52 protein-coding genes (2 of these 52 running past the window's edge) are annotated in these 56,448 nt (G+C 70.7%); 22 read left to right on the top strand and 30 right to left on the bottom strand.

The features are described from left to right. Together DP107_RS08220 and DP107_RS08225 are read right to left on the bottom strand one after the other, a co-directional pair. Nucleotides 1-275: the 5' portion of a hypothetical protein gene (locus DP107_RS08220; RefSeq protein WP_144261678.1), read on the bottom strand. Its footprint begins 127 nt before the window's first position; the window shows 275 of its 402 coding nt (coding positions 1-275); the start codon lies at nt 273-275; its stop codon lies beyond the left edge, outside the window. Between the two features lie 213 nt (nt 276-488). Continuing rightward, nucleotides 489-2,189 (bottom strand): acyl-CoA mutase large subunit family protein, encoded by a 1,701-nt coding sequence (locus tag DP107_RS08225; RefSeq protein WP_144261679.1) that lies wholly within the window; start codon nt 2,187-2,189, stop codon nt 489-491. An 82-nt stretch (nt 2,190-2,271) separates the two neighbouring features. Here DP107_RS08225 and DP107_RS08230 point away from each other — a divergent pair, with 82 nt between their 5' ends. Further along, on the top strand, nt 2,272-2,721 hold the full coding sequence (locus DP107_RS08230) for an SRPBCC family protein (RefSeq protein WP_238330830.1): 450 nt from the start codon (nt 2,272-2,274) through the stop codon (nt 2,719-2,721). Here the strand turns inward: DP107_RS08230 and DP107_RS08235 are convergent. From DP107_RS08235 to DP107_RS08250, 4 genes are read right to left on the bottom strand one after another with little or no spacing between them, the layout of a single operon-like run. Continuing rightward, nucleotides 2,718-3,617, bottom strand: coding sequence for an ABC transporter permease (locus DP107_RS08235; protein ID WP_238330831.1), 900 nt, complete (start codon nt 3,615-3,617; stop codon nt 2,718-2,720). The genes DP107_RS08230 and DP107_RS08235 overlap by 4 nt on opposite strands. After that, nucleotides 3,614-4,621, bottom strand: coding sequence for an ABC transporter ATP-binding protein (locus tag DP107_RS08240; protein WP_144261681.1), 1,008 nt, complete (start codon nt 4,619-4,621; stop codon nt 3,614-3,616). The genes DP107_RS08235 and DP107_RS08240 overlap by 4 nt, the downstream gene beginning before the upstream one ends. A gap of 40 nt (nt 4,622-4,661) precedes the next feature. Beyond that, nucleotides 4,662-5,468 (bottom strand): CBS pair associated ParBc domain-containing protein, encoded by an 807-nt coding sequence (locus tag DP107_RS08245; protein ID WP_144261682.1) that lies wholly within the window; start codon nt 5,466-5,468, stop codon nt 4,662-4,664. A gap of 60 nt (nt 5,469-5,528) precedes the next feature. After that, nucleotides 5,529-7,058 carry a DHH family phosphoesterase gene (locus DP107_RS08250; protein ID WP_144261683.1) on the bottom strand — a complete coding sequence of 510 codons (1,530 nt, stop codon included), beginning with the start codon at nt 7,056-7,058 and terminating at the stop codon, nt 5,529-5,531. 128 nt (nt 7,059-7,186) lie between these two features. Between DP107_RS08250 and DP107_RS08255 the strand changes: the two genes are divergently transcribed. The 3 genes from DP107_RS08255 to DP107_RS08265 all read left to right on the top strand — a co-directional run bounded on the left by DP107_RS08255 (nt 7,187) and on the right by DP107_RS08265 (nt 11,050). Continuing rightward, nucleotides 7,187-7,900 carry a protein sorting system archaetidylserine synthase gene (locus tag DP107_RS08255; protein ID WP_144261684.1) on the top strand — a complete coding sequence of 238 codons (714 nt, stop codon included), beginning with the start codon at nt 7,187-7,189 and terminating at the stop codon, nt 7,898-7,900. A gap of 54 nt (nt 7,901-7,954) precedes the next feature. Continuing rightward, entirely contained in the window at nt 7,955-9,256 is a 1,302-nt protein-coding gene (locus DP107_RS08260) for a HEAT repeat domain-containing protein (RefSeq protein ID WP_144261685.1), read from the top strand. A gap of 135 nt (nt 9,257-9,391) precedes the next feature. Next, nucleotides 9,392-11,050, top strand: a complete 1,659-nt coding sequence (locus tag DP107_RS08265; RefSeq protein WP_185977228.1) for a phospholipase D-like domain-containing protein — start codon at nt 9,392-9,394, stop codon at nt 11,048-11,050. A 4-nt stretch (nt 11,051-11,054) separates the two neighbouring features. Here the strand turns inward: DP107_RS08265 and DP107_RS21120 are convergent, their stop codons facing one another. Beyond that, nucleotides 11,055-11,186: a hypothetical protein gene (locus tag DP107_RS21120; protein ID WP_272949835.1), complete on the bottom strand. Its 132-nt coding sequence runs from the start codon at nt 11,184-11,186 to the stop codon at nt 11,055-11,057. 944 nt (nt 11,187-12,130) lie between these two features. On the opposite strand from DP107_RS21120, the gene DP107_RS19930 reads away from it, so the two are divergent. Then, on the top strand, nt 12,131-12,448 hold the full coding sequence (locus DP107_RS19930; protein WP_185977229.1) for a hypothetical protein: 318 nt from the start codon (nt 12,131-12,133) through the stop codon (nt 12,446-12,448). A gap of 27 nt (nt 12,449-12,475) precedes the next feature. On the opposite strand, the gene DP107_RS08275 is transcribed toward DP107_RS19930, so the two are convergent. From DP107_RS08275 to DP107_RS08300, 6 genes are all read right to left on the bottom strand, one after another. Then, entirely contained in the window at nt 12,476-12,961 is a 486-nt protein-coding gene (locus DP107_RS08275; protein WP_144261688.1) for a hypothetical protein, read from the bottom strand. A gap of 43 nt (nt 12,962-13,004) precedes the next feature. Beyond that, on the bottom strand, nt 13,005-14,705 hold the full coding sequence (locus DP107_RS08280; RefSeq protein WP_144261689.1) for a thiamine pyrophosphate-binding protein: 1,701 nt from the start codon (nt 14,703-14,705) through the stop codon (nt 13,005-13,007). A gap of 96 nt (nt 14,706-14,801) precedes the next feature. Beyond that, nucleotides 14,802-16,124, bottom strand: coding sequence for an outer membrane protein assembly factor BamB family protein (locus DP107_RS08285; RefSeq protein WP_144261690.1), 1,323 nt, complete (start codon nt 16,122-16,124; stop codon nt 14,802-14,804). Between the two features lie 175 nt (nt 16,125-16,299). Further along, on the bottom strand, nt 16,300-17,304 hold the full coding sequence (locus tag DP107_RS08290) for a TIGR04024 family LLM class F420-dependent oxidoreductase (RefSeq protein ID WP_144261691.1): 1,005 nt from the start codon (nt 17,302-17,304) through the stop codon (nt 16,300-16,302). A 474-nt stretch (nt 17,305-17,778) separates the two neighbouring features. Continuing rightward, nucleotides 17,779-17,973 carry a hypothetical protein gene (locus DP107_RS08295; RefSeq protein WP_144261692.1) on the bottom strand — a complete coding sequence of 65 codons (195 nt, stop codon included), beginning with the start codon at nt 17,971-17,973 and terminating at the stop codon, nt 17,779-17,781. Between the two features lie 59 nt (nt 17,974-18,032). Then, nucleotides 18,033-18,818, bottom strand: a complete 786-nt coding sequence (locus tag DP107_RS08300; protein WP_144261693.1) for an SDR family NAD(P)-dependent oxidoreductase — start codon at nt 18,816-18,818, stop codon at nt 18,033-18,035. Nucleotides 18,819-18,983: 165 nt separating this feature from the next. Here DP107_RS08300 and DP107_RS08305 point away from each other — a divergent pair, with 165 nt between their 5' ends. Beyond that, nucleotides 18,984-19,985, top strand: a complete 1,002-nt coding sequence (locus tag DP107_RS08305) for an MBL fold metallo-hydrolase (RefSeq protein ID WP_144261694.1) — start codon at nt 18,984-18,986, stop codon at nt 19,983-19,985. A gap of 104 nt (nt 19,986-20,089) precedes the next feature. Further along, the gene (locus DP107_RS08310; protein ID WP_144261695.1) at nt 20,090-21,745 is read left to right on the top strand and encodes a rhomboid family intramembrane serine protease; all 1,656 of its coding nucleotides are present in this window, start codon (nt 20,090-20,092) and stop codon (nt 21,743-21,745) included. Between the two features lie 12 nt (nt 21,746-21,757). On the opposite strand, the gene DP107_RS08315 is transcribed toward DP107_RS08310, so the two are convergent. Continuing rightward, nucleotides 21,758-22,390, bottom strand: a complete 633-nt coding sequence (locus tag DP107_RS08315) for an METTL5 family protein (RefSeq protein WP_238330832.1) — start codon at nt 22,388-22,390, stop codon at nt 21,758-21,760. A 188-nt stretch (nt 22,391-22,578) separates the two neighbouring features. On the opposite strand from DP107_RS08315, the gene DP107_RS08320 reads away from it, so the two are divergent. Continuing rightward, nucleotides 22,579-22,971, top strand: coding sequence for a universal stress protein (locus tag DP107_RS08320; RefSeq protein WP_144261697.1), 393 nt, complete (start codon nt 22,579-22,581; stop codon nt 22,969-22,971). A 43-nt stretch (nt 22,972-23,014) separates the two neighbouring features. Further along, nucleotides 23,015-23,293 carry a DUF7553 family protein gene (locus DP107_RS08325; RefSeq protein ID WP_144261698.1) on the top strand — a complete coding sequence of 93 codons (279 nt, stop codon included), beginning with the start codon at nt 23,015-23,017 and terminating at the stop codon, nt 23,291-23,293. A gap of 71 nt (nt 23,294-23,364) precedes the next feature. On the opposite strand, the gene DP107_RS08330 is transcribed toward DP107_RS08325, so the two are convergent. The 6 genes from DP107_RS08330 to dnaJ all read right to left on the bottom strand — a co-directional run bounded on the left by DP107_RS08330 (nt 23,365) and on the right by dnaJ (nt 27,714). Further along, entirely contained in the window at nt 23,365-23,838 is a 474-nt protein-coding gene (locus DP107_RS08330; protein WP_144261699.1) for a redoxin domain-containing protein, read from the bottom strand. Between the two features lie 82 nt (nt 23,839-23,920). Continuing rightward, a complete protein-coding gene (locus DP107_RS08335; RefSeq protein WP_144261700.1) occupies nt 23,921-25,168 on the bottom strand; it encodes an ornithine cyclodeaminase in 1,248 nt (415 codons plus the stop codon). Nucleotides 25,169-25,234: 66 nt separating this feature from the next. Then, entirely contained in the window at nt 25,235-25,549 is a 315-nt protein-coding gene (locus tag DP107_RS08340) for a hypothetical protein (RefSeq protein WP_144261701.1), read from the bottom strand. A gap of 91 nt (nt 25,550-25,640) precedes the next feature. Then, nucleotides 25,641-25,916 (bottom strand): ArsR/SmtB family transcription factor, encoded by a 276-nt coding sequence (locus DP107_RS08345; protein WP_144261702.1) that lies wholly within the window; start codon nt 25,914-25,916, stop codon nt 25,641-25,643. Nucleotides 25,917-26,028: 112 nt separating this feature from the next. Further along, complete coding sequence (locus tag DP107_RS08350) at nt 26,029-26,490, bottom strand: hypothetical protein (protein WP_238330833.1); 462 nt, start codon at nt 26,488-26,490, stop codon at nt 26,029-26,031. Nucleotides 26,491-26,553: 63 nt separating this feature from the next. Further along, complete coding sequence (gene dnaJ / locus DP107_RS08355) at nt 26,554-27,714, bottom strand: molecular chaperone DnaJ (RefSeq protein WP_144261703.1); 1,161 nt, start codon at nt 27,712-27,714, stop codon at nt 26,554-26,556. A gap of 133 nt (nt 27,715-27,847) precedes the next feature. Between dnaJ and DP107_RS08360 the strand changes: the two genes are divergently transcribed. The 3 genes from DP107_RS08360 (at nt 27,848) to ppcA (ending at nt 31,413) form a co-directional block, all read left to right on the top strand. Then, nucleotides 27,848-28,885, top strand: a complete 1,038-nt coding sequence (locus DP107_RS08360; RefSeq protein ID WP_144261704.1) for an NAD(P)/FAD-dependent oxidoreductase — start codon at nt 27,848-27,850, stop codon at nt 28,883-28,885. A gap of 89 nt (nt 28,886-28,974) precedes the next feature. Next, on the top strand, nt 28,975-29,901 hold the full coding sequence (locus DP107_RS08365; RefSeq protein WP_144261705.1) for a DMT family transporter: 927 nt from the start codon (nt 28,975-28,977) through the stop codon (nt 29,899-29,901). A gap of 45 nt (nt 29,902-29,946) precedes the next feature. Then, a complete protein-coding gene (ppcA, locus tag DP107_RS08370; protein WP_144261706.1) occupies nt 29,947-31,413 on the top strand; it encodes a phosphoenolpyruvate carboxylase in 1,467 nt (488 codons plus the stop codon). Nucleotides 31,414-31,435: 22 nt separating this feature from the next. Here ppcA and DP107_RS08375 read toward each other — a convergent pair whose 3' ends face one another. Together DP107_RS08375 and DP107_RS08380 are read right to left on the bottom strand one after the other, a co-directional pair. Further along, complete coding sequence (locus tag DP107_RS08375) at nt 31,436-32,440, bottom strand: LLM class flavin-dependent oxidoreductase (protein ID WP_144261707.1); 1,005 nt, start codon at nt 32,438-32,440, stop codon at nt 31,436-31,438. Continuing rightward, a complete protein-coding gene (locus DP107_RS08380) occupies nt 32,440-33,603 on the bottom strand; it encodes a CaiB/BaiF CoA transferase family protein (protein ID WP_144261708.1) in 1,164 nt (387 codons plus the stop codon). The genes DP107_RS08375 and DP107_RS08380 overlap by 1 nt, the downstream gene beginning before the upstream one ends. Nucleotides 33,604-33,735: 132 nt before the next feature. Here DP107_RS08380 and DP107_RS08385 point away from each other — a divergent pair, with 132 nt between their 5' ends. The 6 genes from DP107_RS08385 (at nt 33,736) to DP107_RS08410 (ending at nt 43,332) form a co-directional block, all read left to right on the top strand. Beyond that, nucleotides 33,736-34,164: a DUF4864 domain-containing protein gene (locus DP107_RS08385; protein WP_144261709.1), complete on the top strand. Its 429-nt coding sequence runs from the start codon at nt 33,736-33,738 to the stop codon at nt 34,162-34,164. A gap of 577 nt (nt 34,165-34,741) precedes the next feature. Further along, nucleotides 34,742-38,251, top strand: coding sequence for a tetratricopeptide repeat protein (locus DP107_RS08390; RefSeq protein WP_144261710.1), 3,510 nt, complete (start codon nt 34,742-34,744; stop codon nt 38,249-38,251). Nucleotides 38,252-38,409: 158 nt separating this feature from the next. Continuing rightward, entirely contained in the window at nt 38,410-40,044 is a 1,635-nt protein-coding gene (locus tag DP107_RS08395) for a long-chain fatty acid--CoA ligase (RefSeq protein WP_144261888.1), read from the top strand. 177 nt (nt 40,045-40,221) lie between these two features. Then, a complete protein-coding gene (locus DP107_RS08400; RefSeq protein ID WP_144261711.1) occupies nt 40,222-40,629 on the top strand; it encodes a DUF4112 domain-containing protein in 408 nt (135 codons plus the stop codon). Nucleotides 40,630-40,745: 116 nt separating this feature from the next. Next, nucleotides 40,746-41,969, top strand: coding sequence for an acyl-CoA dehydrogenase family protein (locus tag DP107_RS08405; protein WP_144261712.1), 1,224 nt, complete (start codon nt 40,746-40,748; stop codon nt 41,967-41,969). Nucleotides 41,970-42,213: 244 nt separating this feature from the next. After that, nucleotides 42,214-43,332 carry a DUF3179 domain-containing protein gene (locus DP107_RS08410; RefSeq protein WP_144261713.1) on the top strand — a complete coding sequence of 373 codons (1,119 nt, stop codon included), beginning with the start codon at nt 42,214-42,216 and terminating at the stop codon, nt 43,330-43,332. Between the two features lie 10 nt (nt 43,333-43,342). Here the strand turns inward: DP107_RS08410 and DP107_RS08415 are convergent, their stop codons facing one another. The 4 genes from DP107_RS08415 to DP107_RS08430 all read right to left on the bottom strand — a co-directional run bounded on the left by DP107_RS08415 (nt 43,343) and on the right by DP107_RS08430 (nt 46,094). Further along, nucleotides 43,343-43,993, bottom strand: coding sequence for a hypothetical protein (locus tag DP107_RS08415; protein ID WP_144261714.1), 651 nt, complete (start codon nt 43,991-43,993; stop codon nt 43,343-43,345). Nucleotides 43,994-43,996: 3 nt separating this feature from the next. Next, the gene (locus DP107_RS08420) at nt 43,997-44,473 is read right to left on the bottom strand and encodes a peroxiredoxin family protein (protein WP_144261715.1); all 477 of its coding nucleotides are present in this window, start codon (nt 44,471-44,473) and stop codon (nt 43,997-43,999) included. 203 nt (nt 44,474-44,676) lie between these two features. Continuing rightward, nucleotides 44,677-45,204: a hypothetical protein gene (locus tag DP107_RS08425; RefSeq protein WP_144261716.1), complete on the bottom strand. Its 528-nt coding sequence runs from the start codon at nt 45,202-45,204 to the stop codon at nt 44,677-44,679. 68 nt (nt 45,205-45,272) lie between these two features. After that, entirely contained in the window at nt 45,273-46,094 is an 822-nt protein-coding gene (locus DP107_RS08430) for an alpha/beta fold hydrolase (protein WP_144261717.1), read from the bottom strand. Between the two features lie 131 nt (nt 46,095-46,225). Here DP107_RS08430 and dacZ point away from each other — a divergent pair, with 131 nt between their 5' ends. Both dacZ and DP107_RS08440 read left to right on the top strand, forming a co-directional pair. After that, nucleotides 46,226-47,035 carry a diadenylate cyclase DacZ gene (gene dacZ, locus DP107_RS08435; protein WP_144261718.1) on the top strand — a complete coding sequence of 270 codons (810 nt, stop codon included), beginning with the start codon at nt 46,226-46,228 and terminating at the stop codon, nt 47,033-47,035. A 3-nt stretch (nt 47,036-47,038) separates the two neighbouring features. Further along, nucleotides 47,039-47,836 carry a mechanosensitive ion channel domain-containing protein gene (locus DP107_RS08440; protein ID WP_144261719.1) on the top strand — a complete coding sequence of 266 codons (798 nt, stop codon included), beginning with the start codon at nt 47,039-47,041 and terminating at the stop codon, nt 47,834-47,836. Between the two features lie 10 nt (nt 47,837-47,846). Here DP107_RS08440 and DP107_RS08445 read toward each other — a convergent pair whose 3' ends face one another. From DP107_RS08445 to DP107_RS08460, 4 genes are all read right to left on the bottom strand, one after another. Further along, nucleotides 47,847-48,422: an acyltransferase gene (locus tag DP107_RS08445; RefSeq protein ID WP_144261720.1), complete on the bottom strand. Its 576-nt coding sequence runs from the start codon at nt 48,420-48,422 to the stop codon at nt 47,847-47,849. Nucleotides 48,423-48,465: 43 nt separating this feature from the next. Further along, on the bottom strand, nt 48,466-50,385 hold the full coding sequence (locus DP107_RS08450; protein ID WP_185977230.1) for a DEAD/DEAH box helicase family protein: 1,920 nt from the start codon (nt 50,383-50,385) through the stop codon (nt 48,466-48,468). Between the two features lie 169 nt (nt 50,386-50,554). Beyond that, entirely contained in the window at nt 50,555-51,499 is a 945-nt protein-coding gene (locus DP107_RS08455; protein ID WP_144261722.1) for a thiamine pyrophosphate-dependent enzyme, read from the bottom strand. A gap of 4 nt (nt 51,500-51,503) precedes the next feature. Then, nucleotides 51,504-53,393, bottom strand: a complete 1,890-nt coding sequence (locus DP107_RS08460; RefSeq protein WP_144261723.1) for a 2-oxoacid:acceptor oxidoreductase subunit alpha — start codon at nt 53,391-53,393, stop codon at nt 51,504-51,506. A gap of 204 nt (nt 53,394-53,597) precedes the next feature. Here DP107_RS08460 and DP107_RS08465 point away from each other — a divergent pair, with 204 nt between their 5' ends. Together DP107_RS08465 and DP107_RS19935 are read left to right on the top strand one after the other, a co-directional pair. Continuing rightward, a complete protein-coding gene (locus DP107_RS08465; RefSeq protein ID WP_144261724.1) occupies nt 53,598-54,332 on the top strand; it encodes a DICT sensory domain-containing protein in 735 nt (244 codons plus the stop codon). A gap of 169 nt (nt 54,333-54,501) precedes the next feature. Beyond that, nucleotides 54,502-56,448: the 5' portion of a COG1361 S-layer family protein gene (locus DP107_RS19935; protein WP_185977231.1), read on the top strand. 66 nt of this gene lie beyond the right edge of the window; the window shows 1,947 of its 2,013 coding nt (coding positions 1-1,947); it begins with the start codon at nt 54,502-54,504; its stop codon lies beyond the right edge, outside the window.

The following is a 56,448-nucleotide window of genomic DNA, read 5'->3' on the forward strand; positions in this document are numbered from 1 at the left end:
GCGAAGCCGACGAACCCGTTCCCGTCCGGGAGCTCCGGCGGGAAGGCCCCCTGGAGGACGAACGCCAGCACCGTCCAGCCGAGGACGTAGCCCAGTCCCCCGAGCATGCCGACGACGGCACCGAGCCGGGTGTCGACCCGTCGCGACCCGCCGAGCAGGGCCGCGGCGACGCCGCCCCCGACCGCCGGCGCGATCGCTGGGACCGGCAGCGCGGCGACGAGCACGGCGACGGCCGTGGTGCGGACCCGCTGTGGGACGGCGTCGATGACGGACACGCCCTCGCGTACGAGCCCGGCGGTCAAGTGCGTGCCGGGACCGGGTCACGGGCGTCCGGCGTCGCCCCGACCGGCGCGGATTTGCGGAGTTACAACAGAGATAGCCAGCTTATTCCGGAGATGATGGAGCAATCGGCCGCACTATTCGGATATCCGGCCACCGAGACCGAAAGCCCGAGGACGAAACACCGCCCCGGACCGAACCCTCGCCGGTCAGGCCAGGCCGATCTTCTCCTGGTACTGGCCGTGCTGCGCCTCGAAGACCTCCATTATCTCCCCCATCGTCGCGTACTCCTTCACGGCGTCGATGATGTAGGGGATGGTGTTCTCGCCGTTCTCGATGGCCCCGTCGATGGCCTCGAGGGCCTCTGTGACGGCCTCGTCGTCCCGCTCGTCCTTTACCCGTTCGAGCCGCGCCAGCTGACGCTCGCGGGTGTCCTCGTCGACCTTCAGGATGTCCGTGTCCGGGTCGTCCTCGATCTCGTACTGGTTGACCCCGACGACGACCTCCTCGCCGGCGTCGACGCGCTGCTGGTACTCGTAGGAGGCCTCCTGGATCTCGCGGTGGAAGTAGCCCCGGTCGATGCCGGCGAGCACGCCCTCGCGCATCGAACCCTCGCCCATCTCGCGGATGGCCTCGAGATACTCCATGATCTCGGCCTCCATCTCGTCGGTGAGCGTCTCGACGGCGAAGCTGCCGCCCAGCGGGTCGACGGTGTCGCCGACGCCGGACTCCTCGGCGAGGATCTGCTGGGTCCGAAGCGCCACGCGGACGGCGTCCTCGCTCGGCAGCGCCAGCGCCTCGTCGTAGGAGTTGGTGTGCAGCGACTGGGTGCCCCCGAGGACGGCGGCCATCGCCTGCACCGTCGTCCGGACGATGTTGTTGAGGGGCTGCTGGGCGGTGAGCGACTGGCCGGCGGTCTGGGTGTGGAACTTCAGCCGCTTGGACGACTCGGACTCGGCGTCGTACCACTCGTCCATGACGCGGGCGTAGACGCGGCGGGAGGCCCGGAACTTGGCGACCTCCTCCAGCATGGAGTTGTGCGAGTTGAAGAAGAAGGAGAGCTGTGGGGCCACCTCGTCGACCTCGAGCCCGCGGTCGGTGGCGTCCTCGACGTAGGCGAACCCGTCGGCCAGCGTGAACGCGGCCTCCTGGGCGGCGGTGGAACCGGCCTCGCGGATGTGGTAGCCGCTGACGGAGACGGGGTAGAACTTCGGCGTGTTCCGCACCGCGTACTCGACGACGTCGGTGACGAGGTCGAGCGACGACTCGGGCGGGATGACCCACTCCTTCTGCGCGATGAACTCCTTCAGCATGTCGTTCTGCAGGGTCCCGCGCACCTGCTCGCGGGGGACGTCCTGCTGGTCGGCCAGCGCGAGGTACATCGCGTAGATGACCGCGGCGGAGGGGTTGATGGTGAAGGAGGTGCTCACCTCGCCGAGGTCGATGCCGTCGAACAGCACCTCCATGTCCGCGAGGGTGTCGACGGCGACGCCCTCCTTCCCGACCTCGCCGAGGCTCATCGGGTCGTCGGAGTCCAGCCCCATCAGCGAGGGCATGTCGAACGCCGTCGAGAGCCCGGTCTGGCCCTCGTCGATGAGGTAGTGGAACCGCTCGTTGGTCTCCTCGGCGGTGCCGAAGCCGGCGAACTGCCGCATCGTCCACGTCCGGCCGCGGTACATCGTCGGGTACGCCCCCCGGGTGTACGGCTCCTCGCCGGGCATGCCGAGGTCCTCGTCGTAGTCGAGGTCGGCGATGTCATCCGGGGTGTACAGGCGGTCGATGCCGTGGTTGGAGACGGTGACGAACTCGTCCTTCCGCTCACCACCCCGCTCGAGCCACGGGTCAAGCGTCTCGGACTCCCATGTCTCGCGCGAGTTCCGGATGGATTCCAGATCCTCCTTGCCGAACATGAACACCCGTTCGGGGCGTCAGGTAAAGAAGGTTGGCGTAAGCGCCACCAGTCACTTGTCCGCCGCGACCACAGCCCCACACGTGATCCAAGTCGAGGAGTCCATTCACGTCGACGCCCCCCGCGAGTCCGTGTTCGAGTTCATGGACGACCCCCACAACCAGGCGGTCATCAGCCCGTCGATCACCGATATCCGGCAGGTCGAGCCGCTGCCGAACGGCGGCAAGCGACTCGACTACACCTACACGATGGCGGGCATCGACCTCGACGGGACACTGGAGACACCGACCTACGAGCCCGGGGAACGGGTCGTCTTCGGGATGGACCAGGGCCCGCTCACGGGGACCATCACCTGGACCTTCGCCGACGAGGCCGGCGACGACGGCGAGCCGGGGACCCGCGTCACCTACGCAGCCGACTACGAACTCCCCTCGAGGGTAGCAGAGCGGGCCGCGCGGCCGTTCGTCGAGCGGTACAACGAGCGCGAACTCCGGACGACCCTGGAGAACCTGAAGGACCACTTCGAGGCCTAGTACTTGCCGAGCTTGCCGCCGGCGCGGGCCCGCCGCGCCAGCCAGCCGAAGACGACGTGGCCGGCGGCCACGTAGAGGACCGCCTTCACGACGAGCAGCGCGAGGTCGACCGTGGGGAGCGCCCAGAGCCGAACGCTCTCGCCCATCGCCGTGCGAAGCAGGTCCGCCCCGAGCGCGAGCGGCAGCGTCTTCAATAGCGGGTAGGCATCGACCGGCGCGGCGACGAGCCCGACGAAGCTGAACTGGACGATCTGGAAGACGTTCTCGACGCGCTTGAACAGCAGCGCCAGCCCGCCCAGCACGTAGCCCACACCGACGGCGGGCCCCAGCGTGAGCAGTCCCAGCGGCACCACCGTCAGGGGGTCGAGCGCCAGCCGCGTCCCCGTCGTCAGCAGCATCGCTCCCAGCAGGAGCGCACCGAAGACGAACGCGACGAGTACGTTCACCGCCGTCTTCAGGAACACCACCCGGCGAAAGCCCAGCGGCGACATGTACAGCTGCTCCAGCGTCCCCCACTGGGCCTCGCGGATGAGCTCCCACGAGAGGTCGGAGTAGGCGACCGTCGCCATCAGCAGGAGGAAGAAGCCGACGATGATGCCGGTCAGCGAGTCCGTGATCGCCTGGGGCGCGACCGCGCGGCCGCCGAAGAACAGCAGCGCGAAGAAGACGTAGATGGTGACCAGGTTGGTCAGCGTGTTGAACGCGTAGCGGACCCGCAGGACGAGCGACTTGTAGGCGACCGCCCGCGCGAGCACGTACGACTCGCGGAGTCCCGGGCCGCCGGCACGGCCGGTCGCGGCCGGCGTCGTCGGCGCCTCCCCCGCGACGGTCCCGCCGTCGGGGCGCTGTGGGCTCCCGTCGTCCGCGTCGTCGCGGCGTCCGGGCCCGCCACTCATTCCGCGAGCACCCCGGTACCCGTCGGCGGTCGCCCGTCCTCGCCCGTGAGCCGGAGGAACGCGTCCTCGAGGTCGGCGTCGCGGGTGGTGACCGACACCACCTCCACCTCGGCGGCCCGGAGCCGGTCGATGAACCCGTAGAACCCGCCCTCCGGGACGACCGCGGTGAACCGGATGCCGTCGGGCGTCTCGCGGAACCTCTCGGCGTCGAACTCGCTTGCCAGCGCCGCCCGCGTCTCCCCGAGCGTCCCCGTGACCGTCACCTCGTACTCGCGGGTGCGGAACAGGCCGACGAGGTCCTCGACGGGGTCGTCGGCGACGACGCGGCCCTCGTTCATCACCACCGCACGGTCACAGACCGCCTGCACGGTGTCCATGTCGTGGCTCGACAGCAGCACCGTGCGGCCCTCCTCGTCCGCGAGCCGGCGGATGCGCCGCCGCAGGTCGCGGGTCGCCTCCACGTCCAGCCCGAGCGTCGGCTCGTCGAGGAAGACCACTGGCGTCTCCCGGGCCAGCGTGGCCGCCAGCGCCACCTTCCCCTTCATCCCCCGCGAGAAGTCGTTGACCGCGTCGTCGGCGCGGTCGAGCAGGTCCAGCGACTCCAGCAGCCGGTCGTGCTCCTCGCGACGCGTCTGGGGGTCGATCCCCTGCAGCGACGCGAAGAAGGCGCAGTTCTCGCGGGGCGTCAGCCGCCAGTAGACGTTGCGTGCGCCCTCCAGCATCGCGCCGACGTGGCGGTACGCCCGCGCCGTCTCCGCGTGGACGTCGACGCCGAACACCTCGCACGAGCCCGTGGTCGGGACGAGGAGGCCGAGCGCGGCCTTCATCGTGGTCGTCTTGCCCGCCCCGTTCGGGCCGAGCAGCCCGACTACCTCGCCCCGCCCGACGGTGAAGGAGGCCCCGTCGACGGCCGTCACCGCGGACGCGCCACTCCCGTACGACTTGTGTAGGTCTCGAACGGCCACGGCCGGGTCGGCCCGGCCGCCCTCGAACGGTTCCGTCACTACGCCCCATTGGGGCGGCGCGGACAAAAGGCCGCCGCCCTCAGCGCCCGGACTCCTGCAGCCGATGGGTGGTCTCGACGAGCGGGTGGTGTGCGTAATCGACCTCCTGGATGTCGTCGATCTCGTGGAGGTCCTCCTTGCGGGCCGTCTCGGACATGCCGAGCTCGACCCGCTGGTCGAGCACGATGACGTAGGCGTCCATCTCCTCGATATCGAGCTTGTGGGCGGCCTTCACGCGATGGTGGCCGTCGGCCAGCAGCAGCTCCCCGTCGTTGTCGATGACGACCAGCGGCTCGGCGAGACCGTTCTCCAGCTCGTAGCTGCGCCCCTCCAGCTCGTCCGAGTACACCTTCGACTGGGTCGGGCGGAGCCCCTCCAGCCTCACGGTGCGGCGCTCCTCCGTCGCGCCGACGCCGTGGATGTTCTGCAGGGTCCGCTTCAGCTTGTTGACCTTCCCGGGCGTGGCGCGCTCGATCTGCGAGCGGATGACGTCGGCGTTGGAGATGATGCCGACGAGGTTGCCGGCGTCGTCGACCACGGGGAGTCGGTTGATGCCCGAGCGGAGGATGACGCGCGCGGCGTCCGTGATCTCCATCTCCGGGTGCGCGACGACGAGGTCCCGGGTCATCAGCTTGAATACGGGGTCGTTATCGTCGGCGAGCAGCAGGTCGCGAGCGGCGACGAACCCCTCGACGTGGCGCCCATCGCAGACCGGGACCCCCCCGTGGCCGTCGCTCTCGGCCATCTGGCGGGCGACGTCGGCCACCGTCTCGTCGGCCGAGACGGTCTCGACCTCGCTGGTCATGTAGTCGCGAACCCGGGGCTTGCTCTCCCTGCCGTCTACCATCGTCCCTCCATCGGATGCGGGCGGGCAAAAGCGCTCCCCCCCGACCTGGCCCGAGCGGGCCTACGTCCCGTCCGGCGACCCGTTCCCGCGGGGGTCACCACCGAACGGTGCGGTCGTCGAGCCGAGGTAGTCCCGGCCGTACATCACCCCGGTGGCGCGGTCCGGGTAGATGTCGAGCGCCTCGAGGAACCGGCCGTCGATGGCCTCGCGGAGGTCGTCCTCGGGGTCGTGGTCGACGCCCTCGGCCTCGTCGCTCTCGAACCGGACCGCGAGCGAGCCGACCGGCAACTGCGCGCCCGCCATGTCCGCGTGGCCGCCGGCGCTCCCGATCTGTCCGAAGGCGTCCCGGAGCACCTCGCCCAGGTCCAGGTCCGTCCCGCGGGCCCGCGCGGAGCCGTACACCATCTCGTCCGTGTAGCCGTAGACGAACGTCGTGGTGACATCCTTGAGGTCGAGCAGCGTGTCGGCGGCCTGTGCGAGGGCGTCGCGGTCGCCCGTCCGCCCGATGCAGGAGACGACGACCTGCCCGTGGACCTCCCGCCTGCCGATGGCCCGGCCGATGCAGTCCAGGGTCTCCATGCTCACGCTCGGCGACTCGATGCGTTCCAGCACGTCCCCGTCGACGTGCGGGACCAGCGTGGCGGCCGCCCGGAAGTCCTCGATGGAGACCTCGCGCGAGAAGTCGCGGGTGTCGACGCGGATGCCGAACAGGAGGCCGGTGGCGACCGCCGTCGTCGGCTCGACGGTGAACCCCTCCAGATAGCCGGTGAGGAGGGTGCTCGTCGCACCCACGTCGCTCCGGAGGTCGACGAACGACGCCTCCACGGCCCCCCGCGGCGGATGGTGGTCGATGACCACGTCGACCGGCGTTCCGGGCGGGAGCTGGTCGTTGACGCCGGGTCGGGAGTGGTCGACCAGCGCGAACCCGCCGTACGTCTCCCGCGGGTCCGCCTCGGCCTCCAGGTTCACCAGGTCGTAGTCGAGCAGGTTGACCAGCGCGCGGTTCTCCTGATGGTTGATAGCCCCGTAGTAGCAGGCGTCGGCCGTCACCCCCGCCCGCTCGGCGAGAGTGCACAGCGCGACCGCCGACGCGATGGCGTCCGGGTCCGGGTTGTCGTGCATGACGACCGCCAGCCGGCCGTCGACGTCCGCGAGGACGCGGTTGAGTCGCCGGAGCCGATACCCCTCGTCGCCGACGCGACTCAGCAGGGCTTCGGCGACGGCCGCGCCGGGGTCGACGGTCCGGTCGGCGAGGGCCGTGAGCGCCCGCCGGTCCGCGGGCGTCGCGTCGAGACCGGTGTAGGACAGCAGGAACGCGTCGGGGTATGCCTCCCGGGCAGCCTCGGTGATGGCCCTGTTGCGGGCTGGGTCCGGCCCCCCGACGACGATGCTGTCGACGCGGCCCGCACGGGCCCGGATGGCGCCGGGGTCGGTCGGGTCGGCCGTCTCGGCGGCGACACCCCCCTGTCGGAACGACGCCACCCGGGACTCGTCGTCGGTGAGGACGAGCAGGTCGTCCCGGCCCTCGCCGGCGGCGGCGGCGAGTTTCCGGCCGACGGAACCACCACCAAGCACCAGCCGGAACGTCATACTCGGAGGCTGTGTGGCCAGGCGGTAAAGTCCACCGTCAGGGCGGCGCGGGCCAGTCCGTTCGTGCGGCTGTCGCCCTCCAGCCGGAGAGCGAACCGACTAAGAGCGCGACCGTCGACGCCGAGGACATGCGCGCCCAGCCCCGCTTCGTCGGCCGTATCGGCGTCGCGGACGCGGTGACCGTGGCCAACGCGGCGCTCGGATTCGCCGCCGCGGCGGTCGCCGCGGTCGACCCGGCGCTGGCCGCCCGCCTGCTGCTTCTGGCCGCCATCGCCGACGGGCTCGACGGGGTGCTGGCCCGCCGCTACGGCGGGACGGAGGTGGGGCAGGTGCTCGATTCGCTGGCGGACGTGGCCTCCTTCGCCGTCGCCCCCGCGGTGTTCGTCTTCGCCGTCGCGCGGGCCGAGTGGGGGGTCGCCGCCGACGGGGCCGGCGTCGCCGCGCTGCTACTCCCGGGGCTGTTCGTCGCCGCCGCCGTCCTCCGACTGGGCCTGTACACCGCCGAGGACCTGAACGGCGCGACGACCGAGGGCGTCCAGACGACGCTCGCGGGGACGCTCCTGGCGGCGGGCTATCTCGCCGGACTGAGCCCGCTGGCGACCGCGCTCGGGACCTCCGTCGCGACCGTCCTGCTCTGTGCGACCGGACTGTTCGTCTACCTGATGCTCGCGCCCGTCACGTATCCGGAGCTGTTCGCCCGCGACGCGCTGGTGCTGGGCGGACTCCAGGCGCTCGCGGTGTTTGCCCCCGACGTCCTCAGCGGTGTCTTCCCCCGGAGCCTGCTGCTGGCGGCGCTCGCCTACCTCGTCCTGGCCCCGCGGTTCTACTGGCGCGACGACTGACTGCCGTGCGGGCGGAACGGAAACGCCTTTACCCCGAATGGACAACGAACGCCCATGAGCGACGAGGACGCGCCCGACGACGCCGACTCCGAGGCAGCGGAGGACGCGCTCGCGGTCGACGTCGACGCCGACGAACTGGACGAGCGGCTGGACGGGGTCGCCGAATCCCTGGAGGCCGCCGCGACCGAGGCCGACCTCGATGCGGTCGCGGCCGACCTGGACGACGTGGCCGGGACGGTGGAGGCCGCGGACCTGCCGGAACCGGACGAGGACGCCGAGGACGCCGAGGACCCGCGTGCCGACCTGGAGGCGCGCATCGAGGCCCTCCGCGGTGACCTGGAGGAGGCCCGCGGCCCGTACGCCGAGGACGTCGTCGCGGCCGTCGAGGAGGCACAGGGGACCCTGACCGACGCCGAGTGGACCGACCGCGGCGAGTCCGAGGCCGCCGAGGCCGTCGCGACCTTCCTGGCCGCCGTCGAGGAGGCCGACGTGGCAGTCGACGCCGACGCCGGTGACACGCCGGACGCGGCCGTCGAGGCGCTCGAGGCCGCCGCCGCGGCCATCGGCGACGCCGGGTTCGACCCCGACGACGACGCGGAGCCGATCGCCGCGCTGGTCGAGGCCGCCGACGCGCTGACGTCGGCCCTCGACGACGCCGAGGTCTGGGACGACCTCTCCGTCCGGCAGAAGATGACCGCCGAGGGGTTCTACGACCGCCTCACCTCCGAGAACCGGAAGGACTTCCCGCCGGAGCTCAGCGTCGTCCGCATCGCCGAGCGCGAGAACAACCCCGAGCGCGTCCTGATAGCGCTTGACTACCTCACCAGCGAGTTCATGGAGTCGAACTGCATCGAGGCGCTCCGCCGGATGGGCTCGCCGGAGGCCTTCGACGCGATGCACGAGCGCGCCCGGAAGCGGGACCGCTCGGCCATCGAGGTGCTCGGCAAGATCGCCGACGACCGCGCGGTCGACACGCTGCTCGAGTTCATCCAGGACGAGTCCAACCCGCCGCTCCAGCGGACGACGCTGCGCGCGCTCGGCGAGATCGGCAGCGAGGAGGCGACCCAGGATGTGGCCGATCGGCTCGTCGCCGAGGACCCCGGCGTCCGGGCCCGCGCTGCCCGCGCGCTCGGCATGATCGGCGACCCCCGTGCCATCGACCCGCTGGCCAACCGTATCACCGACGACGACGACGACTCCGTCCGGGCGGCCGCCGTCTGGGCGCTCAACCGTATCGGCACCGAGCGAGCCCTCGAGTCGGCCGCCGCCTACGCCGACGACCGTTCGTTCATCGTTCAGGACGAGGCCGAGAGCGCGGCCGAGGCGCTGGGGAAGCGGCAGAAGACGCGCGCCTGAGCCCCGGAACCTAGCTGTTTCCCCCGTAACTCCGACTCCTGCCGGATGTCCTCGGAGTTTCCCGGTTACGAGGGGCTACCATCACGAACGGTTCCGGCCCGTAGCTTCAAGTGGGATACCGGGACCAGACCCCCCGTGTCGGCTCCACGGCCCGAACTCGTCGTCGCGACGCTGCTTGCCCTCGCGGCAGTCGTGCCGTTCGCCCCAGCGGCCGGCGGGGCCGTCGGTCCGGAGGCCGAGTTCGTCCGGGCAGTCCCGAACCCGGTCGCGCCGGAGGACCGCGGCGAGTCGGTGACGCTGTCGGCCCCGCCCGACAGCGACCTCGGACGGTTCGCGCTCGACGACGGCGAGCAGCGCGTGACGCTCCCGAACCGGACCGTCGGCGGTCGAGTCACCCTGACGACCGACCCGGCGGCCGTGCGTAACCGGACGGACACGGCGGCGGTCGGAACGGTCGTCCGGACGCCGCTCCCGGCCCTCGCCAACGGCGGCGAGGAACTGCGGCTGCTCGTCGACGGCGTCGTCGTGGACTCGCTACGCTACCGGGGTGCCCCGAAGGGGGAGGTCTACCGACCCGACACCGGCGCGTTCCGACCGGTCGGCGCGACCGCGTTCCCGGTCCGGGGGAGTCAGGGTGGTACTGCACGGGCGTTCGTCCTGCCCGACGCCCCCGGGCCGCCGGTCGAGGCGCTCCGGAGTGCCGACGAGCGACTGCTACTGGCCGGCTACACGCTGAGCTCCGAGCGTGTCGCGGATGCGCTCGTCGGAGCCGCCGAGCGCGGCGTCCGCGTGGCGGTGCTGGTCGACGGGGCGCCGGTCGGCGGGCTCTCCCGGCGCGAGGCCCGGACGCTGGATCGGCTGGTCACCGCTGGCGTGACCGTCCGGCTAGTCGGCGGGCCGCGCGCCCGGTACGCCTTCCACCACGCGAAGTACGCCGTCACGGACGACCGGGCGGTCGTGCTGACCGAGAACTGGAAGCCGTCCGGCACCGGCGGGAACGGCTCGCGTGGTTGGGGGGTGACCGTCCGGAACGGGGGGACCGCCGACGAGCTGGCGCGCACCTTCCGGGCGGACTTCGAGGGGCGTGGCGCGCGACCGTGGGCTGCGGTCCGAGCCGATCACGAGGGTTACGAGCCCGGGGACCCGGCCAACGGCTCGTACCCGACCCGCTTCCGGCCGCGAGACGTCGAGGTCGACCGCGTCCGACTGCTGGTCGCGCCGGACAACGCCGAGCGAGCGGTCATCGCGCACATCGACCGGGCGAACGAGTCCGTCCGCGTGCTCCAGGCCACCGCCGGCGGCCCGGACCAGCCGTTCGTCCGGGCACTGGTCCGAGCGGCCCGCCGCGGTGTGGCGGTCCGGGTGCTGCTCAACGGTGCCTGGTACGCCCGCGAGGGGAACCGCGCCGTCGTCCGGGCGCTGAACGACCGGGCCGCCCGCGAGGGGCTGGACCTGACGGCGAAGCTCGCCGACCCCCGGGGCCGGTACGGCACCGTCCATGCGAAGGGGCTCGTTGTGGACGGCGAGACGGCGGTCCTCGGCAGTCTCAACTGGAACAACCACTCCGCCCGGGAGAACCGGGAGGTCGTCCTCGCGCTGCGGAGCGACGGCGCGGCCCGCTACTTCGGCCGCGTCTTCGAGGCCGACTGGCGGGGCGGGGCCTGGCGGGTCCCCGCCGGGCTTCTGGTCGCACTGCTGGTCGCCCTGGCCGTGGCGCTGTGGCTGGGGCGCCGTATCGAGTTCGAGGCGAGAGACGACGGCGAGACCTCCGCGCCGGAACGGGTCGGCTGGTGACGGCTCAGATGGCGAGGAAGACCAGGTACGGGACGACGAACAGGAGGATGAACATCGCCACCAGGATGACCGTGTAACTGACGAGCGTCCCGGCGGCGGTGAACCAACTCGGGTGGTCGAACTGCTCCAAGTCCATACCTTCCCGTGCGTGTGTGCACGCTTCAACCTACCGCCTCGGGGTCATTCCGCGGCTCAGGGCCTCGATAGGGCGTGGCTCTCGACCCCGCCCTCGCGGTCGCCGTTCCGTTCCCCCCTGTGTCCGTGGTCGTTCCCGTCTCCGGGACCGTGACGGGTAGCCGTCTGCTGTTCTCCGTGATGCGCGTAGTCTGATGGAAACGGGCCGTGTTCGGATCACTAGCCAGCGATTCGTTTCAACGGTCGTGCTGAACAGGGAGCACGGAGTCAGCGGACTGGGTAGGCTATGATATGCATGGGGAATGCCGGGGCTTCAGGCATGAAGCAGGTTCGACAACCCGTTCCACATCCGGGTCCAGCAGCACGAGACGGGGATAGAACGGAAGCCATCAGTCAGTGAAGAGAACCAGTCCACCCCCGACAGCAACGAGTCCAACCGGAGTGAGGACTGCCGGAAGCGGGATACTACATTCGTTCACTCCGTCAGGTGTGCACAGTAGGCTCGAACCCTGGACTCCGATGATACTGACCTCCTGTCCTTGTCCCTCCGGGACACCGACATCAGTACAACCACCGAACAGCATGCCGGGGAAAGCCACGACCTGTGCGAGGCCAATAGCCAATCCGACAGCGAACAGAGCGCCGCCCAGGCGTTTCCGTCGTTCGAGTACGGCAGTCATCACTTGTTGGTTTCCCCGGCCCCATGATAACAACGAGGTAGGGTCAAACGGATCCAGTACCTACCTCGGACACCGCATCGACCGGCCCTCTTCGCCCGTGATCCGGGCGGACCGTCGTGCAGGATTCGCGCTCTGCAGCCAGCGGAGGGCTCCCGTCATCGCCCGAGGGTTGCAACGGAGCCCTGAAACGGTATCCGAACCCCCCATGGCGGATACCGGAGCGACAGTGAGGGGGTAGTCACCCCCACGGATGTCGTGCCGGTGCGTGGTTGGGATCCGGTTCACGCATACGCTCCAGGAGGACCCGATGGCGTCGCCGCCGATGTCCAGCCGGGTCGCGGGGTCTGCAGAGCTGGTCCTCCCCGCGGTCGCGGACCGCGCGGGTGACAGGCCCGGCCGCCGAACACCGCCACTCGGTCCCCTCGTCGACCCCGACCCCTTCGCCCGTCCCGATGACGGTGCCCGCGACCTGGACCAGGGGCCCTCCGGCCCCGGCTCCGGGGTGCGGCACGTCCTCGACCCGGAGTCCCTCGCCGGAGTGGGAGCGTGCGGCTCACATGGGCTGCGGTCGCCCCCGGAGTAAAACACCGGTCCGGGTCGTGGCGGCCGGTCACCCCTCGACCCGTCGGTCGGTGGCGTTCTCGGTCACGCGGTAGCGGGCCGTCCGAGAGCCCCAGTCCGCATGTAACACGGTCCCCGTGACGGTCCCCGACGCGGTGCCCCGGGTGTTCGAGTAGCCGGTGCAGGTGACGACAGTCGCGTAGCCGGACGACCGCTTCGTCACGGAATCGACAGTGCAGTCGACCGACACCTCGCTCCCCGCGCCGTACCAGAGACTGTTGTAGACGTAGCGGTACTCGACGGTGCGGGTGTAGTCACGAACGCTCGATCCGTTCAGGGGAGTCGGGCGCTCCGGGAGCTCCTTCGGCCCGTCGGGGAAGTCGATGGCGTAGCCGGGGAACGGCGTTGCCGCGGTGGGCCCCGGGGAGGCCGGGCTCTCGCCGGACGGGCCGTCGCTGCCGAGCGGCGTGCCGACGCAACCCGCCGTGAGGACGAGCACGACCGTCAGGAGGTAGAGGGCACGTCTGGGGGACACGTCCGGGGCCGGACGCGAGAACGGCAAGTGTCTTGCCCCGGCCTCAGTCGTGGATGAGCACGTCGAGCACGTCCGGGCCGTCCCTCCCGAGTGCCTCCTCCAGCGCCCCAGGGATCTCCTCGGGCGTCTCGACCAGCGTGGCGCGGCAGCCGTGGCTCTCCGCGTTGGCCGGGATGTCGACGTGGGGCTCGAAGTCCATCCCCACGAAGTCGTAGTCCGCCTCCGTGCCGCCCATCATCGAGACGGTGTTGTCCTTCAGGATGCGGTAGTTCCGGTTGTCCGGGACGATGACGGTCAGGTCGAGATCCATCGCCGCCGCCGTGTACATCGTGTTCGGATAGTAGAGGTAGGAGCCGTCGCCGATGTAGCCGACCACGTCGCGGGGGTCGTCGGACTCCGCCTCGGCGAGCGCGGCGCCGACGCTGGCGGGCAGGCCGTAGCCCAGCCCGCCGCCCTTGGTGGCGACGAACGACTCGGGCTGGAGGTCGTACCGCGTCAGGAGCGCGAACTTCGAGGTGACGCCCTCGTCGACGATGTGGGTGTTCTCCACGTCGAGGCTCTCGCTCATCGCGTCCACGAGCTCGGCCTTCGAGGCGCGGGTGTCGCCCTCGGGCTTTGGGTCCTCGCCGAGCTGCTTCATCGTGCCCGAGAGCATCTCCTTCGTGTTCAGCACGTTCTCGACACGCTCCCGTCGGGTCTCCTCGTCGAGCCGGTCCTGGAGCCTCTCCGCGAGCTGGGTCATCACGCGCCCGGGGTCGCCGAGGACGCCGGCGTCGACCTGGTAGTTCTTCCCCAGCTCATGGGGGTCCTGCGTGACGTGGATGGCGGTCGTGTCGTCGCTCAACAGCGGGCTCTCGTGCTTGAGCAGTGTCGTGTGCGTCGAGCAGCCGATGAAGGCGATGGTGTCGGTGTCCATCAGCATCTTGGCGATGTTCTCGCCCGTGCCGACGAAGGAGACCCACTGCTCGTGGTCGGTCGGGAAGTTGACCTCGCTGGCGAGGATCTCGCCGTGGACCCGGGCGCCGCTGGCCTCGGCCAGCTCTACCGCGGCCTCGACCGCGTCGCGACCCGCCCGGGCGACATGGTCGCCCAGCACGAGCAACGGTTCCTCGGCGGCCACGAGCCGGTCGGCCGCCGCGTCGATCTGCGTCGGGTCCCCCGCGCCGGCATCGGGGATCTCGCCGATCGCTTGCGGGTCGTCGTCCGTCTCCGCCATCATCACGTCCACCGGGAGCCCGAGGAAGACGGGACCCGTCGGCGGCGTGAGCGCCGTCCGGAAGGCCCGGCGCATGAGTAGCGGCAGCGCGTCGACATCGGTCACCTCGGCGCTGTCCTTGCAGAACTGCTCCACCAGCTTCTGGAGGTCGCCGTCGAGCAGCGGCTCCTCGTGTCGGAAGTCGAGTTCGTGGTTGCCGGCCGTCACCACCAGCGGCGCGCCGGAGAAGCCGGCGTTGAAGACGTTGCCCGTCCCGTGTGCCAGCCCCGGCGTGATGTGGAGGTTCACCACCCCGACGGGGTTGATACTCGGGTCGTGATGGGCGTGGTAGCGCCGGGTCTGTGCGTAGCCCGCGGCCATCCCGACCGCGATGTCCTCCTGGAGACCGAGGACGTACTCCAGCTCGCTGCGTGAGAGCGCGTCCATCACCGGGAGCTCGGTCGTGCCCGGGTTCCCGAAGACGTACTGGACGCCGTACTGTTCGAGGGTGTCGACGAACAGGTCCGCGCCGGTGTACTGGTCGCTCATGCACCGTCACGCGGCCGGACCACTCAAGTAGTTACCCCCACGCTGACGGGCCCGTTTATCCCCCGACGGCGCCACGACACGGCGGTCGGGGGAGGCTCACGAGAGGGCCAGCAGTCGCTCGGTCGAGACGGTCCCGCCGTTCCGACGGTCGACCACGACTGTCGCGTAGACCGTCCCGCCGGCCGGGGTCACCCCCGAGACGTGGTCGTCGAACGACAGCGACCAGCGCGGCTCGCCCGACCCGAGGTCGAGCGCGACCAGGCCGCCGTGTCCCTCGCCGGACCGCTCGATCGAGCGGTCGTGGGTCACCGCGAGGAGGGTCTCGCCGGCGCCTGCCAGCCCGGTCACGCTGTGTTCGAGCGTCCGGGTCCACTGCACCGTTCCGCCCCGGTCCAGCGCGAGCACCTGGCGGTCCCCGAGGCAGGTGACGACGCGGTCGTCGGCGACGACCGGCGGAACGGGGTCGTTCACCGGGTCGGGCGCCTCGCGGGACTCCTCGCCGGCCCGTGGACTCGGCGGTGACGACACGGTCCATCGCTCGGTCCCGTCCGCCCGGGCGAGCGCGCGGAGTTCGCCGCCCTCGTCCCCGGTCGCCGTCGCGAACACCAGCGACCCGTCGACCGCCGGCGCGTGGTGGAACCGTGGTCCCACGTTCGAGGCCGCCGGCGGGTCCATCCACCTCCCGGCGGCCTCCCGCTTCGCGTGGGCAGGCTGGTCGTCGTCGAGGTCCTCCCAGGGGAGTTCCCGTGCGGTGGCGGTCAGATCGAGCGCCGCCACGGTGAACACCGTCGCGACGAACGCCGTGTCCCCGACGACCGCCGGCGGCGTCTCGGCGTCGTGGCTCGTCGCCCATCGGACCCGGCCCGTGCCGTCGAGCGCCGAGAAGTAGCCGCCGTACTCCATGTAGAGGCGTCCGTCGGCGACGGTCCCACCGGCGGTGTTGGCGCCGTGGCAGGGCTGTCCGCGCCAGGTCTCCTCGCCCGTCTCGAGGTCGATACCGAACGCGCAGTCCGGGCCCGTCACGTACGCCCGCTCGGCGCCCAGCGTCGGCGTCGGGTAGCCCCACGGTTCGGACTCCGACCGCCACACCTCGCTCCCGTCCGTCGTCCGCAGCCCGACGGTGTACTCCCGGTCCTCGTTTCCGGTGTTCAACACCAGTCTCGTCCCGCGGACGACCGGCTCATGGCAGAAGCGGAACTCGCGGGTCCACCGCGGCGTCGGCTCCGAGCGCGGCGGTTCCGCGTCGGCGCTGTACCGCGTGTTCCGTGCGTCGTAACCGCGGCCCGGCCAGTCGTCCGGTCCGGGGGTCGCGTCCGGGAGCGGCACCGGGCCGGGGGCCCCGCCCAGCGCCGAACAGCCGGCGAGCCCGGCCGCCGCCGCGACCGCACCACTCCGCAGGAGGGCTCGTCTGGAGGGCATCGGTCGGGGTTGTGGGGTGGGTCGTAATTGGTCTTCCCGTCGCTCGTGCCGTAGTTTCGATCGGATCGAGACTATTACCGGCGGCTATATATTGAAAATTACGGCCATGTCCGAGATGTCACGCCTTTTCCGACGGAACACTTCGTCACCCGGCGAAGGTTTCAGCTCGAGTGGTTCAGGCGTCGGGGGCCAGTGCCTCGACGGTCGCGATGATCTCGTCCACCGACGCGTCGCGGGGGAACGACACCGACACGCGGTCGACACAGTCCATCGACTCCCATTCGGCGACACGCTCGCGGCATTCGTCCGGTGTCCCGCCAACGGCGATCGTGTCCAGGAACTCCTCGTCGATCCGTGCCATCGCTTCCCCGGGATTCCCCGCCTGCCAGTCGTCGTGGATGCCATGGGCGAGTCCCTCGTACCCCTGGCGTGCGAGGTTGTCACGATAGTAGGTACCCATCGCGCCCACGTAGAACGCTACGTGCTGCTTCACGGCCTCTCGCGCCCGTTCGCGGTCCTCCAGCGCCATGCAGGTCAGCGACAGCGTCACCTGGCCGCCGTCGGGGTCCTCCCCCGCGAGCTCGCGGCCGTGCCGGAAGTCCTCGTACCGGTCGGCGAGGCCGTCCTCGGTGAGCAGCAGCGCGTGCCAGCCGTCGGCGAAGCGGCCCGCCAGTTCGACGGCCTTGGGTCCCATCCCGGCGGCGTCGATGTGGGGCTGTGGCTCGGGGGGGTCGCTCCGCAGCCGGAAGCCGTCGAGGTCGAAGTACTCCCCGTCGTAGGAGACCTCCTCGCCCGAGAGCACCTGCTTGACCACGTCGACCGTCTCGCGGGTCCGCCGGAGCGGGTTGCCGAAGTCCATCCCGTGCCAGTTCTCGATGACGATCGGCCCGGAGGGGCCGAGTCCGAGGCGGAGGCGACCGTCGGAGACCTCCTGCAGGGTGGCGGCGGTCATCCCGATGAGCGCGGGCGACCGGGAGTAGACCGGCATGATGGAGGTCCCGATGCCGATCGTCTCGGTCCGCTCGGCGATGCTGGTGAGGACGACGGCGGCGTTCCGGCCCCAGGATTCGGGGAGCCATGCGCGGTCGTACCCGTAGTCTTCGGCCCGCTGGGCCTGTTCGACGAGCGCGTCGACGGATGGCTGTGCGGCGACCGGCAGGAACGCGTCGCGTTTCGTCATGCGAACCAATGCCTCGCGGGCAGGTATTCAATCCGGCGGCGGCACGTCATCGGTGGCCCATTCGACTTTTCGGGAGATTCCACCCGGACTGCCGTGAGAGATCGTACTCGGACTGTCGATGGTGGAATCCTGTAGAAAGCCCCGGCGCCCCTTTCATCCCCACCCGACTGCTGGCTGGTCCACGGGGCGGCGCACCGAGCTAGCACGGTGTGACGATGCCTGGCTTTCGAGGGTCGCGTCCACACCGTGTTAGCTCGGTGGGGCGCGTTGGGGAGCGTTCCACGTCCTGGCGGGATGAAAGGGCGAGTGGTCTCGACGAAGGCAGCCGACGCAAGCACTGGACTGCATGCCCGGAACGGTGTCCGAGCGAAGCGAGGGCACCGCACGCCCGGAACGGGAAGCGCGCAGCGAGGCTCCCGAGTCGAGAGCGCGAGGGCTTCCAGGGCTCTCTCTACGGTTAGGCGTTCGACCCGTTCACCTCCGAAGCGCGTAGACGGCCAGGAGGGCCAATACTCCGACCACGGCCATACCGAACCCGACGAGCAGCGCACCACCCTCACCGAGCACGGGGGACAGGAGCGCCGCGAGACCGACCACCACCGCGAGCAACAGAACGAGCAGGATGCGGATACGGATATGATCCGGCGTGATATCCGTGAAGAACGCCATATTATCCCGATAATAGCGTGATTTTATGACTCCTTCTGCCGACGGGGGCCGGTCGTTCCTCAGACTTCGGGCGACTCCTCGATGTCCGGGACGCCCTTCGCGGTGATGGTCTCGCCGATGATGTAGGAGGCGGCGTCCGAGGCGAGGAACTGGACGATGTCGGCGATCTCCGCGGAGAGCCCCATCCGGCGCTCGACGCTGTCGCGGTCGACGTCGTCCGCGGAGATGCCCATCTGCGTCTCGACACCGGGCGTGGCGACGAAGCCGGGGGCGATGCAGTTCACCCGGATGTCGTGGCCCGCGTACTCGTAGGCGAGCGTCGTCGTGAGGTTGACGACGCCGGCCTTGGCGGCGCCGTAGTGGCTCATGTACGGCGAGCCGTCCGTCCCGGCGACGGAGGCGAAGTTGATGATGCTGCCGCCGCCACCCTCCTGCATCTGCTTTCCGGCGACCTGCGAGCAGTGGTAGGTGCCGTGGAGGTTGATATCGACGATGGTCTTCCAGCCGTTCTCGGAGATGTCGTCGAAGCCAGCCATGAACGAGGCGCCGGCGTTGTTGACCATGCTGTCGAGGCCGCCGAACTCCTCGACGGTGGCCTCGACCAGCGCCTCGACGGAGTCGCGTTCGCGCACGTCGCACTCGACGGCGATGGCGCGCCCCGGGGCGTCGGAGTCCTCGATGCCGTCGACGACCTCGTTGATCTTCTCCTCCGAGCGCGAGGTGACGACCACGTTGGCGCCCTCCCGGGCGAACTGCTCGGCCGTCACGCGACCGATACCCTGACTCGACCCGGTGATGATGACGTTCTGCCCCTCGACGGAGAACCGCCCGTTGGTGTTTACCATTGGTAACAACTGTACCGAGGTTATCTCCAACCGTAAATAAAGCTGTGCCATGCCGTCCGACACCGACGTTCCGCGCGCCGACCACAGACGGCCCGCGAGCCGGGTCTGGAGCGGGTCCCTCCCGAGAGCGAACGCTTATACGAACGAGGTGTGGGTTTCCAACGGATGAGTGAGAGTCGGCTGGCGGCCGGGACGGTCTCGGTCGCCCGCATCGAGTTCGAGGTGGAGTTCCCCCCCGGTCACGTCGCCTGCTACCTCCTCGAGGGGGACGCGCCGGTACTGGTCGACGCGGGGATGCCGACCGAGCGGGGCCTCGGCGGCCACGACGCCGCGCTCCGCGAGGGGCTGGACCAACACGGTCACGCGCTCGCGGATATCGAGCATCTCGTCGTCACGCACCCCCACGTCGATCATATCGGCCAGGCGCCGGCCGTGCTGGCAGCTGCTGACCCGACGGTCCACGCGCCGGCCGGCGTCCGCGACCGGTTCGCGGGCGACGCCGGCGCGCTCGCCGAGCGGGTCCGGGCCAACGCCACCGCGGCGGGCATCTCCGGCGACCAGCTCGACGAGGCCGTCGCGATGGCCCGCGAGTCCCTGGAACGGGACCGCTCGCTGCTCCCACCGGCCGCCGTCGACCACTGGGTCGAACCCGGGGAGACGTTCACCGTCGGCGGACACGACCTGACCGCGACCCACACGCCCGGCCACCAGGCAGACCACCTCGTCTACGCGACCGATATCGACGGCGAGCGCGCCCTGCTGGCCGGCGACGCCGCCATCCGTCCCTTCCGACCGGTCGTCATCCACGACGGCCTCGACGACGGCCACCGGGCGGCGTTCGAGGCCTTCCTCACCGGCCTGGACCGCCTCGACGCGCTCGACCCGACCCCCGACCGGGTCTACCCGGACCACGGCCCGGTCCACGACGACCTCCCCGGGGTCGTCGAACGCCATCGCGGCTCCCTCCGCCGCCGACTCGACGGCGTGCGCGAGCAGGTCGCGAACGGCCTCCGCACCGTCCCCGGCATCGCGATGGCCATCGCGGGCGACGACCGGAGCGTCCGCTACCTGCTGCCCGAGGCGATGAGCGCGGTCGCACATCTCGAGGCGACGGGGGACCTCGTCGCGACCGTCGAGGACGGCGTCCGCTGCTACGACCTCGCCTGAGTCCACCGGCGGGCGGGGTGTCGCCCGTCGCCGAACTGGGTCCCGCGTGCGACCCCGCGACCCGAACCCCCGTCAGTTAATCCGCCGGCCCCCACAGTTCGGGTATGGCACCCGTGCCGGCCCCCGTCTGGTACCTCGCCATCGGGGCCACGGTCCTCGTCTCCGGCGGGGTGCTCTACGGCCTGACGCGACCGGGCGGCCGCTGGGGGCGGCGGCTCCGCTCGCGGTTCGTCCTCGGGGTCCCGTGGGGGACGCTCGTCGTCGCGACGCTGGTCCTCCTGTTCTACCTGTTTCCGCAGGACGGCCTCGCGAACTGGTTCAGCCCGCTGGTCGTCCCGTACCGCGCGTGGTCGTACTTCTACCCGCTGGGGATCCTCTCGTCGGGGTTCGCCCACTCCGGCCCGGGTCACCTCGTCGGCAACCTGCTCGGCACGTTCACGTTCGGCGTCCTCGCGGAGTACGCCTGGAGCCACTTCCCGACGCGGCGCGGGAGCCAGGCGTTCCGGTCGCTCCGTGAGGACCCGCGGGCCCGCATCGCCGCCTTCGTCGCCGTCACGCTGCTTTCGGGCGCGTTCATGGGTGCGTTCTCGCTGGGGCCGATCATCGGCTTCTCCGGTGTCGTCTTCGCGTACGCGGGGTTCGCGCTGGTCCGCTACCCCCTGGGGACCATCGCCGTCCTCCTGGTCGGCGATCTGCTGAACCTGCTCTACCGGGCACTCCGGCAACCCACGCTGACCGCGACGCCGAGCCCCTCCTTCTCGACGCCGTACTGGGCCGAGATCGCCATCCAGGGCCACGCGGTCGGGTTCTTCCTCGGAGTGGTGCTGGCCGCAGTCGTGTTCGGCCGCCGGGACCGCCGGAGCCGGCCGGCGCTGGTCTGGCTCGCGGCCATCCTGTTCGCCGTCGACCGCGGGCTCTGGGCGGTCTACACCTACGGCGAGGGCGGGAGCTTCGTCCTCTACCGGGCCGCCGGGGTCGCGCTCCTCTTCCTCGTCGCGGCGCTGGTCGCGAGCGGCGCCGGCGCGACCGCCCGTGATCTCGTCGCCCGCATCGACCTCTCGCGCCGGGAGGCCGCGCTGGGCCTCCTGCTCGCGGTGGTGCTGGCGCTCTCGGCCGTGGCCGTCCCGTACAACCTGCTGGCCATCGCGGACGAGGGGAGCGGGCTGGACGACGCGACCGGCGTCGAGGCCGGCGACTACACCGTCTACTACGCCGAGGACGTCCCCGACCGGTTCGTGACCGCCTTCGACGTGCCCGGGATACGGACCTCGAACGTCACCGTTTCGGGCGCCATCGTCGTCAGCGAGCAGCGGAACATCTGGTGGGAGCAGGTGAGCGAACGCCGGCTCGCCTTTGCCGGGGAGCGCCGCATCCGGGTCGGCGGCCCGACCTACCGCAGGACGGTGACGGTGAACCGGACGGGCTGGTCAGTCAGCGGCGGACCGACCGCGTACCGCGTCCGGCTCCGGGTCGAGGACCGGCCCTGGGAGTACGCCTACCGCTCGGACCCCGCCCGGGCCGACCCGACCGTGGCGGGCCGGAACGTCACCATCGACCCGCTGCCGGGGCGCCCGGCGGACCCGAACGCCTTCGCGGTCAACGTGACCCGCGGCGGGGCGGTGCTCGGTCGCGAGCCCATCCCGCCGAACGGCTCCCGTGTCGAGGTCGGCGGGCTCCGTGTGGCCCGCGAGGAGCGGGCGCTGTACGTGGCACGGAACGGAACCCGAGTGCAGGTGGCCCGGCGCGAGGGCTACAACTGAGGGGCGGAGGTGTCAGCCGGCGCCGCCCCACGCGATGCGGAACACCTCGGCGTCGACGATCTCGCTGGCCGCTTCGTGGTGGTCGAACTGGCGTGGCAGCTCCAGCTCCGCCCGGAACGCGTGGGTCACCTCGCCGCCGTTGTCGGCGGCGAACGATCCGACAAAGGACTCGCTGTCGGCGTTGTGGACGGAGTAGGAGACCCGCGAGACGGCGGCGGCCGTCTCGAGGAACGCCCGGTCGGCGTGCTCGTTGCCGTCCTGGGCGCCGAAAGGCGGGTTCATCAGCACCGTGCACGGCGGCGGGTCCAGCGGGAGCCGGGTCGCGTCACCCTGCACCCAGTCGACCGCGGCGCGGGCGCCGACGCGGCGGCGGTTCTCCCGGGCCGTCCCGAGGGCGCCGGCGTCGAGTTCTACGCCGACGGCCCGCGTCGGCGAGCGGAGCGCCGCCCCCAGCGCCAGCATCCCCGTCCCGCAGCCCAGGTCCAGCACGAGCTCGTCCTCGATGTCGCCCTGGAGGTCGGCGACGTGGACGATGGTGGCGGCCAGGTCCGGCGGCGTGTGGTACTGTTCGAGGGCCGCCACGGGGTCGTCGAACCCCGCGACCACGCCGAGTTCCTGTGCCAGTCGGCGCCGTGTCTCGGTCACCGCGACCACCGCCCCGCTGCGGGAGTCATCGTTGGTTCCCGATTCCCACCAGACATACAAATACGTTACCGTATTCCCGATACGCATCTTCCTCCGGTGCAGTGGGCGGGTTATCGCCGCCTGTCCCGGCATTGTCGTCCCCGGCCCCACCGCCCGCTTTATATACGTGCCCCGAGTGACCTCGACGCATGACGCGTTATCTGATCGGCGTCGACACGACCGACACGGCCGAGAAGCTCGTCTCCTACCTCCAGGACCGGGTCACCGACGACGACACCGTGTACGCGGTGAACTCCCTCTACGGCGAGAGCGAGACCAGCGACGCGGAGGTCGTCGAGGGCCGGGAGGCCACGGAGTACGTCGAGGACCACCTCCCCGACGTGGACGCCCACCAGCTCATCCGGGGCAACAGCCCGCAGGAGGACCTCGTCCAGTTCGCAGACGAGCACGCCGTCGAGGAGCTGGTCATCGGCATCCGGAAGCGCTCGCCGACCGGCAAGCTCGTGTTCGGCTCGACGGCCCAGGACCTGCTGCTGGAGACCACCCGCCCGACCGTGGTGGTCCCGCTGACCGACGCCTGACCGGAGCGACACCGTTTTCACCGGCACCGAGGAACCGCGAGCCATGCGTGACAGCGACCGCGACGAGCTCCGTACCGCCTGCCGGCTCCTCGACGAGGCCGCCGCCGCGACGGATGGCGAGACGGCCGACCGGCTCTCCGGGTTCGCCGACCGCGTCGAGGGCTGGGCCGAGGGCGAGTTCGACCCGGACCACGGCGCCATGGCCACCGTCCTCCTCAAGTTGAACGACATCGCCGAGGCGGCCGAGGCCGATGTCGCCGACACCGTCCAGGAGGCCCGGTCCAGCATCACGGAGTACCGCAGGACCGTCGATGGCGTCTGAACGGATGACCGACTAACCGGTCCGTTTCCACGCGAAAGCGGCGAGTATCTCGGGTATCCCTGCTGTTCCGGTCAGACTCCCTCGACAGCCTCCAGGACCTCGTCGTAATCGGGTTCGACCGTCGGGTCGTCGGCGACCCAGGCGTAGGTGACCGTCCCGTCCCCGTCGAGGACGAAGACGGCGCGGTTGGCGATCCCGTGCAGGCCGAGGTCGCCGATCTCGGTCCCGAGGTCGTAGGCGTCGATGGCGGTGCCGCCCATGTCGCTGACGAGGTCGAACTCCAGGTCGTACTCGTCGCGGAAGGCGCCCAGGGAGAACGGCGAGTCGGCGCTGATCCCGAGCAGCGTCCCGCCGGCGGCCTCGATCTCCCCGAGGTGGTCCTGGAACGCGACCATCTCGTTGCTACACGGTGGCGTGAACGCGCCGGGGAAGAAGGCCAGGACGACCGGGCCGTCACCGAGCACGTCGTCGAGGTCGAACGGTTCGTGGTCGCTGGTCCCGTACGTCGCCTGGAACGTCGGCGCAGCGTCTCCTTCTGCTGGCATCACCCGACCGACGGCCGCGACGGTGAAAAGCCCGGACACACCGGACAGCGTCGCGGGTTGTTCGCCGTCGGCGTCTGTGGGGTCAGTGCCCCGAGTCGGCGCCCGCCCCGCCGAGGACCTTCTCCGCCAGGATGGGGACGAAGGTCCCGATGTCGGTCACCATCCCGACGGCCTGCGCGGAGCCACGGTCGAGCAGCTGTGTGACCGTCGCGGGGTTGATATCGACACAGACGACCCGCGTCGTGGAGGGGAGACAGTTGCCGACGGCGACGGAGTGCAGTAGCGTCGACAGCATCAGCACCATGTCGGCCTCGTGGGCCTGCTCGCGGATGGCGTTCTGTGCCTCGACCGCGTCGGTGATGGTGCCCGGGAGCGGCCCGTCGTCACGGATGGAGCCCGCGAGCACGTACGGCCGGTCGTTGACGACGCACTCGTACATCACGCCGGACTCGACGAGGCCGTCCTCGACGGCGGCTTCGATGCCGCCCGCCCGGATCACCTCGGAGATGGTGTAGATGTGGTGCTTGTGGCCCTTGCGGGCGTGGTCGAGGGTCTCCGTGTTCACCCCGAGCGACGTGCCGTAGAGGTCCCGCTCGATGTCGTGGACGGCGAACCCGTTGCCCGCGGAGATGGCGTCGACGTACCCCGCCCGGACCAGCCGGGCCAGGTCCTCGCGGGCGCCCGAGTGGATGAGCGCGGGGCCACACACCGCGAGTACGTCGCCGCCCTCGCGCGTGGTCTCGACGATGGCGTCGGCTACCTGCTCGATGGTCGACTCGGAGGGTCGCTCCGAGGAGACGCCGCCCTGCATGAAGCCGAAGGCGCCCTCGCTCTCCCGTGGCCGCTCGGGCGGGTCAACCCGGATGCCCGCCTCGCCGGTCACGACCATGTCGCCGGCCTCGACGGCGTTGAGGACGGCCGTCCGGGCGCGCGTCCCGGCGCCGCGCTCGACCACGACCGCACAGTCCATCTCCGGGTCCTCGACCGGTATCCACTCCCCGTCGACCCGCACGTCCGTCGGGTGGTTGGTGGTGGAGTAGAAGCCGGGCGGGACGACCTGGTCGCGGGGAGCGGGCGCCAGTTCGGCGTCATCCGGGTCGGCGGGGTTGGCGCCGTTCTGGTGGAGCTCGTGGAGGATGGCGTCGAGCGTCGCCTCGTCGTCGGCGGTGACGGTGAGTCGGGCGTAGGAGGTCTCGGTCTTCGAGCGCCCGATGTCGAACGTTTCGACGTCGAACTCACCACCCATGTCCATGATGATGCTGAAGGCCGTCTCCATCGTCCCCGAGTCGATGATGTGGCCCTCGAGCTCGACCTCGCGAGCGACGGTCATGCTCCGGGAGAGCGCGGGCGCGGGCAAGTCGCTTCCGGTGAATCGGCCGACCGCGGGGACCCGCGGTCAGTCGTAGGTGACCCAGGAGAGGAAGGCGAGGCCGCCGAACTCCAGCACCCGGAAGGCGGCCATCGCGGTCTGTGCGGGCGGCGGCACCAGTTCGGGGTTCCCGACCCAGGCCGAGACGGTCGGGTCGAGCATGAACAGGTACGCCCCGAGCGCGTTCTCGCCGATGAGCAGCGTCGCGAAGAGGAACAGTCCGAGCGCGTGTTTCGAGCGGAGATCCCACCAGTTCCGGCCCCAGACCGCCGCGAGACCGAGCAGTAAGAGCAGGTTCAGGACGGTGAGCAGGCGGATGACGTCGACGAGGAGTGCGGCCATTCTGGGTCTCTACTGCGAGCTAATCTATCTCGTCGGGTATACGTTTTCCCAAATCCGGCCCGACTCCGCGGGGGTCACCGTCATCATCCGTTTAGAGCGCGTTCTCGATGATCTCCTCGACGGTCTCCCAGTTGTGCCGGGCGCGGTCCGTCGGGAGGTAGACGGCGCCGTAGTCGTCGCCGGTGTCCCGCACGATGTCGTTCTCCGTCAGGACGTCCAGGTGATGCCGGATGGTCTTGTAGTCCAGGTCGAGGTCCTCCGCGAGTCTGTTCGCGTTCCGGGGGCGCTCGTCGAGGGCCTTCAGGATGCGCGCGCGGTTGGTACCACCACGCGTTCCCGTCAGTACGTACCACAGGACGCCCTCCATTCGTTCATTTTCGCGCGTGCCGGATTGGTAAACGCACCGAATACCGTAGCACACCCAGTCTGTGGCGTTTCGCGCCGCGATTCGGTCGGCCGGGTGCCGGCGGGTCCGTGGGTCAGTCCGTCCGCCGGCTCACGCGCCAGTCCGTGCCCGCGGGGGTGGACGCCGCGAGGCGGTCCCGGAACGCCCGCAGGCCCGCCGCGTCCGTCGCCGACCGGACGTGGAGCTCGATGACGGCCTCGCGGACGGCCAGCCGGAACGTGTCGCCCGTCCGGCCGTCGTGGACGAGGAAGACGGGCAGCGGCAGGTCGAACCAGTCGCCGAAACGGTACGGGCCGTCGGCGAGTACCTCCCGTGCCAGCGCCGCCAGCGCCGCCTCGTCGGTCGGCCCCGCCGTCGGCCGGAGCTCGATGACCGTCGCGCCCTCGTAGGACATCTCGCCGGCCCGCGAGAAGCTCCGCTCCGGATGCTGGAGGTCCGTGAACGGCCCATCGTCGTCCGACCCATCGTCGGCCGCCCGGAGGTCGGCGGCCGTGGAGAACGACAGGTCCGGCTCCGCCTCCGAGTCCCTGCTCATGGGGCTACGTACCGCGGTATTCGGTCTCCCGCGGTTTAAATTCGCGGGCGGGAGCGGGCGGACTCAGAAGCTGCTCTTGATCTTCTCGAAGAAGCTCTGATCGACCGTGAGGTCCTCGTCGGAGGCCTCGGCGAACGCCTCCAGCGCCTCGCGCTGCTCCTCGTTCAGGTCCCGTGGCGTGACGACCTGGATATGGACCAGCAGGTCCCCCCGGCCACGACGCTGGAGGCGGGGCATCCCCTTGTTCCGGAGCCGCCGTGTCTCGCCTGACTGGACGCCCGAATCGAGATCCATCTCTACCGGGCCGTCCAGCGTCGGCACCTCGACGCTGTCGCCGAAGACGGCCTGCGGGAAGGAGACCGGCAGGGTGTAGTGGAGGTCGGCGCCGTCCCGGTCGAACTCGGGGTGGTCCTGGACCTCCACCTCGACGAGCAGGTCGCCGTTCGGCCCGCCACCCTCGCCGGGGGCGCCCTCGCGCTCCATCCGCAGGGTCTGCCCGCTGTCGATGCCGCCGGGGATCTCGACCTCCAGGCTGGCGTCCTCGCGGGTGATGCCCTCGCCGCCACAGGTCGAGCAGGTCTCGTCGTAGAGGGTGCCCTCGCCCTCGCAGCGGCTGCAGGTCCGGGTCTGCTGGACGCGGCCCAGCGGCGTCTGCCGGACGGTCGTCTCCTGGCCGCGACCGTTGCACTGCGGACAGGAGCGCGAGTCCGCCCCCGGCGGGTGGCCGCTCCCGTCGCAGTCCGGGCACCGCTCCGGCCGCGTGATGTTCAGCTGCTTGGTGACCCCCTCGTACGCCTCCTCCAGCGTGACCGTCACGCTCGTCCGGAGGTCGGCCCCCTGGCGGGCGCCACCGCGGCCGCCGCCACCGCCACCACCGCCACCGAAGAACTGCTCGAAGATGTCGCCCATCCCACCGCCGCCGAACGGGTCGCCGCCCCCGCCACCGCCGAACGGTCCGCCGGCACCGCCGGCACCGCCGTCGAAGCCGCCCCGCTTGTCGGCCTGTTCGAACCGCTCGTGGCCCATCCGGTCGTAGGCGGCCCGCTGCTCCTCGTCCGTCAGCACCTCCTTTGCCTTCTGTATCCGCTTGAACTCCTCCTCGGCGTTCGGGTCGTCGTTCACGTCGGGGTGGTACTCGGCCGCCTTCTTCCGGTAGGCCTGTTTGATCTCGTCCTCGCTGGCGTCCCGCGAGACCCCCAGGACCTCGTAGAAGTCCTCGCTCATCTCGTTGTGCACCGTTAGGCGGCTTCCACACTTGAACGGAACGGGTACGGCTCCCCGCGCGGGGCCCCAACGACCCCCGGCCCGCTTCGCCGCGGAACGAACCCTTTCCACGAGGCCGGTCCTACGTCCACCCATGACAGCTATCGGCTTCGTCGGCGCCGGGGCGGGAACCGCGGCCGCGGCGTACACGCTCCGCGACGTCGACGCCGACGTGACGGTCCTGGAGAAGTCCGGCGGCGTCTGCGGCCGGGCCGCCACCCGGCGGAAGGGTGACTACGAGTACGTCTACGACTACGGCGCCAACTACGTGAAGTCGAAGGACGAACGCGTCAACCGACTGCTGACCGAGGAGCTCGACGCGACGGGGCTGGTCGACGCGGCGGAGCCGGTGTGGACGTTCGACGCGGATGGGGAGATCAGCGAGGGTCGGGACGCGGACGACCACAAGTGGAGCTACGAGCGCGGGCTCACGCAGATCGCCAAGCGGCTGTTCGCCGCGACGGACGCGACGGTCCACCGCCGGACGCGGGTGGAGACGGTCCGTCGGGACGGGGAGCGGTGGTCGCTGGTCGACGGCGAGGGGGAGACGTACGGCCCCTTCGACCGGCTGGTGCTGAACCCGCCGGCGCCACAGACCGCCGAACTGCTCCGGAGCGCCGAGTGGGACGACGGGCTCCGCGGTGAGATAGCCGCCGAGGCCGAGTCGGTCGCCTACCGGACCATCACCACCGCCGTCCTGAGCTACGAGGACGGCATCGACCGCCCGTGGTACGCGCTCGTCAACACGGACAAGGCCCACGACCTCGGCTGGCTGTCCCGCGAGGAGTCCAAGGACGGCCACGTCCCCGAGGGCGAGTCGCTGCTCGTCGCACAGATGTCGCCCGAGTGGTCGACCGCACACTACGACGACGACGCCACGAGCGTCTGCGAAGCGGCCGCGACGATGACCGCGGACCTGCTGGACGAGCCGCGGCTGGCCGACCCCTCGTGGACCGACCACCAGGGCTGGGGCTACGCGCTCCCGGAGGACGGCGCCGACACGACCCTGCTGGGGGAGGCGGCCGCATACGACCTCCACTTCACCGGGGACTGGGTCGCTGGCGAGGCGCGGCTCCACGCGGCCCTCCGGAACGGGCTGGAGACGGGCGACCGGCTCGCGGCTGGGCTGTAGCCACCCGGCCGTGCGCGTACGCCACGGCAGTCGGCCGCGGGGCGCCGGCTTCCGACGGACTGATTTGGCCAGCGGGTGAGCCCCGTCCCGTGTCTCGCCGCTCCGCGGTCCTCCTGTTCGCCGGACTCGCCACGATGTGGGGGCTCTCCTTCCCCGCCATCACCGTCGGCCTTCGCGACCTGCCACCGGTGCTGTTCGCCGCGTTCCGGTACGACGTCGCCGCAGTCCTGCTGCTGGCCTACGTCGGCGTCACGGCCGCGCCGGGCGACCGGCTCCCGACCGAACGCCGCGACGTGAGCGGCGTCCTCGCGGGCGGTGTCTTCCTCGTCGCGGCGAACGCGCTGCTGTTCATCGGCCAGCAGACGGTGGCGAGCGGCGTCGCCGCCATCCTCCAGGGGCTCGTCCCCATCCTGACGACGCTGTGGGCGCTCCTGCTGCTCGACGAACGGCTCACGCCGACGGGCGCGGCCGGGGTCCTGCTCGGCTTCGTCGGCGTCGCCCTCATCATCCGGCCGGACCCGTCGAACCTGCTCGCCGCCGACCTGCGCGGGAAGTTCATCGTCCTCGGGCAGGTGGTCTGCGTCGCGCTCGGCGGCGTCCTCGTCGACCGAGCCAGGCCGACCATCGCGAGGGCCGCGCTCACCGGCTGGTCGATGGCGGTCGGCGGCGCTCTGCTCCACCTGTGGAGCCTCGCGGCCGGTGAACCCCTCCTCGCGGCGACCGTATCGGGGACCGCGCTCGGGGCCATCATCTACCTGGGGGTGTTCTCGACGGCGCTGGCCTTCGTCATCTACTTCACCATCCTGGAGCGCTACGGCGCGCTGGAGACCAGCCTCGTCGCCTACCTCGTCCCCGTGGTCGCGACCGTCGCCGGCGTGGTGCTGTTGGACGAGTCCTTCACCCTCGCGACGCTGGGCGGGTTCGTCGTCGTCTTCGTCGGGTTCGCGCTGCTGAAGCGCCGGGAGCTCGCCGACCTCGTCGGCCTCGGCGAGCCGGCGGTCGGCTCCGGTGACTGACAGGTGCGTGCCACCGCTTAACACCGTCCGGGTCCTAAAACGGCCATGACTCCCCCACGGGTGATGAGCACGCAGCATCCGGATAACGCGACGGCCCCGTTCTTCGGCGACCAGGTCATCGAGGACGACGCGGAGATCCGGGAGGCGTACTACGCCTACTCCCACCTCGGTGCCGACGAGCAGATGTGGGACTTCGAGGGGAAGGAGGGCGACGAGTACGCGGTCAAGAAGCTGCTCTCGCGGTACGACGGCTTCTTCGCGGACACCCGACTGGGCGGGGATGTCCGCCTCACTGTCCGGGGTCCGAACCCCGACGTCGAGGAGAACGAGGGGAAGGTGCTGCTGGAGATCCTGGAGTCGATCCCGCGCTCGTACGACGCGGCGGCGGCCTTCGCCGAGGACGCGGACGTCCCGACGGTGGCTCCCATCCACGAGGTCATCGTTCCGATGGTGACCGACGCCGAGCAGGTCGAGCTGGTCCGGGACTACTACACGGAGTTCGTCGCGGGGAAGGCCGAGGCCACCGTCGCCGGCCGCCGTATCGCGGACTGGGTCGGCGAGTTCCACCCGCCGACCGTCTCGGTCATCCCGCTCATCGAGACGCGGGAGGCGATGCTCTCGGCCCACGACATCCTCCGCCAGTACGTCGACGGGCAGGACATCGACTCCCAGCGGGTGTTCCTGGCGCGGTCGGACCCGGCGCTGAACTACGGGTCCCTCTCGGCGGACCTCATCAACCTCGTCGCGCTCCAGCGGCTCCACGCGACGGCCGAGGACCTGGGCATCGAGGTCCACCCGATCCTCGGCGCGGGGTCGGCGCCGTTCCGCGGCGGCCTCGCGCCCGACACCGTCGAGCGGACCCTCTCGGCATACGGCGGCGTCACGACGTTCACCGTCCAGTCGGCGTTCAAGTACGACTACCCGGTCGACCGGGTCCGGGACGCCATCGCCCGGCTCCGGGAGGCACCGCTGACCGACCCGAAACCGGTCGACGAGGAGCGGGCGCTCGCGCTCATCGACCGGATCGCCGGGACATACGCCGACCGGGTGGAGCGGCTGGCGCCGCTGGTCAACCGCGTGGCCGAGCACGTCCCCAAGCGCCGGGCCCGGAAGCTCCACGTCGGCCTGTTCGGCTACTCGCGCGAGGTCGGCGAGAACGCCCTCCCCCGTGCCATCGGCTACACCGCCGCGCTGTACAGCGTCGGCCTGCCGCCGTCGCTGCTGGGCGTAGCCGCGCTGGACGACGACGACGTCGCGTTCGTCGAGGAGACGTTCCCGCGGTTCTTCGAGACGCTCGGGACGGCGCTGAGGTACCACAACCCCCGGGCCTTCGAGGTGGCCGACATCCCCACGGACGACGTGGAGGCGGCGACCGACCTCGTCGACGCGGACCCCGACCCCGAGCACCGCGCGGCCACCGACGACGTCATCGACGCGCTGGCCGCGGGCCGCTCGGACGGCATCGAGGAGTCCGTCGTCCGGGCGGCGCGAGCCCGGGGCTTCCTCGGGTGAGGACGCCACGCGGCCCGACTGCCTACCCCCCGGGCGCCAGGGCCTCGATGGTCGCGTCGAGCATCCCGGGGGCGTCCTGCGGAATCGTCACGAGCGGCCGGTCCAGCACGTCCATCGCGCGGAGGTCGGCGAACTGTCCGCGGGCGGCCTCGGGCGTCCCCGCCACGCCCAGCGCCGCGACCATCTCGTCCGTGACGGCCGCGCGGGCGGCCTCGCGCTCGCCCGACCGCCACGCCTCGGCGACGGCATCGGCCCCGTCCGGAAACCGGTCGGCGACGGCCCGGCGGTAGCCCTCGCCGTTGCCGACGTAGTAGGCGACGTGGCCGCGGATGGCGTCCCGGGCCTCGGCGGGGTCCTCGTGGACCGCCGCGGGGACGTACGGCGCGACCGTGATGTCCTCGGCGTCACGGTCCGGGGGGGTGTGCTCGCGGATGTAGTCGAAGGCCTCGGGGAGGGCCGGAAACGGGACGTTGTGGGGGATCCAGCCGTCGCAGAGCCGCGCGACGACCCGCCGGTTCGCGGGGCCGAGGGCCGCGCCGTACAGCGGAACCCGCGACCCGAGTGCGGGGAAGTCGGCCGCGTGGAAGACCTGCCCATCGTAGTCGACCCGGCCGCCGCCCTCCAGGAACTCCCGGACCAGTTCGATGCACTCGTGGGCGCGCCGGGCCGGGTTCGGGTCATCGAACGACAGCCCGTGGAGGTCCTCGATCGACTTGCGAGTGCTCGTCCCGAGCCCGAGCGTGAACCGGCCGCCCGAATCGCGCTGCAGCGTCGCGGCCGTCATGGCCAGCGTGGCCGGCGTCCGCGAGTAGACGTTCAGGATGGCCGCCCCCACCTCGACGGCCTCGGTCCGCTCGACGATCTCGGCCAGTTTCACCGGCGCCGCGGTGTACCAGAGCTCGCCGAGCCACACCGAGTCGTAGCCCAGCTCCTCGGCCCGGACCGCCACCTCGGCCGGGTCCGGGCCGACCTGTGGCAGCAGGAACCCCACCCCGTTGACCTCGGCCGCGGCGTCCGACCTGGACATCAGCTGACGGCCCCCGAATCCAGCAGCGACTCGACCTCGTCATCGTCGAGCCCGGCCTCGCGCAGGACCGCGGCGGTGTGCTCACCGTGGCCGGGGACGGACTCGTCGGTGTCGGTCGGCACGTCGGTCCCCATCGCCGGGAAGCCGACCCGCGGTGGCGCGTCCGCGGGCCGTTTCACCACCCGCTCGGAGAGCTGGTCGTGTTCGAACGCCTCTGCCGGCGTGAGGACGGGCCCCGTCATCGTCCCGTCGCTCAGCTCCGCCAGCCACTCCTCGCGGGTCCGCTCGGCGAACAGCTCCTCCAGCCCCTCCCGAAGTGCGGCCCGTCGGTCCGGGTCGCCGCTCATGTGCTCGCCGACCCACTCCTCGCGGCCGACCTCCTCGCAGAACGCCTGCCAGAACTCCGGCTCCAGCGCCCCGAGCGTGATGTACTGGCCGTCGGCACACTGGTAGACGTCGTACCAGGGGTACTGCCCGGTGAGTGCGGTCCCGCCGGGGCGTGGGTCCTCGCCCGCGAGCGCTTCGTAGGCGACCGACTGGGAGAACGACGCCACCACGTCCGTCATCGAGACGTCGATATACTCGCCGCCGCCGTTACCGAGTTCGCGGGAGAGCAGCGCCGAGACGATACTGAACGCGGCGAACAGGCCGCCGCCGAGGTCGCCGATCTGGTAGCCCGGGACCCGGGGGGCGTCGTCCTCGCCGTTCCGGGTCATGTCCAGCAGTCCGGCGACGCCCACGTAGTTCAGGTCGTGGCCGGCGCGCTCCCGGTAGGGACCGCTGTTGCCGTAGCCCGAGAGCGAACAGTAGACGACCTCGTCGTTGACTTCGCGGACGCTGTCGTAGTCGACGCCGAGCCGGTCCACCACGCCGGGGCGGAACTGCTCGAAGACGACGTCCGCCCCGGCCGCCAGCTCCATGAACGCCTCCCGGCCGGCGTCGCTCTTCAGGTCGATGGCGACCGACCGCTTGCCGCGGTTGACCGAGTCGAACAGCGCGCCCGTCCCGCGCTCGGTGACCGGCGGCGTGTGGCGGGCGTAGTCGCCAGCGCCCGTATCCTCCACCTTCACCACGTCGGCGCCCATGTCCGCCAGCAGCTGCGTGGCGTACGGTCCCGGCAGGAGGCGGGTCAGGTCGAGCACCCGCACGTCGTCGAGTCGCATACCGTTCGGTGCGGGGGGTGGCACTTCAAGACTCCCGCTCGGATGGACGGGGGGAGGTGGTCGCACTCGCCGTCCGCCCCGGGCAAAGGGAACGGCGAAGGATACAGCCGTCTCGCGCCCCCAGATGAATACATGCCGGAAGACCCCGACGAACACGGTCGGTCCGAGTCAGACGACACCCACTCGCTGCCCGAACCGTCGCCAACGCACGGCGCCGAGGACGTGGTCCGCATCCAGGTCGAGGCGCTCCGCCACAACGACCACCCGCGCGACGACGCTGGTATCGAGACGGCCTGGCGGTTCGCCTCCCCGGCCAACCGCGCGAACACGGGCCCGTTCGACGCCTTCCGCCGGATGGTCCGGAGCGAGCCGTACGCGGCGATGGTGGACCATCGGGAGGCGACGCTCGGACCCGTCGAGGTCCGGGACCGGCGCGCCACGGCCGAAGTGGCCCTCACCGGGCCCGAGGGCCGGTCGCGAACCTACCGGTTCCGCCTCTCCCGGGACCACCGCGGGGACCTCGACGGCTGCTGGCTGACCGACGCCGTCATGACGGCCTGATTATCGAGTTATCCGGCCCATTTCGCCCGAAAGTGCCACCTATTCGGTAGAACCGGCTCTCCAACGTAAAACATCCCGGGATACCGGCCTACGACCTCTCCGCTGCACGGACGATACGGGGGGTGCCGTCGGCGACGACGAGGCCGAAGCGCCGAGCGCATGAAGTCGCGACGGTCCACGCCGCGTCGGTCGCGGTCCCGACCGCGCTCACCGCCGGACGCCTCAGGTCCTCCCTCGCGGGCAGAGCTCTCGTTCCGTTCCACATCACCGGTGCCGTCGCTGTCGTCGTCATGGAACGGACATGGCATCGTGCGTTCCCCCGTCCCGGTCACGGCCGGGCACTCGGCGGCAGAACTGGCCCCGTATTCAACCCATCGTTTGAGCCACCCTGTCACGTCTTGAGTGGCCCACGCTCGTGGAGCCCGGCGGGGCAACTCCGGTGAACGTCCCCCGTATCGACATCGCGTCGCGGCCCCCCGACCCGCCGTCCCTCACCCGGACGCTGATGCCGTCGGTGGTCGGTAGAGGGCCACTGCCGCCAGCAGATTTACACGAGTGGCACGCATTCGCACGGCTGATGCCGGACGAGAGGGGTGGACGAACCGTCGCTGATCTGGTGGCGCGTCGAGCGGACCTGTTATCGCTGTTGGGGGAACCGCACGCCAAGCCCGAGATGGTCGAGTCGCTGGACACCTCGCGCTCGACGGTCGATCGCGCCATCCGACGATTACGTGACGCCGGCCTCGTCGAGCAGCGCCGCGGGGGCTACGCGCTCACGTACGCCGGCCGGGTGGCCGTCGAGCAGCACCGGTCGTACCGCGAATCGCTGGCGGCGACGGCGGCGGCCGAGCCGGTGGTGGCGCCGCTCTCGCCCGACACCGACCTGGACGTGGCGATGCTACGGGGCGCCACCAGCCAGCGTAGCGCCGAACCGTCGCCGTACCGGGCGCTGGAGCCGCTCCACGAGGCCATCGGCGAGGCCGACCGGTACCGGGGGGCGCTGCCGGCCCTCGACGACCCGCGGCATTTCCGGCTGCTCTACGAGCACGTCGTCTCCGGGGGGCGACCGGCGGCGCTGACGGTGAGCCGGTCGCTGCTCGACGCGCTGCGCGAGGAGTTCCCGCGCCGGCTCGAAGTGCTGCTAAACCGGCCCGAGATGGAGCTGACGACCGGCCCCGTCCCCGCCTACGGGCTGGTGGTGACCGAGCGCGATGGCGAGGAGACGACGACGGGCATCATCTACGACGACGGGACCGTCCACGGGACGCTCCGGAACGACGCGGAGCCGGCGGCCGACTGGGCCCGGGAACGGCTGGCGACGGTTGCGGAGCGTGCGACGACGGTGATGCCGGCCGAGGACCGTCCGGCCGACGAGGGGCCGTCGCTGGACCCGGTGCTCGAGCGGGAGGGGTTCGTCCGGCCGTCGGAGTCGTACTTCGCGACGCGACCGACCGCCGACCCGGTCGACGCCTGGCTGGCGGGGCCGGGGCTCCCGGAGGTCCAGGCGGGCTACGCCGTGGACCCGACGCTGGAGCGCGACGGCGAGCGGACGGGGATGACCGACCACCTGCTGTCGCGGGTACGGGAGGGACCGGTGGCGGTCGTCGGCCCGCCGGGGAGCGGGAAGAGTACGGTCTGCAAGCGTGTCGCCTGCGAGTGGCACCGCGACGGCGGTACCGTCTTCTATCGCGAGGGCGGCCACCAGCCGGGATTCGACGCCGTCCGCGCGCTGACGGCCGCCGTCCGCGACGCGGACGACCCGCTGGTCGTCGTGGAGGACTGCCTCGCCCCGGACGCCCGCAGCGTGTTCGAGGTGGTGGCCTCGCTGGATGACGGCGAGGCGGCCGTCCTGCTGGATTCGCGGGCCTCGGACTGGAGCGACCCCCCGACGGACCTGCCGGTCGAGCCACCGGAGGCGGCCGAGGCCATCCGGATGCCGTCGCTCCTCGACGGTGACGCCGAGCGGCTTGCCGAGCGGTTCGAGCGGCTCGTCGACGCCGCCGTGGACGTCTCGGCGGAACAGCTCCGGACGGCGGTGCGCGACGAGCGCCGCCCGGGGGACGGCGCGGCGCCGGCCGAACCCCTACTCCTGGCGCATCGACTGGCCTCACGACTGGAGGGTCGGACGACGCCGAGCGGCCTGGAGTCGGCGGTCGAGGCGGTCCGGACGGACCTCGAGGAGCGCGGCGACGCCGCCGTCGCCGTCGGGCTGATCGTGAACCTGCTGAACGCCGCCGGGGTGCCCGTGCATGCGGCGTACGTCCACGCGGCCGTGGAGGCCGACTCGGACGCCGTTCGGTCGGGTCTCGACGCGCTCGACGGACGGGTGCTGTTCGGCCGTGATACGGACCGGTTCCGGACCGTGCACGACTCGTGGTCGACGGTCTACCTGCGGTCGGCGCTGGCGGACGGCGGGGCCGACACGCTCGGACGCTGTTGCACCCGCCTGCTCGCGCTGGGCGACACTCCCGACGCGCGAGCCGCGGCCCGTGAGGCGGTGACCGGCGACGGAACCGGCGCGGCGGCCGTGCTGGACCGCATCGCGGCGGCGCCCGGCGAGTGGGCTGACGATACCACCGAGCGGCTGTTCGGGCTTGGTCCGGACCTCCCGGCGCTGGCGCCGGCGCTGGCCGGCACCGACGGCCAGGGGGAGCTACCGGCCGCCTGCAGCGACGCGACCCGCGGCCGGGTGCAGGGGCAGCGGGCGGAGAGCTGGATGCTCGCCGGCGACCCGGACGCGGCCGAGGACGCGTACGAACAGCTCCGCGAGGGCGCCGAGGCAGGGCGGTTCGGCGACGCGTCCGACCGGCTAGTCTGGCGGGCGATTCACGGGCTCGGCGACGTGGCCCGGCGGTGCGGCGAGTTCGACCGGGCCGAGGAGCTGATGGAGACCGCCGCCGAGCGGGCCCGGGCGGCGGGCAACGAGCGACAAGCTGCGGTCGCACGGATGCATCTGGGCGTCCTGGCCGAGTACCGTGGCGACCTGGACCGGGCGGAGCGGCTGCTGACCGGGAGCCTCGACGACTTCGCGGACGCCGGCGGCCCGGGCGACCGTGCCGACGCGCTGGACAACCTCGGCATCGTCTACCGGAAGCTGGGCCGCTACGACGACGCGGCGGCGGCCCACCGGGAGTGTCTGGACATCCGACGGTCGTTGGGCGACCTGGCGGGCGAGCAGCGGGCCGTCCACAATCTGGGCACGCTGGCTCGCCACCGCGGCGACCTGACGACGGCCGAGCGACGGTTCCGCCGGTCGCTCGACCTGCAGACAGAGTGCGGCGGGCCCGCGGCCGAGGCGTACGTGGTCGGGGCGCTCGGCCGCGTCTACCTCCGGCGAGGTCACTACGACCGGGCTCGGGAGGCCCTCGACCGTGGCCTCGAACTGGCCCGCGAGACGGGCGACAGGCACGTCGAGATGGAGTTCGAGATCGACCACGGGCTGCTGGCCCACCGGACCGGCGACGCGGCGACGGCGGGCGAGCGACTCGAACGGGCGGTCGACCTCGCCCGCGAGGTCGAGGACCGCCGCGGCGAGAGCGACGCGCTCCGGGCGTCCGGCGTCGTGGCGCTCGAATCCGGGGACCTCGACAGTGCGGCCGAGCGACTGTCCGAGGCGCGCTCGCTCGCGGCGGAGACGGGCTACCGGGACGGCGAGGCGAACTGCTGGCTCGAACTCGCGCGGCTGGCCCGCCGCCGGGACGACGGGGACGTCGCCCGACGGCGGCTCGACGAGGTCTTCGACATCACCGAGGCGGCCGACAACAGGCTGGTCCGTGCCCGCGCGGAGGCCGTTCAGGGCGCGGTCACGGGCGACCCCGACACCATCGCGGATGCCGCCGACCGGCTCCGGGACGCCGGGGCGGTTCCGGCGGCGCTGTGGGCGACCGACCTGCTGGTCGACGCGTGCGAGGCGGCCGGCGCCCTCGATACGGCGGCCGGTCACTGCGACCGCGCCGTCGACCTGGCGCGGGAGGCCGGGCTGACGGAGGACAGGGAGCGCTTCGCCGAACGCCGCCGGTCGTTCGAGACCGACCCCGACCCGACGACCGCGAGCAGCGATACCGAACACGGGACGACGCCCGACTGACCCGGGTGGCCGTCGCCGTCGGGGTCGTCGCTCGCGACATCCCGGGGCGACCACCCGTCCGCAGGCCCGGAAACGGGGTCACCATCCACCGTGGATGTCACGGGCGGCTTCGCCGCAAGAACGAATACGTCCCGTGCCAATCGAGGGCATACGCCATGATGGACTACCAGCTCACGCTCGAGAAGGTCCTCGACCGCGCCACCTCACTGTTCCCCGAGCGGGAGATCGTCAGTGTCCGGCCGGACGGGTCGAAACACCGCTACACGTACGACGACCTGGGTGACAGGGTGGCCCAGCTGGCGAACGCGCTCGACGACCTCGGCGTCGACGAGGGCGAGCGCGTGGCGACGGTCGCGCTCAACAACTACCGTCATCTGGAGTGCTACTTCGGGCCACCGTGTTCGGGTCGTTCCATCCACATGTGCAACATGCGGCTCCCGGACGAGCACTTCGAGTACATCATCAACGACGCCGAGGACAAGGTACTGTTCGTCGACCCGGCGTTCATCGAGAAGGTGGAGGCCAACGCCGACCGGCTGGAGACCGTCGAGCAGTACGTCGTCCTGGCCGACGAGGTGCCGGAGACGTCGCTGGAGCCGGTCGTCGCGTACGAGGACCTGCTGGCCGAGCAGTCGACCAACTACGACTGGCCCGACATCGACGAGGAGGCCGAGTGCGGCATGTGCTACACCTCCGGGACGACGGGCAAGCCCAAGGGCGTGGCTTACTCCCACCGCGGGGTCTACCTCCACACGCTGATGTGTGGGCACGTTGACGCCAACGGCGTCGGCGAGTCCGAGACGGTGCTCCCCGTGGTGCCGATGTTCCACGCCAACGGCTGGGGGCTGCCGTACGCCGCGACGCTGGTCGGCGCCAAGCAGGTGCTGCCGGGCGTCCACAGCGAGCCCGGGCCCATCGCCGAACTCATCGACGAGGAGGACGTGACCCTCTCGGCTGCGGTGCCGACCATCTGGCTGGAGATGGCCGAGTACCTCGAGGACAACCCCGAAGCGGACATCTCCAGCATCGACCGGCTCACCGTCGGCGGGTCGGCGCCGCCGGAGTCGCTCATCCGCCGCTACGACGAGGAGTTCGACGCCCCCATCATCCAGGGCTGGGGGATGACCGAGATGAGCCCACTCGGGAGCCTCTCCGTGCTCCGGAAGGAGGTCGCCGACGCCGACACCGAGACCCGTTACGCCAACCGGGCGAAGGCGGGGATGCCCGTTCCCGCCGTCGATACCCGCATCATCGACGACGACGGCGAGCAGGTCCCCCACGACGGCGAGGCGTTCGGCGAACTCCAGGTCCGGGGCCCCTGGGTGGTCGACGAGTACCACAACCGCCCCGGCGCCACCGAGGCGTCGTTCGTCGACGACGAGACGGGCCGCTGGCTGAAGACCGGCGACATCGCGACGATGGACGGGGAGGGCTACCTCGATATCGTCGACCGGACGAAGGACGTAATCAAGTCCGGCGGCGAGTGGATCTCCAGCGTCGAGCTGGAAAACGAGCTGATGGCCCACGAGGCCGTCTCCGAGGCCTCGGTCATCGCCGTCGACCACGAGAAGTGGCAGGAGCGACCGATGGCCTGCATCGTCCTGCGGGACGGCCACGAGGTCAGCGGTGGCGACCTCGACGAGTTCCTCGGCGAGCGGTTCCCCGCCTGGTGGCTCCCCGACCGCTACGAGATCGTCGACGCCATCCCCCGCACCTCGACCGGGAAGTTCGACAAGAAGGTGCTCCGGGACCGGTTCGCCGACGTGACGCTGGGCGAGGAAGCCGCCGACTGAGTGGCCCGTCCGCAGTGACGGGCTCCCCCCGGCACTGTACCGGTAGCCGTCCGGAGCGTCCAGCCGCCAACTACACCCCCCGATTCCTCCCTTACGGCCGCGGATATGCGTGTATTGCCCCTGAGACACACGGCTGTGGCCGGAAGCCTTTCCGGTGTACCCGTCATTCATGGGGCCATGAGTCAGCAGGTTCCGGTCGAGACGCCGGCCGAGGGGCCCGCGACACCGAACCGGGTCGACGAGGCCGCCATCGAGCGGATGCACGCCGTCGTCCGCCTCCTGGACGACGGGTTCGAACTCCCGGTCCTGGGCGTCCGCGTCGGGCTGGACCCCATCCTCGGCGTCCTGCCCATCGCCGGTGACAGTGTCGCCACCGTCATCGGGCTGTATATCGTCGCCGAGTCGGCGCGGCTCGGGGTCTCCTACGGGACCATCGCTCGTCAGCTCCTGAACATCGCCGTCGACCTGTGCATCGGCTCGATTCCGGCCGTCGGCGACGTGTTCGACCTGACCTTCCGGTCGAACCGGCGCAACCTGAACCTCGCGCTCGAGGACCTGGGCGTCGACATGGAGCTGGAGCAGTAGGACCGCGGACCACCGACGGCCCGGATGGTTCGAGTAAACGAGCCACGCGCGGTTCGTTTAAACTAGCCGTGTACCCCGCGCGCAGGGATTAAGAGGGCGCCGCCGTAGTCCGAGACATGGCAACCCAGGATGTAGCCCCGGCGGGGGTCAGTTTCGACACCGACGAGGAGACCAACCTCATCCTCCAGTCCATCGACGACTTCATCGAGCAGGAGGTGGCGCCGCTGGAGGACGAGCTCGGCGACACGTGGTCGAATCCGCGCAAGCGCCACGAGGACGACGGTCGGATGGTCCCCGAGGTCGTCGAGGCACTGCAGGAGGTCCGCCGGCGCTCGGCAGAGGCGGGCTTCTACGCGATGAACCTCCCCCAGGAGGTCGGCGGCGAGGGGGTCTCGAACGTGACGTGGTATCGCGCGCTCAAACACGTCGCCTCGCACGGGCCGGGGCTCCACTCCGCGATGCTGGCCGGGCCCGAGGGTCCCAAGCCGCTCCTCATGCAGGCCGAGGGCGACCAGGTCGAGCAGTATCTCAAGCCCGCCGTCCGGGGGGAGAAGTCCACCGCCTTCGCACAGACCGAGCCCGGGGCCGGTTCGGACTCCCCGTCGATGCAGACGAGCGCCGAGAAGGACGGCGACGAGTGGGTCATCAACGGCACCAAGCAGTGGATCACCAACGGCCCGTACGCCGACTTCGTGCAGGTGTTCGCCCGTACCAGCCCGCAGGAGGAGATGGGCCGGTACGGCGGCATCAGCTGCTTCATCGTCGAGGCCGAGGAGTTGGAGGTCTCCTCGCTCAACAACGCCCACTCCGCCGTCGGGCGGCAGGCCGAACTGCAGTTCGACGACGTCCGCGTCCCGGAGGACCGGGTGCTTGGCGACATCGACACCGCGTTCTACGACGCGATGGACTTCCTCTCGCTGGGCCGCCTGGAGATCGGCGCCCGCGCGGTCGGCCACACGGAGTACCTCATCGAGCAGGGGACCCAGTACGCCAACGACCGCGAGGCGTTCGGCCGCCCCATCGGCAAGTTCCAGGGGGTCTCACACAAGCTCGCGGAGGGGAAGGCCCGGGCGTACGCCGCCGACGCCGCCGGCCTCCAGCTCGCCTGGAAGATGGACAACGGCGAGAACGCCATCGAGGACTCCTCCATCGTGAAGTACCTCTCCACCAACGTCATGTTCGACGTGGCCGACGACGTGGTGCAGGTCCACGGCGGGAACGGGCTCAGCGAGGACAACGACTTCATGCACGAGCTGGAGACGGCCAAGCTCCTCCGCATCGTCGAGGGGACCGACGAGATCCAGCTCAACACCATCGCGAAGCAGATGGGCGTCAATTAACCCGCACTTTTTACTCGTCGGGTGTCCTCGGCGCGGCCTCGCCGCGCCTGCGGGCACCACTCCTCGCAAAAACTTGGGGAAAAACTGTCGACTGGCCTCCGCGCCCTGCGGGCGCTCCGGCCGGGGAACCGCGCTCGCTTCGCTCGCGCGGATGCACGGAGTACGAACCGCCCCTGGCGGGCGCCTGTGGCAACGTCGCGCACGCCCTCGCATCCGCTAAGCCCTCAGGGGCCGACGTGCCGATATGGACCGCCGGCGCTACCTCCTCGGGCTCGCTGGCTGTACCGGACTCGCGGGCTGTAGCGGCCTCCGGGTACGGTCCGAGGACGGGGCCGCGTCGCCGGCTGGTCACGAGGTGGCGACCGCACCGCGGCAGCCGTCGTTCGACGACATCGACCTGCCGGTGCCTGAACGCGACCTGGTCAGGGGCGCGGCGCTGGGGTCGATACCGGCCATCGCTGAACCGGCGTCCGCGGGCGACTGGGGCGCTGTCGAGGGGACGCTCGCGCCGAACGACCTCGTCGTCGGCGTCCGCCGGGACGGCGAGGCTCGCGCCTACCCGCTCTCGCTGCTGACTCGGCACGAGGTCGTGAACGATACGCTCGGCGACCGCCCGCTGCTGGTCACCTACTGCCCGCTCTGTGCCAGCGGGGTCGTCGCCGAGCGGACCGTCGGCGGGGAGCCCGCAGACTTCAGCGCCTCGGGCTACCTCTACCGCTCCGACCTCGTGCTGTACGACCACACGACGGCGAGCCTGTGGAGTCAGTTGCTGGCGACGGCCATCCGGGGTCCCGCGACCGGGATGGCGCTGTCACTGCTCCCGTCGAGCCTCACGACGTGGTCGCGCTGGCGCGGGGCGAACCCGGACACGCGTGTGCTGCTTCCGCCGCCCGCCTCCGGGACCGTCACGGCACCGCTCGACCCGGTCCGCGCGGGGTCGGCCGGCAGCGGCCACGTCGGGGTCGCGGAGGTCACGCTCGATGTCGCGGACGACCGGCTCCCCGCACGCGAGCTGGTCCTCGGGGTGACGGCGCCCGACGCCACGACGGCGTATCCGCTCCCGGCCGTCCGGGAGGCCGGCGTCATCGAGGACTGGGTCGGGAACCTCCCGGTCGTGGTCGCGGCCGATCCACTGCCGGCGGCGTACGTCCGCGTCGTCGACGGGTCGGTCCTGTCGTTCTCCGGCAGCGTCGAGAACGGCCGGATACGTGGTGGCGGGTCGGCGTGGTCGCTTGCCACCGGGGAGGCGGTCGACGGGCCGTACGGGGGGGCGACCCTCCGGCGCGCCAGCACGGCGACGCCGATGTACTGGTTCGCGTGGGTCGAGTTCCACCCCGGGACGACGGTCTACGGCGATCGATAGCGCGTGGCGGTCAGCCGAGACCGCGCTGTACCCACTCGCGGAGTCGCGTGGCGACCTCGGGTGGCGTGCGCTCGCCGGTATCGACGGCCGTGACCGGCGAGTCCGGGTCCGCGGCCGCCTCGCGGTAGGCAGCGTTGATACTCGTCTGCAGGTCGAGGTCCGCCCACGGGAACCCCTCGTCCCGCGCCCACTCCCATCCCCGACGGTCGCGCAGGCGCTCGCGAAGCGTCCCGGCGTCACAGGTCAGCGCCAGGTAGCGGACCGTCGGGAAGTACCGGGATTCCGGGCGATCGGCGATCTCGTCGGGACCCACCGCGCCGGTGAACAGGACGACCTGGACTCCCGAGCGGTGGAGGTTCGCACTGAGCCGGAGCCAGAACCCCGTCCGCGGCCCGTCGGCCAGTTCACGCAGGTGCGCCCCGTAGCCGCCGTCCTCGTCGAAGGTCGTGATGTCCCAGTCGAGGACCGCCGCGTCGATGGTCCCCACGACCCGACGCCAGGCGGTCGTCTTGCCGGTACCGGAGGCGCCGACGACGACGTGCAGTGGGAGCGACCGGAACGGGCGCTCGTCGCCACAGGACGGGCAGGTGACCGACCCCGCGCCGTGGTCGACCTCGACGGCGGCGGTCTGGGTCCCGCAGGTCGGGCAGTAGGCGGACACGCCTCAGAGGGACTCGATCTGCTCCTCCAGTTCCTCGGTCGGCACCGGGTGGATCCACTCGTCAGTGGACCAGGCGTGCTGGACCTCGCCCTCGTCGTCCAGCACGAACACGGCGCGTCGGGAGGTCCTGGTTCCGGCCATTCCGTCACGCTCGACGAGCAGGTCGTAGGCGTCGGCGATCTCGCCGTCCACGTCCGCGAAGACGGAGAACGGGGAGTCGATGCCCCGGAGGAAGGCGTTGATGCCGTACGGGCCGTCGCGACCGATACCGTAGACGGGCACCTCGTCGAACTCGTGCCAGCCCTTGCGCTCGTAGGCGCGCCACCAGTTGTCAGAGATGGCCGAGAAGACGAAGCCGAAGAAGACCAGGACCGCACCGCGGTCGCCGGTCGCCTCCGAGAGCGTCGTCGCACGGAACGTCTCGCCATCGGCCAGCAGCGCCTCGAACCCCGGCACCTCGTCGCCCTCTGTCGGATGCATGCCCCGCCCGTCACAGGGTAACGGCAAAAGGGTGTGGTCGGGGACCTCGATACCGGCCACCTACCGTAGTCGAGTGTTATCCGCTATGCGGAAGCAGAGACAGAACATGACGAATCACCGTATTATATGTCGAATTACGAGATAACGGGCGGCTTTACTGACATGTCGGCCTCCTCGCGAGCGTAGCGGGCGGGGGGGAACGCTCAGATGTCGAGGTCGCCGAAGTCCGTCTCCAGCGCCTGGCGCTCCTCGTCGTCCAGTTCCGCGATGGCCTCCTCCAGCGTGTCCTGTTCGACCTCCGCGTCGGGTTGGGGGACGCTGTCGGGGTCCGTCTCGACGTGTTGCATCCCCTCGTACCCCTCGGGGGCCCGGTTCCCGTCGGCGAACCACTCCTGGAAGGCCTCCTCGAACGTCTCGGCCTCACCGCGGTACTGCGACCCACCGGCCTCCTGGTACCAGTAGAGGAAGTCCGGCTCGTGGTCGTTACAGAGGATGACCTCGTGGAGGGGCTCGCCGTAGACGACCCGCGCGACGTTGCACTCCTGGATGTCCTCGTCACCGTGGATCAGCCAGCACGCGCTGCACGGCTGGCCGGCGACGACCGACAGCCTGACGAGTCGGTCCCGGGTGTCCGGCGACACCTCGTCGATACTCCGGAGCTCCCCCTCCTCGGTGAAGACCTCCTCCTCGTCGAACCGCCACCCTCGCAACGCGATGCTCACCTTACCCATGTGCCGCGATAGATGACGCCGGTGTATAAGGAGCGCGTCGTGAGGCCGGCCCTGCCGCCGGTCCCCGCTCAGTACACGTCCGCGAGGAACTCCCGGATGGCGGCGTTCGCCGCCGCGGGGTTCTCGAGGTTCGAGGAGTGTCCGGCCTCGGGGATGGACTCCAGTCGAGCGTCCGGCAGATGCCCGACCATGTCCTCGGCCTTCTCCATCTCCAGCGCGGTGTCCTCCTCGCCGTGGATGGCGAGGACGGGGACCTCGATGCCGGCGAGTTCATCGGTGAAGTCAGGCCGTTCGAGCCAGGAGGAGACCTCCTGATAGACCGCCTCGCCGGGGTAGGTGAGCCACCGCTGGACCCAGCCGTCGACGAGGGCCGCCCGCTCGGCGTTCGAGGTGGCGCCGAACAGGATATGCCGCACCGTCTCCCCCATCGGCTCGGGGACCTCCCCCAGCTCGCGGGTGGTGGTTATCATCTGCCCGTACTGCTCGATATCGGCCTCCTCGTGCGGCTGGGCGATGGAGTCGATCATCACGATGCCGTCCAGGCGCTCGGGGTAGCGGTCGGCGAACCGGAGCGCCATGAACCCGCCCATCGACATGCCCGCCAGGATGCAGGAGTCGATACCGCGGGCGGCAAGCAGCGCGGCGCAGTCGTCGGCCAGGTCGTAGAGGTCGTACGGCCGGGCGTGCCACTCCGTCCGCGCCCGGAGGTCGTACGCGAGGACGTGGTAGTCGTCGGACAGCGCCTCCAGCTGCGGGCGGAACATCGTCCGGTCCATCAGGGTCCCGTGGGCGCAGACGAGCGACGGGTCCGCGGGGTCGCCGCGCTCGGTCACGAGCGTGTCGTGTCGATGGCGGTACAGTCGGGTGGCCGGTGACTCGTCGGTGGCCATGGCCGCGGTTCGACCCCTGGTATCAAATATCGTGGGTACCGCTGCCGGTGTCGTGTCGGCGTTCCGACATGCGTGAGCCGTACGCACGACTGCCCACAAACCTCTTGTCCGTCGTCCGAGAGCTACCACTGATGAGCGACCTGTGTGACCTTGTCGGAGATATGACGAACGGCGTGGATGCCGTGTTGCTGTTCGGGCCGAGCGGGTCGTACTACGAGCGGGCCGCCGGGGCCGATCTGCCGGTCGTGGTGGTGGCCCAGGAGAACACGGTCGACGCCGAGCACTTCGTCGACCTGCCCCTGGAGTTCGCCGACGTCTCCCAGCGCATCCGGTTCGGGCTGGAGGGGGCTCTGGAGAACGAACTGCTCGAGGAGGGGAGCACCGCGCTCTGTGCCGCCAAGACCTTCGCCGAGGACATCGACAGCGTCGTCCGGGTCCGGGCCGGGGAGTTCGCCCGCTCGGGCGTCTACGAACTGTTCGCGGACAGTCGGGCCGAGGCCCACATCATCCGGGACGTGCTGGAGGTGGCCATCGAACTGGGCAAGAAGGGCCAGAAGGGCAAGCCGGTGGGCGCGCTGTTCGTCGTCGGCGACGCGGGTAAGGTGATGAACAAGTCCCGTCCGCTGTCGTACAACCCGTTCGAGAAGAGCCACGTCCACGTCGGCGACCCGATCGTGAACGTGATGCTGAAGGAGTTCTCGCGGCTCGACGGCGCGTTCATCATCTCCGACTCCGGGAAGATCGTCTCCGCCTACCGCTACCTGGAGCCCTCGGCGGAGGGCGTCGACATCCCGAAGGGCCTCGGCGCACGGCATATGGCCGGCGGTGCCATCACCCGCGACACGAACGCCGTGTCCATCGTCCTCTCGGAGTCGGACGGGCTGGTACGGGCGTTCTCGGGCGGGCAGCTGGTGCTCGAACTCGACCCGGAGGACTACTGAGCCATGGTCGTCCAGCTCGACGCGGTCCGACGGCTGCTCCGGCGGCTGCTCACGAGCGAGGTCGACCTGTTCGTCGCCAGCGTCATCATCGTCGTTGCGGTCCTGCTGGGCGTCCTGGTCGCCCGGGTGCTCGGCGGCCTCCTGACGGACGCGGGCGTCCCGGACGAGGTGGAGGGAACCCTGTTCGAGCGGACGGCCCAGCGGCTCGGCACCTCGACGGTCAAGCTCGTCTCGCGGCTTTCGGGCCTGTTCGTCATCGCCGTCGGGACCGTCTTCGCCCTCCAGGCCGCCGGCATCGTCAACGCCGGCCTCCTCACGGAGGGGCTCACGGACCTCATCCCGCGGCTGTTCATCGCCGCCCTGGTCGTCATCACGGGGCTCGTCGTCGGCGACAAGGCCGAGCTGGTGGTCGGCGAGCGGCTCCGCTCGGTCAAGCTCCCCGAGGCCAATGCCCTCCCGCTGCTGGTCAAGTACAGTGTCTTCTACATCGCCGCCCTCGTCGCGCTCGGACAGCTGGGCGTCGCGACGGCCGCACTCCTCGTGTTGCTCGGCGCGTACGTCTTCGGCCTCGTCTTCATCGGCGGCCTCGCGTTCAAGGAGATGCTCTCCTCGGCGGCCGCCGGCATCTACCTCGTCCTCAAGGAGCCGTACACCATCGGCGACGAGGTCGTCATCGACGGTCAGCAGGGTATCGTTCAGGAGGTCGACGTGTTCGTCACCCGCATCGAGAGCGACGGCCGCGAGTTCGTCGTCCCGAACCGGCAGGTGTTCGAGACCGGCGTCGTCCGGATGCGGAACTGAGCCCGCCGCACTACCCCTCCCCGTCGACCGGCTTCGCCGGCACGCCGGCCCAGGTCTCCCCGGCCGGCACGTCCTCGGCCACGAGCGAGTTGGCCGCGACCTGCGCGCCGGCGCCGACCTCGACGCCGGGCAGGACGACCGCCCCGGCGCCGACCATCGCCCGTTCGCGCAGCACCACCTCGCCGGTCCGGTACTCCGACTGCAGGAACTCGTGACAGAGCAGGGTCGCGTCGTAGCCGACGATGACGTGGTCCTCCAGGGTCACCAGCTCCGGCCAGAACACGTCGGGCGTGGCCTCCAGGCCCCAGGAGACGCCGTCGCCGACGGTGACACCGAGCCGCCGGAGCGCCCACGCCTTCACCGGCAGCGCGGGCGCGAGTCGCGCGACGAGGACGAACAGGTAGTTGTAGACGACCTGCGGGATCGATTTGGCCTCGCGCCAGTGCTGCAGCGAGTTCAGTGGCCCCGGCGTCGCGTGGCGGTTCAGCCGCTCGTGCCGTCGTCCACGACCGGCGGGTCCCGACCGGCCGTCGCCCCCGCCGCTCGTCGGCGCCCCGCCCGTCCCCGACTCGGTGTCGTCGCTCACGGCTCCCGGTTGCGTGGGCGACGGCTTGTAGCTTGGCCGGCCGTCACGCCGCCCCGTCCCCGCCGTCGGCGTCCGCTCCCTCGACGGCCGTCGCCTCGCCGTTCTCGAACGACCACGCGGCGCTGTCGCGCTCCCGGACGCGGACCCCCTTTGCGGCGAGGTGACGGGTGCGCTGGCGGGCGAACTCCTCCTCCTTCGTCCCGCGGGTCGCAAGCACGTACATCCGGGCCTTCCCGACCGGGCGCATCGTCCGTCCGGCGCGCTGGGCGCCCTGCCGCCGGGAGCCACCCAACCCGGAGGCCGCGATGGCGACCTCCGCCCCGGGCAGGTCGATCCCCTCGTCGCCGACACGGCTCACGATGAGCGCGTCGCGCGGCCCGGTCCGGAACTCCTCGAACAGCGTCCGGCGGCGGGCGTGCGGGGTCTCCCCGCTCACGAACGGGAGTCCGAGCTCGTCGGCGAGCCGGTCGCCCTGGTCGATGTACTCGACGAAGATCAGCGTCTTCTCGCCGACGTGGTCCCGCCGGATGGCCTCGATCTCGGCGGCCTTCGCCGGGTTGGTCGCGGCCGCCATCCGCCGTTCGTGGCCGTTGGCGGTTGCGTACTCGTTCTCGTGGAGGTCGCTGGCCCAGGGGACGAACCGGACCTCGACCTCCGGTTCGGCCACGTAGCCGGCCTCGAACAGCGCCTCCCAGTCCGTGCCGACGGGCGGGCCGATGAGGGTGTAGATCTCGTCCTCCTTGTCGTCCTCCCGGATGGGCGACGCAGACAAGCCCAGGCGGTGCTTGGTCTGCAACTGGGCGCTCCGGCGGGAGATGGGGGCGGGGATGTGGTGGACCTCGTCGTAGATGATGAGGCCCCAACGGCGGTCCTCGAAGATGTGCCGGTGGCGGTCCATCCCGGCGGTCTGGTAGGTGGCGATGGTCACCGGCCGGACCTCCTTGGCGCCGCCGTGGTACTCCCCGACCTGTGCCTCGGCCAGGGAGGTGTTCGCGACCAGTTCCTCGCGCCACTGCGTCGCCAGCTCGCGCGAGGGGACCAGAATCAGCGTCTCCCCCTCGATGGCGGCCATGATGCCCATCGCGGCGACCGTCTTCCCGGAGCCCGGCGGCCCGACCAGCACGCCCGACCCCGTCGAGACGAACCGCTTCACCCAGTCGTTCTGGTAGCCCCGGAGCTGCAGGCGGAGTTCGACCGGGAGGTCGTCGCCGCGCTCCAGCGTCCGCTCGTCCAGCACCGGGTAGCCGGCCTCGTACAGCGTCCGTTTCACCTCGGCCGTGCGGTCCTCGGCGACCCAGGCCTCCGTGTCGTCGATGCGCGCCCGCAGCACACCGTCCTCGAGGTGGTGCTCGGCGACGTTGCCAAGCAGGTCGGCGCTCGCCGCCGCCAGCACCACGTACCCCTCCTCGTGGGTGTAGAGCCGGAACTTCCGGGCCCGCTCCCACTGGCCCTCGGCCCACTCCTCGAGTGCGTCGTACCGCCCGCCCAGCGCCTGTCGCATCGACCGCTGGAGGTCGTCGAACGACTCCTGGGGCGCCCGCCAGACGTCGTCCTCCCGGACCACGTAGCGGTAGCCGCGGTCGCCGTTCACGTCCTCCAGCCGCGCGAACGTGGAGAGCTGGGCCCGGGTGAACTGCGAGGGCTGGTCGACCACGATCTCCCGCCGGTTCGGGAACACCACCACGCGCTCGCGGCCCTGTGTCTCCTTCCAGTCCGTCGGGTACCAGACCACCGGGTCGGCCTCGACGGCCTGCCGCTCGACGCGCCCCGCATCGACCAGGGCGGCCAGGGCGTCCTCCGCGACCGCGTGCGGGCAGTCGAGTGCCCGCGCCACCTCCGTCGCGGTCAGTACGGGGCGCTCGCGCTCGGCCAGCAGGTCGTAGAACGCGTCGACGGGGAACTCCGGGCCCGCCCCGTCCCCGCCGTCGGCCTCGGAGTCCGTCTCCTCCTGCGAATCGGTCACTACGTCCGGTAGGCGGTCAGGGCGCAAAAGCCCGACGTGTCCGGCCGGGGGGTGGGTCCCGCTGGCGGGAACGTCGTGAACCTGTCATACGGCTCGCGAAGGGACGAGATTACCGGGAAACGCCCCGGATAATGACCGGAAGGCCGATGTTACGGACGAACCCGCTCCGTTACCGGTGTGCGTCGAGCAGGTCGTAGCTCCGCTCCCAGTCGGCGTCGTCGTCGAAGTAGCGTTCGGCGAGGGGGTCCTCGGGGAGGTCGCCCTGGGCGCGTTTCTCGGCGCCGTAGGAGGGGCGGTCGGGGGCGTGGTAGAAGCGGCCGGTGAGGACCTCGCCGTCGTGGAGTGCGTCCTCGACGTCGTGCATCATCGCGCTGGCCTCGCGGCGGTCGGTGATGTCGAAGTCGTAGTCCTCGGACTGCTGGACGTCGACGTAGGGGACGTACTGTTTGGCGTCCTTGTTCCAGGTGGGACACTGTGTGAGGAAGTCGACGTGGGCGAAGCCGTCGTGCTGGATGGCCTCCTTGAGGATCTCCTGGGCCTGGTTCGGGTTGACGGCGGCGGTGCGGGCGACGTAGGAGGCGCCGCCGACGAGCGCCAGCGACAGGGGCCGGACGGGGTCCTTGGCGGAACCGTGGGGCTGGGTTTTCGATTTATGACCTTTCGGGGAGGTGGGTGAGGTCTGGCCCTTGGTGAGGCCGAAGATCTCGTTGTTGAAGACGATGTAGGTCAGGTCGTGGTTCTCGCGGGCGGTGTGGATGAAGTGGTTGCCGCCGATGCCGTAGCCGTCACCGTCGCCGCCGGCGGCGACCACCTCCAGCCCGGGGTTGGCGAGTTTGGCCGCGCGGGCGATGGGGAGCGCCCGACCGTGGAGGGAGTGGTAGCCGTAGCTCTCGAAGTACGAGGAGAGTTTCCCCGAGCAGCCGATGCCCGTCACCAGCAGGACCTCCTCGGGGGTGTAGCCGAGGTCGCCCATCGCCCCCTTCAGGGCCTTCAGGACGCCGAAGTCCCCACAGCCGGGGCACCAGGTGGCCTGGGGCTCGATGCCGGGCGTGAAGGCGCTCTTGTCGGTCGGTTCCCGCTCCGCATCGTCGTCTCGGAGTGGTGTGAAGCTCATTGGTTCAGTCGCTCCCCGCGGGGACGTAGCGCGTGCCGGCGGTCGCGGGGTCACCACCGTCGAGCCCTCCGACGCCCTCGACGATCTCGTGGGGCTCGAACGGCTCGCCGTTGTACTTCAGCAGGCTGTGCAGCACGTCGCCGTACGCGCCGAGTTCGCGCTGGACGAGCCCGCGGAACTGGCCGGAGGCGTTCATCTCGACGACCAGACACCGTTCCACGCTGTCGAGGAACTCCCGGACCTCGGTCGCGGGGAACGGCATCAGGTCCGACACCGACAGCGAGGCGACGTCGTGGCCGTCGGCGACCAGCCGGTCGACGGCCTCGTGGACCGTTCCCTGGTTGGAGCCGTAGGTGAGCACGCCGACGGTCGCGTCGGCGGCCCCGTGCCGGACTTGGTTGGTGTCGCCGTCGTCGAGCCGCTCGCGGATGGCGTCCAGCTTCCGAAGCCGGCGGTCCATCTGTGTGACGCGGTTGTCCGCGTCCTCGGAGATGTGGCCCGTCGGGTGGTGCTCGTTGCCCGAGGCCAGGAAGCGGCCGCCGGCCTGCCCCGGGATGGAGCGCGGCGAGACGCCCTCGGCCGCGCTGGCCGCGTCGTGCTGGTACCGTTCGAACGTGCCGGCGGCGTGGTGGGCCGCCTCGGACAGTTCCTCCTCGGTCAGCGCCGCCCCGAGGTCCGGCGACGGCTCGCGGTCGAAAACGGCGGCGTCGACGTTCCGTAGCTCGCCCGAGAGCTTCTGATCGTACACCACGACGACGGGCAGGTGGAAGTCGTAGGCTATCTCGAAGGCGAGCCGGGTCTGCTCGTACGCCTCCGCCTGGTTCCCCGGGGCGAGGACGACCCGGCAGGAGTCGCCCTGGCTCGTGTAGAGGACGTGCTCGAGGTCGCCCTGCTCGGTCTTGGTCGGCATCCCCGTCGAGGGGCCGGCTCGGGTCGCTTCCACCAGCACGACCGGCGTCTCGGTCATCTCGGCGAGCCCCAGCGGCTCGGACATGAGCGCGAACCCGCCGCCCGAGGAGCCCGAGAGCGCCTTCACGCCGGCGTGGGAGGCCCCAAGCGCGAGTGCGGCCGCGGCGATCTCGTCCTCGACCTGCTCGGCGATGCCACCCATCTCGGGGAGGTGCTGGCTCAACAGGGTGAACACCTCCGTCCACGGGGTCATCGGGTAGCCGGAGACGAACCGACAGCCCGCGTCGATGGCGCCGTAGGCGATACCGTTCGACCCGGAGACGAGCACCTGGTCGGTCTCGTGCTCGCCCGTCGGCATCCGGAGGTCGTGGGTGTGGTCGAAGTCGTTTGCCCGCCCCCGGGCGACATCCAGGATGTGGCTGTTGGCCTCGTACACGTCCCCGCCCATCCGGTCACCCATCAGCTCCTTAATCGGGTCGAGCGGGTAGTCGAGCAGCGCGCACGTGGCGCCAACGCCGGCCGTGTTGCGCATCACCTCGCGGCCCTCCTCCCGAGCCAATCCCCGGAGATCCATCGGGTAGACGTGCCAGTCGTTGGCCGCGACCCGCTCGTCGAAGTCGTCGATGACCGACGGGTCGAGGAGCCCCTCGTCGTAGACGATGACGCCTCCCTCCCGGAGGTCGTCGAGGTTCTCGGCTAGCGGTTTGGCCTGCTCGTTCCCGTAGTAGGCGTCCTCCTTGGGGTTCCGGGCGAAGGAGTCGCCCAGCGCCAGGAGGAAGTTGAAGCCGTCCCCCCGCGCCCGGACTGGTTCGTCGTCGGCCCGGACCTCGACGTACGTGTGCCCGCCACGGATCCGCGAGGGGTAGTGGCGGTGCGTGAACACGTGGAGGCCCGAGCGCATCAGTGCCTTCGCGAAGTTCTGGCTCGTCGAGTCGATCCCGTCACCGGAACCGCCCGCGATTCGCCAGGCGATCTCTCCTGTCATGCTATCAAGCGCCCGGAGGCGCGTTGCCGCGATATTTGCCGGCAGGCATTAAAAGGGTTTGTGCCGTGATAGCACACGAACGTTCGTGAGGAACCGCACGCCGGCGCCCCGACGGAGTGACGAATCGAGGGGTGTACATATGGGGTCTAGTCGAGTTGTGCGAAGCTTTAAGACCGGAACTGTATTGACCCCTACTAACGAGCGATGAGCCTCTCCGAACTGATAGCTGGTGTCGAGGACCACGAGAAGTCCCTTACCGTCTTCAACACCGACACGGAGACCGTCGAGAGCGTCCGGGACCAGTTCCGTGACCGGAACCTCTCGGTGCGCGCCGAACGCACCGAGAGCGGTCGCCCCGGGTCGTTCGTGGTCCTCTCCAGCGAGCGGGAGGGTGACGAGGACGAGGTCGTCACCGCAACCAACGTCGAGGACGTGCTGTCGGCGCCGGCCGGGACCGAACCCGGGCTCGATGACGATGTCCACCACCCCATCCTCGACCACCTGGACGAGACGATGTTCACCTCCTACGACACGGAGCAGATGGTGGCGGCCTCGCGCGAGATGGAGGACCGCGCCTGGCGGCTCGGCGAGGGCTCGGTCTACGCCGGGTTCCAGCGGCTCTCCATCCTCTCGGACCAGATGGACGTCTACACCCGGCTGGCCGCCCAGGAGAACCTCGACGTCCACGCCTACGCCTACCCGGACGCGTCCGTCCCCGACCACGACACGGACCTGACCATCCACGTCGAGCGCACCGAGGAGATCGCCGAATCCTGGTTCGTCGTCTACGACGGCAACGGTGTCGACGTCAATAAATGTGCGCTGCTGGCCGAGGAGCGCGACGACCGCGCCTTCTACGGCTTCTGGACCTACGACCCCGAGACCGTCGACTGGATCGTCGACTACCTCGAGAGCGCCTACGGCCGCATCGAGCAGTAGCGACTCCCCCTCCGCCGGACAGGCCGACTCCTCCGGTTCCAACTGCCGACGAGTTGTCTCTCGTCGACGTCTTGCCCGAGTGTGAGTCCCGCTTGCCCCCGTTCTGAACGCTTAATAACTATTCAGAAGTTTACGGCCACTTAAATATCACCCGGCCGTCGCTCCGGTAATGAGTTCCCGCGACGGCCCCTCCCACGTGGCCCGCCTGAGTCGCCTGTTGCTCGTCGCCGTGATGATCGGTTCCCTCGTCGCCGCCGCCAGCGCGCCGGCGGCCGCGTTCGTCCGGGGGGAGCCGGATATCGACGTGACGCTCTCCGACGGGACCCTCCAACCCGGAACCGAACGGACCGTCCAGCTGACGGTCTCGAACAGCGGCGACATCGACCTCGGCGCTACCAGCCAGGAACTGGCCGGGAAGGAGGCCGTCGTCACTACGGCCCGCGGGACGCTCGTCCGTGCCGAACCCGCGGACGAGAGCGCCCCGGTCGAGGTCGAGACCGGTGAGGTGGCCCTGGGGTCCGTCCCCGAGGGCGTCCGGTCGGCCCCGTTCCGCCTCTCCGTTCCGGAGGACGCCGAGCCCGGGACCTACGAGCTGGATATCGAGGTCGAGTACGACTACTACGACCTCATCCCCGGATCGCCGATCAATCAGTACAGCGACGAACACACCACCGAGGAGTACACCGTCGAGGTGACGGTCGAAGAGGCAGCCCGGTTCGAGGTGGTGGACGCGACGACGACCGCCCCGGTCGGCGGGGGCGGTGACGTCTCCGTCACCGTCGCCAACGTCGGGGCCGAGGCCGCCTCCGACGCGACGCTGACGCTGGAGTCGCCGAACGCGGCGCTTCGGTTCGATGGCTCGCCGACGGCCGAGGCGTTCGTCGGGGAACTGGCCCCCGGCGAGCGACGGAACGTGACCGTCGGCGCCCGCGTGGCCGATGGGAACACCCTGCGCTCGCTCTCGCTCCGCGGGACCCTCGCGTACGAGAACGCCGACGGTGACCCGCTCCAGTCGTCGCTCTCGACGGCCGTCATCCCCCGCTCCGAACAGACGTTCGCGCTCACGGACGCCGGGACGACCGCCGCCGTCGGCGACAGTGGCCGGCTGACCGTGGCGCTCACGAACACCGGGGACCGGGCGCTCGAGGACGCGACCGTCCAGTTCGACTCCAGCAACGCCGCGCTCACGTTCGGCGGCTCGCCCTCCGCCCGCACCTTCGTCGGCGACTGGGGCCCGGGCGAGACCCGCACTCTCACCGTCGAGACGCGGTTCAGCTCCGCGGCCGAGGAGCGGAGCTACGCCGTCGACACGACCGTCTCCTACACCAGCGCCGCCGGCCGGAGCCAGCGCTCGGACCCGGTCTCGGTCGGCGTGACGCCGGCGGCGGAGCAGGAGTTCGAGCTGAGCGACCACGCTACCAGCCTCCGGGTCGGCAGCGAGGGCCAGCTGACCGGCACCATCACCAACGAGGGCCCCGGCCCGGCCGAGAACGCCGTGCTCGTGCTGGACCCGCCCGCCAACGTCGCGACGGCCGAGACCGAATACGCGGTCGGCGACCTCGCTGCCGGCGAGTCAGTCGACGTGCGCTACGACGTGGACGTCTCCTCCGAGGCTCGGGCGGGCCCCCGGCAGTTCACCTACCGGCTCCGCTACGAGGACGCGGACGGCGAGACGGTGACCTCGGACCCGTTCTACGCTCGCGGGACCATCGACGACCGCCGCGACACGTTCGACGTCTCCGCGAACGCCTCGCTGGCCGCGGGTTCGACCGGTACCGTCGAGATCGACGTGACCAACGAGGGCGACGAGCCGCTGACCTCGGTGAGCGCGAAGCTGTTCACCGACAGCCCGCTCTCGGCGAGCGACGACGAGGCGTTCATCGAGCGGCTCGACTCCGGCGAGACCGAGACCCTGACCTTCCGGCTCTCCGCGGGCGGCGGTGCCCTCGCGAAGCCGTACCCGGTTTCGCTCGACTTCCAGTACACGGAGCCCGACGGTGACACGAAGATCTCCGACAGCTACCAGGTCGGCATCGACGTGACTGAGAGCAGCGGCGGCGGGCTCCTGTCGACGTTCCAGGTGCCGGGCGGGCTGGGCGGGGCCGGCCTCGGCCTC

This window comes from Haloglomus irregulare, from assembly GCF_007421925.1.
GTDB classification, from domain to species: Archaea; Halobacteriota; Halobacteria; order Halobacteriales; family Haloarculaceae; genus Haloglomus; species Haloglomus irregulare.

Excerpts from the sequence above, each read along its gene's own strand:
- DP107_RS08310 (WP_144261695.1), top strand. The coding sequence starts at position 20,090 with ATGGCACCCGTGCCGGCCCCCGTCTGGTACCTCGCCATCGGGGCCACG.
- DP107_RS08245 (WP_144261682.1), bottom strand. The coding sequence starts at position 5,468 with ATGGTAGACGGCAGGGAGAGCAAGCCCCGGGTTCGCGACTACATGACC.
- DP107_RS08330 (WP_144261699.1), bottom strand. The coding sequence starts at position 23,838 with ATGCCAGCAGAAGGAGACGCTGCGCCGACGTTCCAGGCGACGTACGGG.
- DP107_RS08345 (WP_144261702.1), bottom strand. The coding sequence starts at position 25,916 with ATGGAGGGCGTCCTGTGGTACGTACTGACGGGAACGCGTGGTGGTACC.
- DP107_RS08340 (WP_144261701.1), bottom strand. The coding sequence starts at position 25,549 with ATGGCCGCACTCCTCGTCGACGTCATCCGCCTGCTCACCGTCCTGAAC.
- dacZ (WP_144261718.1), top strand. The coding sequence starts at position 46,226 with ATGAGCGACCTGTGTGACCTTGTCGGAGATATGACGAACGGCGTGGAT.
- DP107_RS08410 (WP_144261713.1), top strand. The coding sequence starts at position 42,214 with ATGGACCGCCGGCGCTACCTCCTCGGGCTCGCTGGCTGTACCGGACTC.
- DP107_RS08320 (WP_144261697.1), top strand. The coding sequence starts at position 22,579 with ATGACGCGTTATCTGATCGGCGTCGACACGACCGACACGGCCGAGAAG.
- DP107_RS08260 (WP_144261685.1), top strand. The coding sequence starts at position 7,955 with ATGAGCGACGAGGACGCGCCCGACGACGCCGACTCCGAGGCAGCGGAG.
- DP107_RS08250 (WP_144261683.1), bottom strand. The coding sequence starts at position 7,058 with ATGACGTTCCGGCTGGTGCTTGGTGGTGGTTCCGTCGGCCGGAAACTC.
- DP107_RS08405 (WP_144261712.1), top strand. The coding sequence starts at position 40,746 with ATGGCAACCCAGGATGTAGCCCCGGCGGGGGTCAGTTTCGACACCGAC.
- DP107_RS08465 (WP_144261724.1), top strand. The coding sequence starts at position 53,598 with ATGAGCCTCTCCGAACTGATAGCTGGTGTCGAGGACCACGAGAAGTCC.
- DP107_RS08325 (WP_144261698.1), top strand. The coding sequence starts at position 23,015 with ATGCGTGACAGCGACCGCGACGAGCTCCGTACCGCCTGCCGGCTCCTC.
- DP107_RS08360 (WP_144261704.1), top strand. The coding sequence starts at position 27,848 with ATGACAGCTATCGGCTTCGTCGGCGCCGGGGCGGGAACCGCGGCCGCG.
- DP107_RS08430 (WP_144261717.1), bottom strand. The coding sequence starts at position 46,094 with ATGGCCACCGACGAGTCACCGGCCACCCGACTGTACCGCCATCGACAC.
- DP107_RS08255 (WP_144261684.1), top strand. The coding sequence starts at position 7,187 with ATGCGCGCCCAGCCCCGCTTCGTCGGCCGTATCGGCGTCGCGGACGCG.
- DP107_RS08295 (WP_144261692.1), bottom strand. The coding sequence starts at position 17,973 with ATGGCGTTCTTCACGGATATCACGCCGGATCATATCCGTATCCGCATC.
- dnaJ (WP_144261703.1), bottom strand. The coding sequence starts at position 27,714 with ATGAGCGAGGACTTCTACGAGGTCCTGGGGGTCTCGCGGGACGCCAGC.
- DP107_RS08350 (WP_238330833.1), bottom strand. The coding sequence starts at position 26,490 with ATGAGCAGGGACTCGGAGGCGGAGCCGGACCTGTCGTTCTCCACGGCC.
- DP107_RS08440 (WP_144261719.1), top strand. The coding sequence starts at position 47,039 with ATGGTCGTCCAGCTCGACGCGGTCCGACGGCTGCTCCGGCGGCTGCTC.
- DP107_RS08390 (WP_144261710.1), top strand. The coding sequence starts at position 34,742 with ATGCCGGACGAGAGGGGTGGACGAACCGTCGCTGATCTGGTGGCGCGT.
- DP107_RS08425 (WP_144261716.1), bottom strand. The coding sequence starts at position 45,204 with ATGGGTAAGGTGAGCATCGCGTTGCGAGGGTGGCGGTTCGACGAGGAG.
- DP107_RS08385 (WP_144261709.1), top strand. The coding sequence starts at position 33,736 with ATGCCGGAAGACCCCGACGAACACGGTCGGTCCGAGTCAGACGACACC.
- ppcA (WP_144261706.1), top strand. The coding sequence starts at position 29,947 with ATGACTCCCCCACGGGTGATGAGCACGCAGCATCCGGATAACGCGACG.
- DP107_RS08420 (WP_144261715.1), bottom strand. The coding sequence starts at position 44,473 with ATGCATCCGACAGAGGGCGACGAGGTGCCGGGGTTCGAGGCGCTGCTG.
- DP107_RS08300 (WP_144261693.1), bottom strand. The coding sequence starts at position 18,818 with ATGGTAAACACCAACGGGCGGTTCTCCGTCGAGGGGCAGAACGTCATC.
- DP107_RS08380 (WP_144261708.1), bottom strand. The coding sequence starts at position 33,603 with ATGCGACTCGACGACGTGCGGGTGCTCGACCTGACCCGCCTCCTGCCG.
- DP107_RS08285 (WP_144261690.1), bottom strand. The coding sequence starts at position 16,124 with ATGCCCTCCAGACGAGCCCTCCTGCGGAGTGGTGCGGTCGCGGCGGCG.
- DP107_RS08375 (WP_144261707.1), bottom strand. The coding sequence starts at position 32,440 with ATGTCCAGGTCGGACGCCGCGGCCGAGGTCAACGGGGTGGGGTTCCTG.
- DP107_RS08455 (WP_144261722.1), bottom strand. The coding sequence starts at position 51,499 with ATGAGCTTCACACCACTCCGAGACGACGATGCGGAGCGGGAACCGACC.
- DP107_RS21120 (WP_272949835.1), bottom strand. The coding sequence starts at position 11,186 with ATGGACTTGGAGCAGTTCGACCACCCGAGTTGGTTCACCGCCGCCGGG.
- DP107_RS08305 (WP_144261694.1), top strand. The coding sequence starts at position 18,984 with ATGAGTGAGAGTCGGCTGGCGGCCGGGACGGTCTCGGTCGCCCGCATC.
- DP107_RS08395 (WP_144261888.1), top strand. The coding sequence starts at position 38,410 with ATGGACTACCAGCTCACGCTCGAGAAGGTCCTCGACCGCGCCACCTCA.
- DP107_RS08335 (WP_144261700.1), bottom strand. The coding sequence starts at position 25,168 with ATGACCGTCGCTCGCGAGGTCGAGCTCGAGGGCCACATCATCGACTCG.
- DP107_RS08460 (WP_144261723.1), bottom strand. The coding sequence starts at position 53,393 with ATGACAGGAGAGATCGCCTGGCGAATCGCGGGCGGTTCCGGTGACGGG.
- DP107_RS08235 (WP_238330831.1), bottom strand. The coding sequence starts at position 3,617 with ATGAGTGGCGGGCCCGGACGCCGCGACGACGCGGACGACGGGAGCCCA.
- DP107_RS08280 (WP_144261689.1), bottom strand. The coding sequence starts at position 14,705 with ATGAGCGACCAGTACACCGGCGCGGACCTGTTCGTCGACACCCTCGAA.
- DP107_RS08225 (WP_144261679.1), bottom strand. The coding sequence starts at position 2,189 with ATGTTCGGCAAGGAGGATCTGGAATCCATCCGGAACTCGCGCGAGACA.
- DP107_RS08290 (WP_144261691.1), bottom strand. The coding sequence starts at position 17,304 with ATGACGAAACGCGACGCGTTCCTGCCGGTCGCCGCACAGCCATCCGTC.
- DP107_RS08400 (WP_144261711.1), top strand. The coding sequence starts at position 40,222 with ATGAGTCAGCAGGTTCCGGTCGAGACGCCGGCCGAGGGGCCCGCGACA.